The organism is Frankia sp. CeCAU1, assembly GCF_977971845.1.
Genome location: NZ_CDWWXA010000017.1, coordinates 1 through 44,668, shown reverse-complemented (window position 1 = coordinate 44,668; position 44,668 = coordinate 1). Strand labels below are relative to the sequence as shown.

The following is a 44,668-nucleotide window of genomic DNA, read 5'->3' as shown; positions in this document are numbered from 1 at the left end:
TGCGGAGGCGAGCATGACCGTACTCGAGCGCGTGGGGACCGTCCCGGCAACCATCGCAGTCACCTGGCCGAGGACCGGAACCATGATCGGTTCAGGAATCGGCCTGGTCCTCGGTGTCGTCCTGCTCACGCTGGCCGCCGGACCGGTGGCTGCGGGCGTCATGGCCGTGCTGCTCTGCTGTCTCGCCCGGGCGCGACGGCGGTCACGGGAGCGGCGCAGGCAGGTGGCGGTCCGCCAGGCCGCGGAAGACCTCCTCGCCGCGTTCGCGGCCGAGCTCGACGCCGGCGCACCCCAGCTCGAGGCCCTACGCCGGGCGGCGGGCGGCATCGACGAACTCGTTGCGGCACCGGCGGGACGATCGGCGTGGCTGCCCATCGACCAACTCGGTGCCGCGCTCGACCGGACGGAGGAGCCCGGTGCGTTGTTGTGCCGCAGTGAGGCGTCATCACTGCGGCAGCTCGGAGTCGCCTACCAGGTCTGCGCGGCCGTCGGCGCAAGGCTGGCGCCCGTCGCGACGATGCTCGCGGCGGTCGCCCGCGCCGACGCGGTGCGGGCGGGCGAGCTGACCTCGGCACTGGCCGGGCCCCGGTCATCCGGACGGCTGGTGGCCTCGCTTCCGCTGGCCGGAATCGTCCTGGGATCGCTCGCGGGAGCAGCGCCGATTGCGGTGCTGCTGGGCACGCCGGCGGGGATCGGATGCCTGCTCGTGGGCGGGCTCGCCGACCTGGTCGGAGTCCGCTGGCTTCGCCGCCTGGCGGACGGCGTGGAGCGACGGGGAGAGCCGGTGGCCGTGGATGCAACGGGCGTCGCGCCCCCGACCTCCGCCGCGGCGGGGCACAACCGGCTCCTCGCCGACTTTCCCCTGGCCCTGGACCTGATCGCGGCGTGTCTACGCAGCGGGGAAACCATTATGTCGGCGGCGCGGGCCGTCGGCGCCGCCACCGGTGGCGTGTTGGGCGCGGAACTGTGCTCCGTGGGCGATGCACTCGCGGCGGGCGCCACGGTGGGCGCCGCATGCGAGCGACTGGTGGCCGCGAGTCATGCTCCCCGGCTCACCGACCGGTTGCCCGGATGGGCTCGCCGCGGCCGCGTGACGCCGCCGTCCCGGCGGGCCAGGATGGTGCGGGCAGCGATCACGGCGCTCGATCGCGCGGAGACGTCCGGGGCGAAGCTCGCCGCCACTCTCACCCGACTGGCCGATCGTGCCAGGGACGAAGCCCACGCGGAGAGCATCGCCGCGGCTCGTCGGGCAGGTGTCCTGGCGGTCGCGCCCCTGGGCCTGTGCTTCCTTCCCGCCTTTCTCCTGCTCGGAGTGGTCCCCATGGTCCTCGGATCCGTCCCCGCGCTGTTGCCGGCCTGAAGTCCCGATCATCCAGCTGCCACCGCGGCGCCAAGCGCCCAGGTCCGACCCATCGCTCGATCCCGATCCTCCCCCGTCCCGGAGGTAGTTCTCATGTTCCTGGCAGCCCGCTCCTCGTGCCGACGCCTGTCGCGATGGCCGGTGTCCCGGCGGCTTCTCAGCGTGTGGCGCCCGGCCGTCCAGGCCCGCGACCACGGCATGTCCACCGCCGAGTACGCGGTCGGCACGCTTGCGGCCGTGGCGTTCGCCGGCGTCCTCTACGCGGTGGTATCGAGCTCCGCGACCCGGTCGCTGGTCTCCTCGGTGGTGCAGCGCGCGCTGACCGTGGCGTTCTGAGCGCGGCCGTGATGCCTGTGCGCTCCTCCCAGCGGCCGCCGCAGCCGGTGACCCGCCGACGTGGGAGATCCGTCCGCGGGTCGGACCGCGGCCAGGCCACCGCCGAGCTCGCGATCGGCCTGCCCTCACTGTTCGTCGTCTTCTTCCTGGCTGCCTGGATGCTCGGTGCCGTCGCAGCCCAGACCCGATGCGCCGACGCGGCACGCATCGGCGCCCGCCTGGCCGCCAGGGGGGAGCCGGATTCGGCCGTGCACACCATGGTGATCCAGGCGGCACCCGTCGGCTCCACCGTGACGCTGCACCGCGGCGCGGGTCGGCTCGAGGTACAGGTGTCGGTGCACGTCGGTGGCATCGGCGTCAGCCGGCTGGTTCCCGGCATCGAGGTGGCGGCGCGGGCCGTCACCCCCGTCGAGGCGACCGTCGATCTTCCGTCCGATGCCCCCACCGGATGCCCGGCCCGGATGGTGTCGTGAGCGGGGCGCGCCGGCTGAGGACGCTGCCGACCGTCACGCCGGGGGTAGCGCCGTCCGTCGCGGCCCCCGATGCGGGGTCCGCGACGGTATGGCTGCTGGCCGTCCTGTTCGCGCTGCTCTCGCTGGTGAGCGTCGCGTTCACCGTGACGGTGATCAGCGCGGTCCGGCAGCGGGCCGCTGGAGCGGCGGATCTCGCCGCCCTCGCGGCCGCAGCGATGCCGCCCGCCGACCAGCGGACGGTGTGCGCGCGGGCCGACGAGGTCAGCGCAGCCAACGGGGCGCGGCTGGCAGCCTGCCGGGTCGACGGCAACGCCGTCGAGGTGACGGTCCTCGCGCGCCTACCGACGGTACTCGGCCCGCTCCCGGAGCTGTCCGCCCACGCCCGTGCCGGGCCGTGGGGAGGAGCGGAGGGTGTCTACTTCCCGGTCGGCGTGGACGACCCGGTTCCGGAACGGACGCCCTCGCGAGGTTGGGCGGCGCCGCTCGCCGCATCACCGCCACTGTCACGGCGCCGCAGATCAGCGACGCGGGCGACGATCCGGTCGCCTCGGTGGGGATGGGTGATGATCTGGCCCGAGGACGCCGCGGTGGGAGCGGCTGCGGGCATCGGAGCAGCCGCGGGCATCGGAGCGGTTACGGAGGCCGGAGCGGCCGCCGGGCGCGCCTCGGGCGGGGCCGTCCGGGTTCGCGCCCCGCCGGTGGCGGCTTCGACGGACCGGGGGCCGCCGGTGGCGGGCGCGGGCGGCGCGGGCGGCGCGGAACGCACCAGCGCCTCCATCTCCCGGGCGCGCTGGCGTTCCATCCGGTGGCGGCGGCGATCCCGCGCGAAGCCCTGCAGGAAGAGCTGCACACCGGCCGCTACCAGCACTCCCGTGGCCAGGCCGAGGACGAACAGGCCCCAGGTGTCGAACGAGAGCATCTGTCCCATGATCAGGACTGCGGTGTGACCGCTGTTCTCCAACACGAGATCCGCGGTGAGAACTCCAGCCACCAGCAACAGCACGACACCGACGGTTACCACCGAGACCTCCAGAACCATGGACGTTGGTATAAACGACGGAGAAAAGTCGATCTGGTCGACATACCCGGGTCCGGTCGCGGGGGAACCACGCCGCGGCGAAGTGGTCACGGGGCTAGCCGATCATGGCGGTCACCGCGGCGAGGAGCCGCCAGGCAGCCGCCTTGTCGAGCGGCTCATTGCCATTTCCGCATTTGGGCGACTGGACGCACGACGGGCACCCCGCCGGGCACTCACACGCTTCGATCGCGTCCCGGGTCGCAGCCAGCCAGGCACCGATTCGGAGGAATCCCCGTTCAGCGAAACCCGCCCCGCCGGCGTGTCCGTCGTAGACGAAGACGCTGGTGCGTTCGGTGTCCGGATGGAGCGCCGTCGAGACACCGCCGATATCCCAACGGTCACAGGTCGCGAACAGCGGGAGCAGACCGATCGCCGCGTGTTCGGCGGCGTGGACGGCGCCGGGGACATCCGCAGGCTCGATCGCGGCTCGGGCAAGCAGGTCGTCGGACAGCGTGTACCAGACGGCCCGGGTCCGCAGCTGACGCGGCGGCAGATCGAGAGGCTCCTGCCCGAGTACCTCGCCCGTCGCGATCAGCCGCCGCTGGTATCCGACGACCTGGCTGGTGACCTCGACCACGCCGAGGTGCACCTCCACGTCGGGCAGCACCCGGGATCGCGACGACTCCACCACCCTGATGTCGGTGTGGTCACGCGCGGTGGTCGTCCATTCCGGCGTCGACTCGCATACGAACGCGACGGATTCCTCGAGGTCGAGGTCCTCGACCACGAAGCTCGATCCCTGGTGGAGATAGACCGCGCCAGCGTGCACCGTCGTGTGCGAGGTCGCGGCGTCCACGGTGCCCAGGAGCCGACCGGTCCGCGCTTCGACGATGCGAACCGGTGGTCCTCCCGCCCCTCGGATGTCCACATCCGGCCGGGCCCGTTGCGTCCAGAACCAGCCTGTGGGCCGGCGGCGCAGCCGTCCTCGGCGGACCAGGTCGTCGACGGCGAACGCAGCGGTCGGTCCGAACAACGCCAGATCCGCCTCGGTCAGCGCCAGCTCGGCCGCGGCGCACTCCAGGTGCGGAGCGAGCACGTAGGGATTGTCGGGGTCGAAGACGCTGGCCTCCACCGGCCGTCCGAAGATGGCTTCGGGATGATGCACCAGGTAGGTGTCAAGCGGATCGTCCCGGGCGACCAGCACGGCCAGCGATCGCCGGCCATCCCGCCCGGCGCGTCCGGCCTGCTGCCAGAGCGAGGCGAGCGTGCCGGGAAAACCGGCGGTGACGGTGGCGTCCAGCCCGCTGATGTCCACCCCGAGCTCGAGTGCCGACGTCGCGGCCACCCCGAGCAGGGCGCCCGAGCGGAGATCCTCCTCCAGGGCCCGTCGCTCCTCCGGCAGGTAGCCTGCCCGATACGCCGCCACCCGGTCGGCGAGGTCCGCGGTGATCCGACCGAGTTCGCGGCGGGCGGTCACCGCCACCACCTCGGCGGCCCGTCGCGAGCGGACAAAGACCAGGGTGCGCACACCGTCCGCGACGAGGTCCGTCAGCAGGTCCGCGGACTCGGCTGTCACCGACCGGCGGACGGGGGCGCCGTTCTCGCCCGGGCCGGGCGCGGAGGTCGGGCCCCCCCGGTCCGGCGAGCTCTGCCCGGTCGTGAGCAGCGGAGGTTCGTAGAGCATGAAGTCCAGTGGCCCCCGCGGAGATCCGTCGACGTCGACCACCTCGACCTCCACACCGGTGAGCCGTGCGGCCGAGACCCCGGGATCGGCGACGGTCGCGGACGCGAGCAGGAACACCGGATCGGTCCCGTAGCGCGCGCAGATCCGCCGCAGCCGGCGGATCACCGCGGCCACGTGTGCGCCGAACACCCCTCGGTAGCCGTGGCACTCGTCGACGACGACGTAACGCAGGCCGCGCAGGAACTGGGTCCACCGCCGGTGGAAGGGCAGGATGCCACGGTGGAGCATGTCGGGGTTGGTCAGGACCAGGCCGGCGTGCGCCCGGACCCAGTCCCGTTCGGCCGGCGGCGTGTCCCCGTCGAACACGGCGGCCCGGATACCGGTGAGCCGCAGCGACCGCACTGCTCTAAGCTGGTCGTAGGCCAGCGCCTTCGTGGGCGCCAGGTAGAGTGCCCGGGCACCGGGCTCGGCGAGCAGCCGGGACAGCACCGGCATCAGATAGCCAAGCGACTTGCCCGAGGCCGTGCCGGTCGCCAGCACCACGCTGCGCCCGGCGTATGCGGCCTCGGCGGCAGCTGCCTGGTGACTCCAGGGGCTCGCGATCCCGGCGGCCGTCCACCGTCCCCGCAGGACCGGATCGATCCAGTCCGGCCATGGCGCCGGGCAGCCGTCCCGAGCCGGGACGCGCTCGATGTGCGTCATGCACCGCGCTCGTCGCACGTCGCGGCGCAGCCCGGCAAGGGCCGTGTCCGCGCCGTCGACATCCACCGGCGAGCCCACGACGATCGAGGATATGCGTCTCGACGCGGTCACGGCGCCCCTCAGCCGGACGAACCCCCGGAACATCGCCCTCTCGGGCCCCCGGGCCGAAGATCATCTCGGCGTGGCTACGGGCAGCGAGGCCGATGACAAGACGGCAGACGGACCACGGAGTGTCCCCGCCGGACCAGCTGCGCCGAAACCGCCGATGCAGTCGGTCGACCCCCACACGAGCGCCAAGATCGGGGATACATTTCATTAGACGTCATCAGCCGGCGATGCCGCAACACCGGGCCCGCGATCTGTGTCGCGGCACACCGGATTGATCCTCCTCGTGGGAGGGTAATGGCGCCGTGATGTCGGTCGCCCGAAGCACGGGACGGCCGGAGGCACACAAGGAGGATCCGTGGACCTGTCCCTCACGACACGCCAGGAAGGCAACCACACGGTCGTGGTGGTGGGCGGCGAGATCGACGTCTACACCGCGCCGAAGCTTCGCGAGCAGCTCATCGATCTCGTGTCCGGGGGGTCATACCACCTCGTCGTCGACATGGAAGGCGTCGAGTTCCTCGATTCGACGGGCCTCGGGGTCCTCGTCGGCGGGCTCAAGCGGGTGCGTGCGCACGAGGGTTCGCTGCGCCTGGTCTGCACTCAGGAGCGCATCCTGAAGATTTTCCGGATCACCGGCCTGACCAAGGTCTTCCCCATCCACTCCTCCATCGAGGAAGCCCTTGCCGCGAGCGACTGAGCCGAACATCACTCTTTCGCGAAAGGCAGGCCCGCCGTATGCCCACCGTTGAGCTGCGGTTCGCTGCACTGAACGGGCACGTTCGTACCGCCAGGATGATTGCGACGGCGGTCAGCCGGCGCGCAGGAGTTCCGGTCAGCGCGGCCGACGAGATCAAACTTGCGGTGACGGAGGCATGCACCCGAGCGGTGCGCGTCAACCGCAGGCATGCGCCGCAGGCCCCGGTGCATGTCGCGCTCACCGATGGCGCCGATTCCTTCACCATCACGGTGGCCGACTGCGGCCGGACCGGAGACGAGGTCGCCCCCGGTCCGGACGGTGGCCTCGTCACCGCGACCACCCTGCTCGAACTCGGATCCGAGTCGACTCAGCCGCCGGGTTGGGCGGAACCGGCGGACGACGATCTCTCGGCGGACAACTCTGGTTTCCCACCGGGGCTCGGACTCGCCCTCATCGAGGGACTCGTCGACGAGATCGAGATCAGGCGCGGCCCCGACGGCGTGGGTACGGTTGTCGCGATGACCTGGCACACCGGCGCCACATCGGACCCCTGCGAATCCGCGGTGTAGGACCTCTCCGGTCTCCCTGCCTGGGCCCGGCGACTGTTCCAGCCTCCGACCGTGCCGCCATGCGCCCCGCGCCAGGTTCCGAAGGCGGGGCACATGGAACCTGACATGGAGGTGGAGCCACGGCGCCAGTCTGCCATGTCAGTAACAGCACGAGTGATCTTTTTATGCCGAATATTCCTGAATCGATCCGTTTCCGGATTATCGCCGGGGCGGTGAGAGGTACCCGAGAGCACGCGACCCGGGCCGCCGCTGCTGAAAAACGAGCGCACGTCACAGACGTGTGGATAGACTCCGCCGCATCTCATGGACGGCTGATCCAACCATCCGTGATTCCCTTGGTGCTCCCCGTGAGACCGGTCAGATGCTTAGAAATGGGAAGAACCGACCGATCTCGCCCAAAGCGCCGCCGGATGCGGCGCGTGGCCGTGACCGTCTCGATGCCGTGGCGACCGCCGTGAGGGCGCCCGAGAGCACCGGCACCCTCACGGAGGGCGCACAGAGCAGACCGGGAGGAGCCATGTCCTCGATCCAAGCCCTACAGGCCGAGGGCTCTGGAATTGACCTTAGCGGCAGAGCCCTCGGCCTGGTCGCCGGTGTGGCGATAGTCGCAGCCCTCGCATTGCTTGTTGCCGGTTATCTGGTTCGTGAGGTATTGGCGGCGAGTCCAGGTACCCCGAGGATGGTGGAGGTCGGCCGGGCGGTCCAGGAGGGCGCCGCCGCCTATCTCAGACGGCAGTTCACCACGCTCGCGGGATTCGTCGTCGTCATCCCCTTCGTACTGCTGCTCCTGCCAGCCGAGAACACTGGAGCGAAGATCGGTCGGTCGATCTTCTTCGTGGTCGGTGCGATCTTCTCCGCGTTGGTCGGATTCGTCGGGATGTCGCTGGCGACCCGGGCCAACACCCGCACTGCCGCCGCCGCCATGACCCGAGGGGAACGAGCCGCCGTCCGTATCGCCTTCCGTACCGGGGGGGTGGTGGGGATGTTCACCGTCGGTCTCGGACTCCTGGGGGCGGCGGCCGTGGTCCTCGTCTTCCGGGACACCGCCCCCCAGGTCCTGGAGGGATTCGGATTCGGCGCCGCTCTGCTCGCGATGTTCATGCGAGTAGGCGGAGGGATCTTCACCAAGGCCGCCGATGTCGGGGCGGACCTGGTCGGCAAGGTGGAACAGGGGATTCCTGAGGATGATCCCCGCAACGCCGCGACGATCGCCGACAACGTCGGCGACAACGTCGGCGACTGCGCCGGCATGGCCGCCGACCTGTTCGAATCCTATGCGGTGACGCTCGTCGCGGCGCTGATTCTCGGGGTCGAGGCGTTCGGCGAACGCGGCCTGGTGTTCCCCCTGCTCATCCCGGCGGTCGGGGTTGTGACCGCGGTCATCGGAATCTTCGCGGTGTCGCCGCGGGCCGGTGACCGCACCGGAATGTCCGCCATCAACCGGGGTTTCTTCATCTCCGCGGTGGTGTCCGCGATCGGCGTCGTCGCCGTCTCACTGCTCTACCTCCCGACGAGCTTCGCCGATTTCCCCGGGATGCAGGGAAGCACCCAGTCCGGTAATCCACGAGTGATCGCGATCGGCGCGGTCCTGATCGGGATCGTGCTCGCCGCCGCCATTCAGCTGCTAACCGGGTATTTCACCGAGACCGGCCGCCGGCCGGTGCGGGACATCGCAAAGGCGTCGCTCACCGGACCAGCCACCAACATCCTCGCCGGAATCGGGGTGGGTCTGGAGTCGGCGGTCTATTCTTCGCTGCTTATCGGTGCCGCGATCTTTGGCGCCTACCTGCTCGGCTCCGGCAGCGTCACGATCGCGCTGTTCGCGGTGGCGCTGGCGGGGACCGGTCTGCTGACGACGGTGGGTGTCATCGTCTCGATGGACACCTTCGGGCCGGTGAGCGATAACGCACAGGGCATCGCCGAGATGTCCGGCGACATGGACAAGGCGGGTGCGGCCATCCTCACCTCGCTCGACGCCGTCGGCAACACCACCAAGGCGATCACGAAGGGCATCGCGATCGCCACCGCGGTGCTCGCCGCCTCGGCGCTGTTCGGCTCGTTCACCGACACCGTCACGACGGCTCTCCGCGACGCCGGAGCGCTGCCCGAGGCGGGTCGGGGCATCGTTGGCGGCCTGAACATCGCCTACCCCGACGCGCTGGTCGGGCTCACCATGGGTGCGTCCGTGGTCTTCCTGTTCTCCGGGCTCGCGATCAATGCGGTGGGCCGCGCGGCCGGGCGGGTCGTCCTGGAGGTACGCAACCAGTTCCGGTCCAGGCCTGGAATCATGAGCGGCGACGAGAAGCCGGATTACAGTGCGGTCGTCGACATCTGCACCCGCGATTCGCTCCGTGAACTGATTACACCGGGAACGCTGGCGGTTCTCGCCCCAATCGCGGTCGGTTTCGGCCTAGGATACCCGCCACTCGGCGCGTTCCTCGGCGGCGCCATCGCCGGCGGCGTGCTGATGGCCGTGTTCCTCGCGAACTCCGGCGGGGCCTGGGATAACGCGAAGAAGATGGTCGAGGACGGCCACCACGGCGGAAAAGGCTCGGAGATCCACGCGGCCACGGTGATCGGCGATACCGTGGGAGATCCATTCAAGGACACCGCCGGCCCTTCGATCAACCCGCTGCTCAAGGTGATGAATCTGGTCAGCCTGCTGATCGCTCCGACGGTCGTAAAGTACTCGGTGGGCGCGGACGAGAACACGGGGCTGCGCATCGGTGTCGCCCTCGCCGCCCTCGCCGCCATCGCAGCCGTGATCATCATCTCCAAGCGACGGAGCTCAATGATCAACGATGTGCCCGATATGACACAACCGACACCGGCTCCCAGCGAGAAGATCAACGCCTGACCCACATCGCTCCGCCACCGCCGACCCCCGCGGCTCGCACGAGGCCACGCGGGTCGGCGGCGCTGTTTCACACCGATGGAACCTCGGAATCGGGATCGGGTACCGCCCGTGGGCCGGGTGATGCGCCAGCGGACCATCCGTGCCACCCACATCGGATCGGGAAGCAGTGGGTGAGCGTCGGGCTACGGTCGCCATACCCGGACGGGAGGATCCGCGAGACGGAATGGCGGCGTACGGTGCTGCGAAGCACCGCTCTCACTCCGACGGCCGCCGCCCGCACGACCACCGTCCGCCGGACACCCGCACCGCCCCCGCCAGATCCAGTAACGCGCTCCGCCTCCGCAACATCCGCCATGTTCGAGACCTACGCTCCGTAGAAGCAACCTACGCTTTCGCCCCACAGAGCACTAAAACGAGCACGTCGCACCGAGGAGAGAAGTGCCAGCGCGCACGAAGACGACGACACGGGCGACCGCGCGGTCATCCGCACCGGTCGCCGAGCCCACCGAGGCCGGGCTCCCGCCGGAGACCGGCTCGAGCGAGGCATCGGCCGACGTACCCGCCGGCGCCACCAGCCGGACGGCGAACGGGCGAACGGAGGCTGGCCATTCGGCGAACGGCTCAGGCGGAGCCACCGGCGCCCACGGCAGCCGCGCCACCGGCTCCGGCCCGGGCAACCGCCTGGTGATCGTGGAATCGCCAGCGAAGGCGAAGACGATCGCCGGCTATCTCGGTCCGGGGTGGCAGGTCGAATCCAGTATCGGGCACATCCGTGACCTCCCGCGCAGTGCCGCCGATGTCCCGGCCGCGCACAAGGGCAAGCCGTGGGCTCGGCTCGGCGTCGACGTCAACAACGACTTCGAACCGCTCTACATCGTGACGCCGGACAAGAAACCGCAGGTCAGCAAGCTCAAGGCGCTCGTGAAAGACGCCAGCGAGCTCTACCTCGCGACGGACGAGGACCGCGAGGGCGAGGCCATCGCCTGGCATCTGCTCCAGACGCTGAAGCCGACGGTGCCGGTCAAGCGGATGGTGTTCCACGAGATCACCCCCCAGGCGATCCAGCGGGCCGTCGACAATCCGCGCGATATCGACAAGAACCTGGTCAACGCTCAGGAAACGCGTCGCATCCTGGACCGCCTCTACGGCTACGAGGTCTCTCCCGTGCTGTGGAAGAAGGTCATGCCGAGGCTGTCGGCGGGCCGGGTCCAGAGCGTGGCGACCCGCATCCTGGTGGAGCGGGAACGTGCCCGGATGCGGTTCCGCTCGGCGGAGTACTGGAACATCGAGGGCCTGTTCGGGGCGACCGTCGCCCGCCAGGCGTGGTCGGACGCGGACGGCACACCGGGATCCGGGCCGGGCGGACCCGGCGCCGGCTCCGCCTGCGGCGACGGGGTCGAGAAGACCCCGCTCCCGGCAACCCTGATCGCCCTGAACGGCAACCGGATCGCGACGGGTCGTGACTTCTCCCCGACTGGGCAGCTCGTCTCCTCCGGGGTGACGCGGCTGGACGAGGCCACCGCCCGGTCGCTGGCCGAGCGGCTCGCCGACGCCGCATTCACGGTGCGCTCGGTGGAGACCAAGCCCTACCGCCGTTCGCCGTACCCACCGTTCATGACCTCGACGTTGCAGCAGGAGGCCAGCCGCAAACTGCGTTTCTCCAGCCAGCGCACGATGCAGGTGGCGCAGCGGCTGTACGAGAACGGCTACATCACCTACATGCGGACGGACTCGACGAACCTGTCCAAGACCGCCCTGACCGCGGCCCGCGCGCAGGCTGCGAGCCTGTACGGGCCGGAGTACGTGCCGGCACGCCCCCGCACGTACGCCAAGAAGGTCAAGAACGCGCAGGAGGCCCACGAGGCCATCCGACCCGCCGGGGACCACTTCCGGACCCCGGGTGAGGTTCGTGGCGAGCTTGACGTCGACTCCTACCGGCTCTACGAGCTGATCTGGCAGCGGACAGTGGCCAGCCAGATGGCGGACGCCCGCGGCACGAGCGCCACGATCCGGCTCGGCGCGACCTCGTCCGTTGGGGAGGACGCCGAGTTCTCGGCATCGGGGAAGGTCATCACCTTTCCCGGCTTCCTGCGCGCCTACGTCGAGGGCGCCGACGATCCAGACGCGGAACTGGAGGACCGGGAGCGGCGGCTGCCGGACGTACGGCAGGGCGACCCACTGACCACCCGCTCGCTGACCCCCCGCGGGCACACCACCAGCCCGCCGGCGCGCTTCACCGAGGCCAGCCTGGTCAAGACGCTCGAGGAGCTCGGGATCGGTCGGCCGTCCACCTACGCCTCGATCATCGGCACCATCCAGGACCGCGGCTACGTGTGGAAGAAGGGCTCGGCCCTGGTGCCGAGCTTCGTCGCGTTCGCCGTCGTCGGCCTGTTGGAGGACCACTTCACCCGGCTGGTCGACTACCGGTTCACCGCGACGATGGAGGACGACCTCGACGACATCGCCGCCGGCACGGCCGCCTCGACCGCCTGGCTGACCCGCTTCTACTTCGGAACCGGCGACGGCACCGACCCGGCCGCCGACGGACTGAAGCACCTGGTCAATGAGCGGCTCGGAGAGATCGACGCCCGCGAGGTGAACTCGATCCCCCTCGGCGAGACCGACGACGGCACCCTGCTGGTCGTCCGGGTGGGCCGCTACGGCCCCTACGTCCAGCACGGGGAGCGCCGTGCCAGCGTGCCGGACGATCTCGCACCGGACGAACTCACCGTCGACAAAGCGCTGGGGCTGCTGGCCGCGCCCAGTGGCGACCGGACGCTGGGAATCGACCCGGCGTCGGGGGCGACCATCACGGCGAAGGCGGGTCGCTTCGGCCCCTACGTCACCACCGACACTGACCCGCCGCGCACGTCCAGTCTGCTGCGTGGCATGTCGTTGGAGACGCTGACCCTCGACGACGCCGTGCGGTTGCTCACCCTTCCGCGCATTCTGGGTGCGGGGGATGACGGGGAGGAGGTCACCGCCCAGAATGGCCGCTATGGCCCATACGTGAAGAAGGGTGCCGAAAGTCGGTCGTTGGAATCTGAGGATCAGTTGTTCACCGTGACCCTGGACGAGGCCTTGGCGCTGCTCTCCCAGCCCAAGGCCCGCGGTCGGCGCCAGGCCGCGCAGAGCCCGCCGCTGCGTGAGCTCGGGACCGACCCGGCCAGCGGCAAGCCGATGGTGGTGCGGGAGGGCCGGTTCGGCCCCTACGTCACCGACGGTGAGACCAACGCCAGTCTGCGCAAGGGCGACACGGTCGAAACGATCACCGATGAGCGTGCCGCGGAGCTGCTGGCAGACCGCCGGGCCCGCGGACCGGCCACCGCGAAGCGTCCTGCCCGGGGCACCGCGAAAGCCGGCACCGCCAAGACCGGCCCGAAAACCACCAAGGCCAAGCCGGGCACGGCGAAGACCGGCACCGCGAAGACCGGCACCGCGAAGACCGGCACCGCGAAGACCGGCACAGCGAAGACCGGCACAGCGAGGTCCAAGACCGCCCGGACGGTGACGGACGACGGCGGCGGCTCCGATGGCTCCGATGACTCCGGTAGCCCGTCGTCCAGTGGCACCCGCCGGACGGACTGATGGCGCTGCCGATCGGTAGGAGCCCTGGAGAACCTGGAGAAGCGGACGCGCCCCGGGTGGTTTCCGAGGTTACGGCGTTCACCATCGGCGACACGGAGACCACCTCTGGTGACGCAGAGTCGTCCAATGTGACCGGCAGGTCCACCACCCCGGTCGAGACGTCCGGAGGAGACCCTGTGGCCACCGACCATGCAGCCGGACATCGGGACGCCGGGCGGCGCCCACCCTGGCCCGTCCGGCGACCGCGGGTCCGCCGCTCGCCGAGCAGGCATCCGGTAACGACGGTTCCCTCGCCGCCAATGCCGTCCACCATCGCCGCCGGAGGCGACAGCGACATCCGGGCCGTCCTGCGGATCCCCGCGTTCCGCCGGATGTGGATTCAGCTCAGCCTGTCCAGCCTGGGTGACTGGATGGGTCTGCTGGCAACCACCGCACTGGTGACCCAGCTCCAGGAGAGCTTCTCCGGGCAGGCGTACGCCATCGGCTCGCTGCTGATCGTCCGGTTGATGCCGGCCCTGATCCTGGGCCCACTCGCCGGTGCCCTCGCCGACAGGCTGGACCGCCGGCTGACCATGGTCGTGACGGACGTCATGCGGTTCGGGCTGTTCATGTCGATCCCGATCATCGGGACGCTCAAGTGGCTGCTCATCGCATCGTTCCTGGTGGAGGCGGTCACCCTGGTGTGGGCGCCGGCGAAGGACGCGAGCGTCCCGCACCTGGTGCCCAAGGAGCGGCTCGCGGCCGCCAACACCCTCAGCCTGATCATGACCTACGGCACGGCCCCGATCGCCGCGACGATCTTCACGATGCTTGCGACGATCTCACGGACGCTCGGCTCCAGCGTGTCGTTCTTCCATGACTCCTCGGTCGACCTCGCGTTGTACTTCAACGCGGCGACGTTCCTCGGCTCGGCAATCGTGATCTGGGGCCTGAAGGGCATCGGACGGGCCGCGCGGCCGGAGACCGGCCCCGAGCCCGGGTTCTTGGCTTCCATCGCCGAGGGATGGCGCTACGTCGGCCAGGACAAACTGGTCCGCGGACTCGTCGTGGGCATCCTGGGCGGGTTCGCCGGCGCCGGCTGCGTCATCGCCCTCGGCCGGCTCTACGTCGAGATCCTGGGCGGCGGCGACTCCGCGTACGGGGTGCTCTTCGGCGCGGTGTTCGTCGGCCTCGCCGCCGGCATGGCCGCCGGTCCCAAGCTGCTCGGCGACTACAGTCGGACCCGCCTGTTCGGCGTCTGCGTGACCGGGGCGGGTATCACCCTGGTGATCGTCGCGATCATCCCGAACCTGGTCATCGCCTGCATCCTCGTGGTCGCGGTGGGGGCGTTCGCCGGCGTGGCCTGGGTGACCGGATACACCCTGCTCCAGGCCGAGGTCTCCGACGAGCTGCGGGGGCGTACCTTCGCCCTGGTGCAGTCGCTGGTCCGCATCGACCTGCTGCTCGTGCTCGCCGCCGCGCCCGGGCTGGTTGGCCTCATCGGCTCGCACAGGATCCATCTGTGGGGCGACATCAACGTCCGCGCGGACGGCGTCACCGCGGTCCTGCTCGCCGGCGGGCTGCTCGCCGTCGCGGTCGGCCTGTTCTCCTATCGGCAGATGGACGACCCGACCGGAGCCGCGGTCTGGCCCGAGCTGTGGAACGCGCTGCGCGGCCGGCGGCCGGCGGCCACACGTCCCCGCCGCACCGGCCTGTTCATCGCGATCGAGGGCATCGATGGCGCAGGCAAGAGCACCCAGGTGGAGCTGCTGCGAACGTGGCTCGCCTCCTCCGGCCGGGAGGTGGTGGTGACCTCCGAGTCCGGCGGCACCGCGCTGGGAACGGGCCTGCGAGAACTTCTCCTCGACCCGACGGTACGGCTGCACCCCCGGACCGAGGCGCTGCTGACCGCGGCGGACCGCGCCGAACACGTCGCGCAGGTGATCGAACCCGCGCTGGCCCGGGGAGCGATCGTCATCACCGATCGTTACGTCGACTCGTTCATCGCCTTCCAGAGCGTGAGCCGGGCCCTCAGCACCGACGAGCTGTCCGTCCTCACCCAGTGGGCGACGCACGCGCTGCTTCCCGACGTCACGGTCCTGTTGGATCTGCCAGCCGAGATCGTCCTGCGCCGCGCGCGGATGACCGCGTATCCTGATCCGCCGCCGGGGCCGCCGGGGCCGCCGGGGCCGCCGGACGGCCCGGCCGAGGCGGACGACGCCGGGAAGTTGACCTTCCAGGGCCGGGTACGCGACACGTTCCGTCGGCTGGCGCAGAAGGAGCCCGATCGTTACCTTCCGCTAGACGCGACGCGGTCACCGGAGGAGATCCACGCCGAGATCCGCTCGTTCATGGCCAGCCGCATCGATCGGCCAGCCGTCCTGCTCGGTGTGCTCTGACCGACGCGCTCCGACCGGCGTGGCTCGGGGATGATGGCCCGGTGACGGTCTGGGAGACGCTCGTCGGGCAGGACGCGGTGGTCGCGGCGCTGAGCGCCGCGGCGTCCGCCGCGAGTGCCGGGCTCGCGAGTGGAGGCGGCGCACCGGCTGCCGCCCGTGCCGGGATGACGCACTCGTGGCTGTTCACCGGACCCACCGGGGCAGGTCACCAGGATGCGGCGCGCGCCTTCGCCGCAAGCCTCACCTGCGAGAACGAGCCGCCGGGCTGCGGCGAGTGCACCGGCTGCCACACCGTGCTCACCGACACGGCCACCGATCTGCGAACCGTGCAGCCGGAGGGGCTCTCGCTCGGTGTGAAGGACGTGCGCGCGCTGGTACGCGACGCCGCCAGCGCCCCGACAGCCGGCCGCTGGCGCATCCTGCTGATCACCGATGCGGACCGGCTCACCGAGGCCGCGGCGAACGCCCTGCTGAAGGCCCTCGAGGAGCCGGCGGATCGGGCGGTGTTCCTGCTCTGCGCCCCCTCCGTGGAGGACGTGCTGCCCACCATCCGTTCCCGCTGCCGGACGGTCGCGCTACGGCTGCCCTCGGCCACGGACGTCCGCGACGCGCTGGTTCGCGAGGGAGTCGACGAGCAGGTCGCCGAGACGGCGGCGCGGGCTTCCCAGGGTCATCTGGCCCTGGCGCGCCGGCTCGCCTCGGATGAGCGGGTCCGGGCCAACCGGGCGGCAGTGTTGCGCATCCCGGCCCGGCTCGGCCGGGTCGGTGACTGCCTGGCCGCGGCGGCCGATCTGGTGAACGCGGCGAACACCGACGCGGAGGCCGCGAATGCGGAACGCGACGAGGTGGAGACCGAGGCGCTGAAAACCGCGCTCGGCGTCGGTGCCACGGCGGTCGGCGGGAAGTCCAGGTCCGCGCGGGCCCCCAAGGCGGGGGCCAAGGGCCGGACGATGGTGGTGCGGGGTGCCGCGGGGGCCCTCAAGGAGCTGGAGCGGACCCAGAAGAGCCGAGGTCGCCGCACCGTCCTCGATGCGCTGGATCGGGCCCTGGTGGACCTCGCGGGGCTGTACCGGGATGTCCTGGTCCAACAGCTCGGCGCCGGTGTCGACGCGATCCATCCTGATCACTGCGTCGAGGCCGCCGGATACGCCGCGGCCTGCACTCCGGAACAGACACTGCGCCGGCTGGAGGCTGTCCTCGCGACCCGGGCGTCACTGGCCAGAAATCCCGGCCTCGTCCCACTGCTCGCGGTGGAGTCGCTCACCCTCGCGCTGCGCGACACCTGACGACCGGCGACCGGCGGTGGGGACGAACCGGCGTAATGGCCTGTCTGGGCGGAAGGCCGGGCATATCCTGATCGCGACGCGGACATGCCCTTCGACCAGGTCCGCCCGGGCGGGACCCGGCGGGCGCAGGGAGGTGACCGGTCGGATGCCGATGATGTGCGCGGTGGCGTTCTCCCCACGGGGCAAGCTCTACTATGCCGATCCTGGTTCCTGCAGCCCCCGGGTCGGCGACCGGGTGCTCGTCCCCACCGAGGAGGGCCCCGAGGTCGCCACCTGCATGTGGGCGCCCCAGTGGGTCAGCGACGACATCGGCGACCTGCCGGTGCTCGTCGGGATGGCCGACGCGTCCGACATCCAGCGCGAGCAGGTCTCCCGGCGCCGACGCGCCCGGGCGCGTGTCGCGGCCCGTCGCCTGGCCCGTGAGCATGACCTGCCGATGAAGATCGTCGGCGTTGACCACGTGATGGCCACCGGCGGCTACACGGTCTACTTCAGCGCGGAAGGCCGCGTCGACTTCCGTGAACTGGTGCGGGATCTCAACCGGACGCTGGTGGCGCGGGTCCAGCTGCGGCAACTGTCCGCCCGCGACAGTGCCCGGGTCCAGGGCGGGATCGGTTCCTGCGGCCGCGACCTGTGCTGCGCCACTTTTCTCAACGACTTCGAGCCGGTGAGCCTGCGGATGGCCAAGGAGCAGAACCTCGCCCTCAATCCGATGCGCATCAGCGGGGCATGCGGCCGGCTGATGTGCTGCCTGCGTTACGAACATCCCCTCTACGAGGAGTTCGCCGAAGCCGTGCCCGCGGTCGGAGACCGGGCGACGACCCCACACGGTGCGGGCCGGGTCGTGCGGCACGATGTTCCGCGTCAGCAGGTGGTCGTGGTTCTCGACGGCGGGGGCCGGACCTCGTGCGACCGCGCGGATGTCTGCGCCTCCCGGCGGGTCCACGACGCCGCCCACCCCGGTGGCTTGGCGAGCTGCTCCCCCCCGGGCAGCACCTCCACAGCCGGCGGGGAAACGACGGCCGGCGGGGAAACGACGGCCCTGCGGGAAGGACGTCACGGGTCGAAGCGGTAGCCCATCCCGCGCAGGGTCGTGACCAGCCGGCGCTGCGGTGGACGACCCTCGACCTTGGTTCGTACCCGCCGGACGTGCTCGGTGACGGTGGCGGGGTCCTGGAACCGCGTGCCCCACACCTGCTCGAGGAGTTCCTCCCGGCTGAAGACCCGCCGAGGATGCCGGGCGAGGAAGGCCAGCAGCTCGTACTCGCGCGCGGTCAGATCGATGCGCTCCCCGGCGACGGCGACCTCGCGGGCCCGCAGGTCGATGGAGACGTCTCCGTAGACGAGCGGGTCGCTGCCGTCCCCGGTGCGCTGCGGCGGCGGTTCCGCCGGCCGTCGGCGAAGCCGGGCGCGCACCCTGGCCACCAGTTCTCGCAGCGAGTAGGGCTTCACGACGTAGTCGTCCGCGCCCAACTCGAGGCCGACCACCCGGTCGACCTCCTCGGCCCGCCCGGTGAGCATGATCACCGGAACCTCGCTGGTCTGGCGGAGGCGGCTCAGGACGGCGAAGCCGTCCATCCTGGGCATCGCGACATCCAGCACCACTAGATCGATCTCGGTGGTCTGGAAGAGCCGAAGAGCGGCCTCGCCGTCCGCGGCCTCCAGCACCCGATAACCGAATCTCTCCAGACTGCGCGCAAGTGCTGTGCGAGATGCCTCATCGTCCTCAGCGACGAGGAGCGAGGCTCCTCGCGTCGTCGCTGCTGGTGCAGCGTCTCCGGCCCCGGTCATGGTGCGAAACCCTACGCATCCTCATCGGAACCACTGCGACCGGGGGTGGCGATTTACGGTGTTGCAGCACCCAAAACTAACTAAATGTAACATAAAGAAGATAATTTGCCGACTCAGGGCCATTTTGACGACATAGCACATCCCTCGCCATGACAGCCTGAGACGGAGGCATTCCAGACCGTGCCCGCCACTGGTGGCATCACCGTGGACGGCTGGGATCCGGGGCGACGGCGGGCATCTCGGTCCGCGAACAGCCACCGGACCACCAGCCGGGTCGAGCCCGCCGACGCATCTGGCATACTCGACCCGGGCCAGTGCAGTCCTGGCCGTTCGCCGGAGTAGCTCAGTGGCAGAGCAATCGCCTCGTAAGCGATAGGTCGCGGGTTCAATCCCCGCCTCCGGCTCACTCCCCGATTCCGCTCGCACGATCATTATGCGCCAGGTAACCGTCATGGCCGGCACGTCCGGCCCGGCGGCGGGCTGGCGCCGGGCCTGCTCCCGCCCCGCGTGGGTTCCTGAACCTGTCCCACCCCGCTTGGGACGTGGGACAGGTCGTCACGGATACCACAAGCCGGACGGAGGGATCAGGCCGACCTGGGTTCGGCCTCCTGGTCGTGCCCGTCCGCCTCCGCGGCCTCCGCCTCGCGCAGCCGCTTGATGGACGCCAGGATCTCCCGCTCAGCCTCCTTGCGGTCCACCCAGGATGCGCCCTCCACCGACTTACCGGGCTCGAGGTCCTTGTAGACCTCGAAGAAGTGCTGGATCTCCAACCGGTCGAACTCCGGCAGGTGCCGCAGATCCCGCAGGTGCTCCTGCCGGACGTCGGCCACCGGCACGCAGAGAACCTTGTCGTCCGGCCCCTTCTCGTCGGTCATCTCGAACATGCCGATCGTCCGGCACCGCACCAGGCAGCCCGGGAACGTCGGCTCCTCCAGCAGGACGAGGGCGTCCAGCGGATCACCATCGCGCCCGAGGGTTCCCTCGATGAACCCGTAGTCCGACGGGTAGTGGGTGGAGGTGAACAGCATCCGGTCAAGCCGGATACGGCCGGTGTGGTGATCCATCTCGTACTTGTTGCGCTGCCCCTTGGGGATCTCGATGGTCACATCGAACTCAAGGTCCACTCCGCTCCCTGTCTCCTTCGTCTTCGCCCGGTCCGCACCGGAGCGATCGCCGTTTGTCACATGGTGCTCGTTCGAGCCGTACCGTGCTCGTAGCGCAGTAAGTACGTCGTGCTGGTGCCGTACGTCGTGCTCTGCCAGGCGGTGGATGTGCTCCGCCCGGGGCGCGGGCCACCCACCCCAGTGACCACAACGAGGCGTCACACCCACGACGGCGCACCTAGTGTCGCGGACGCCGCCTCCCACCCGAACCGCACCGGCACCACCACGTTTCCACCGCCGGATCTCCCGGGCACCGAAACCATGATGGGCACCGGCGACACGCCCGGTGGGGCCTTCTTCGTACCAGTGCCGCCCGCCGACACGACACCTCCGGTGTCCCGTCGCACCCCCGGTGTCCCGTCGCGGCGGGACACCGCCGGGCAGGCCGGCGGCGACGGATCCGGGTTCACCCGCCGCGCCGTCGCCGACCGCCCGCTGGTTGCGTAGTGTCGGTGAGTGACGTCAGCCGCACCGGTCGCCCGGGTAGGGGGGCTCACCGCCCTGGCCGGCGCGCTGCTCGCCGGCTCCCTGTCCGTCGGTCCCACCACCGGATCAGCCGCGGAACTCGCCGGCAGCGGGTCCGACCGCGCGGGCGCTGCGGTGCTCGGCGGTCTCGATCCGGCCGCGCCGATCCCGCAGCCCGCGGCGGTGGCGGCCCGCCTCGCCGGCCCGCTGGGTGATCCCGTTCTGGCGCGGCCCGCGGCCTTCGTCATAGACGCGCAGTCGGGTCGGGTGCTCCTCGACGTCCGGTCCCGCATCCCCGTGGCACCGGCCTCCACGTTGAAAACCGCGGTCGCCACGGCCGCGTTGACCACCTTCCCCGACGACCGGCTGCGGACCACCGTGGTCTACAGCCCGCCCGCGGGCGGGAACGCCCGCACATCAGGCGGAACACTGTGGCTCGTCGGCGGCGGAGATCCGACCCTGACCGCCTCCACCGCGCCCGACGGCTATCCGGCTCTGGCCCGGCTGAGCGATCTCGCCGCTCAGGTCCGGGCCGCGGGTATCACCTCGGCGGCTCGGGTGATCGGCGATGGAGGGCTGTTCGTCGGTCCGGACCGGGCACCAGGATGGCGCGACAACTACGTGACCGACGGGGACGTCGCCCCGGTCTCGGCGCTGGAGGTCGACGCCGGACGGTCGGCACCGGAAGCCATCGGACCGCGCAGCCCCACCCCGGCCGCCGCCGCGACCACGGCCTTCGCCGCGGCGCTCATGACCGCCGGAGTATCCGTTGGATCGGTGGCCACCGGCCCGGCGGACCCGGCCGCACAACGGGTCGCGGCGGTCTACAGCCCCCCGGTGCGGGTCTTGGTCGAACGCATGCTCACCCAGTCAGACAACGATCTCGCCGAGAGCCTGGGACGGCTCGTCGCCCATCGGCGGGGCCTGCCCGCCTCGTTCACCGGCGCCACCCGCGCGGTGAGGGACGTCCTCGCCGAGGCGGGCCTCCCCGTCGCAGGGATGGCACTGGCCGACGTGAGCGGCCTGTCCACCGCAAACCTGATCATGCCCATGACCCTTGTGGCCATCCTGCGCGCCGCCGTCCTCCCCGGTCGGCCGGCGCTGCGCACCATTCTCACGGGGCTGCCGGTAGCCGGGTTCTCCGGTACGCTAGGTGATCGCTACACCACTGGCGACACCGCCATCGGAGCGGGTGACGTCCGGGCGAAGACCGGCACTCTGCACAACGTCAGCAGCCTCGCGGGCCAGCTCGTCGACGCGGACGGCAGGCTGCTCCTCTTCGCGTTCCTCTCGCCCGCCGAGGAGGCGGGCAGCACCAAGGCCGCCCTCGACCGGGCCGCCGCGGCGCTCACCGGCTGCGGATGCACCCCGGCCCGGTCGACGACCGCGGCGATCCCGCCGGCAGCATCGCGCCCACCGACCTGAGCGGGACCGTCGACCTGAGCGGGACCGTCGACCTGGGCGGGACCGTCGGCGCCCCGGCGCGTCCCATCCCGTTCTCGGCACGGTTCATGATCGGACCCAGACGACGGGCGAGCCCGGTACGCTCGGATTCGTGGACGCCGAGCTGGTCGACTGGGAACTCGCCGTGACGACGGCGAGGAAACTGGTTCGCCCCGGCCCGCAGATCTCGCGGGAGCAGGCCGGCGAGGTCGTCTCCGAGCTGCGGCGACTGGCCGTCGAGGCCGAGCGGCACGTCGAGGACTACACCCGGCTCACTCCCGCCGGGCCGGCCACCCCCATCACCGTGGTGGACCGGCTGGAGTGGGTCCGCTCCAACGTCGCCGGTCTGCGGGTGCTGACCTCCCCGTTGCTGGGCAAACTGTCCGAACAGCAGCGCGGCAACCTCGCCGCGGCGGTCGGTCGGCGGGTCACCGGGGTCCAGATCGGCACAGCCTTGGCCTATCTGGCCGGCAAGGTGCTGGGCCAGTACGAGGTCTTCCTCCCGCCGGAGGAGTACCAGGCCGGGAGGGACGATCCGGGTCCGCCCGACGTGCCGGGGTCGGTCGGGGTGCCGGGGTCGGTCGGGCGCCTCAGCCTGGTCGCGCCGAACATCGCGCACGCCGAGGCGGCCATGGGGGTCGTGCCGCGAGACTTCCGGATGTGGGTATGCCTGCACGAGCAGACCCATCGCAGTCAGTTCACCGCCGTGCCGTGGCTGCGGACCCACCTGGAGTCCGAGATCACCGCGTTCATTGAGGCCACGGACCTCGATCCGGACGTCCTCGCGGGCCGCGTCCGCTCGGCGATGAGCGCGCTGCGCGGGGCGGTGTTCGACCGGGAGGCCGACAGCCCGAGCGTCGTGGAGGCGCTACAGACCCCAGCCCAGCGAGCGGTTCTCGACCGCCTCCAGGCCATCATGACGTTGTTGGAGGGCCACGCCGACCAGGTGATGGACGCGGTGGGGCCGAAGATCGTACCCACCGTCGCCGACATCCGGACGAAGTTCGAGGGTCGCCGCGGCGGGGGATCGCCGATCGACCGGTTCGTCCGTCGGCTCCTCGGTCTCGATCTCAAGCTGCAGCAGTACCGTCAGGGCGGGGCGTTCGTGCGTGCGGTGGTCGCGCAGGCTGGGGTGACGGGTTTCAACACCGTCTGGGAGTCACCGGCGGCGCTGCCGACCCGCGCCGAGCTGGTCGATCCCACCGCCTGGATGCAACGGGTCCTGGGCAGCCGCCCGCCGATCTCGGCGTGAGCACCATGGTCGTCGGGGCCGCGGGGGTCGTCGGGGCCGCCGACTCCCCGGCCTGTTCCACATCCGCCTTCCGGCCGACGTTGTGACCCCACCGATCGCCGGTGAGGACCACACCGGCCATGCCGGCGACGTCCGACCGGGCGATCCGGCTCCGCGCACGGTTCACTCGTCGAGATCTCCCACTCCCGCGGTCGCGGCAGTCAGGCTGGCGGTTCGCCGCGCAGTCACCGACCTGCCACCCGGCGGACTAGTGCTGGTCGCCTGCTCCGGCGGCCCGGACTCCCTGGCGCTCGCCGCGGCCCTCGCGTTCGTCGCCCCCCGCCGCGCCCTGCGGGCCGGCATGGTCACGGTCGATCATGGCTGGGACACCGGCTCGACCGAACGGGTGGAACGCGTCGCCCGCCAGGGTCGGGCCCTCGGCCTGGATCCGGTGGAGGTCCTGACCGAGCACACCGCTCGCTCCGAGGGGATCGCCCGACAGGCACGGCGGGCCGCGATCGCGGCGGCCGCCGACCGGCTCGGCGCCCGGGCGGTGCTTCTCGGCCACACGCTGGACGACCAGGCCGAGACGGTGCTGCTGAGGCTCGCGCGGGGCGCGGGCGCCCGCTCCCTCGGGGGGATGTCGGCTGACGACGGCCTGCTTCGCCGGCCACTGCTCGGGATCCGCCGCGCGGACACCAGGGCCGCTTGCCTCGCCGAGGGGCTCGAGGTGTGGGATGACCCGACGAACCGGGACCCAGCGTTCACCCGGTCCCGGGTGCGTTACACGGTCCTGCCAGTGCTGGAGACGGAGCTCGGCCCGGGCATCGCCGAGTCGCTGGCGCGCAGTGCCGATCTGCTGCGGGCCGACGCGGACGCTTTGGACGCCATGGCCGCCGAGGTCTACGGCAAGGTCGTCAGGGCTCGTGGCCGGCCGTGCACCGGCGAGGTCGCCTTCGACGTCGCCGCGCTGGCCGGGCTCACCGCGGCGGTCCGCGGTCGGCTGCTGCGCCGGGCGGCCATCGACGTCGGAGCGTCGGCCTCCGCGCTGCGCGCGGAGCACATCTGGGCGGTGGAGGAGCTGGTGACGCGGTGGCGCGGGCAGAAGCCGGTACCGCTTCCCACCGGAGTGCTCGCCCGGCGATGGGAGAACAGGGTCACGCTGACCGGGCCGGTGGTTCCTCCATCGCCGCCAGCCGGCCCCGCCGCCCGACGGTCGGATGCCGTCACCGCGCCACACATCGAGGAGGACGACCAGGTGAGTCAGACCGTGACGACGACCCCCGACGCCGGAGGCGCCCATGACGGCCCCCGGCACAGCCCGCATCCCGACATCGCCGAGGTCCTGGTCAGCTCGGACGAGATCGCCGCGAAGATCGTTGAGCTCGCGGCCAGGGTGGACGCCGACTACGCCGGCCGGGAGATCCTGCTCGTGGGCGTGCTAAAGGGCGCCGTCATGGTCATGGCGGACCTGTCCCGCGCGCTGACGGTCCCGCTGACCATGGAGTTCATGGCGGTCTCCTCGTACGGGTCGTCAACCTCCTCGTCCGGGGTGGTGCGCATCCTCAAGGATCTGGACCGGTCGATCGAGGGCCGGGACGTCCTGGTGGTCGAGGACATCATCGACTCCGGGCTGACCCTGTCCTGGCTGCTGAAGAACCTGCGCTCACGCGGCCCCGCCTCGCTCGAGGTCCTGGCGCTCTTCCGTAAGCCCGAGGCTGTCACCGTGGACGTGGATGTCCGATATGTCGGCTTCGATCTTCCCGGCGCCTTCGTCGTCGGGTACGGCCTTGACTACTCGGAGTACTATCGAACCCTGCCGTTTGTCGGGACCCTCACGCCCGCGGCGATCGAGAGGGGCGCCCCGGCCTGAGCCCGCCGGCCTTCCGCCCGTTCGGATACGCCCTCGGTCACCGCATCCGCCACGAGCGAAACACCGAACACCATCAGACCGCCACGATCGGAACAGCGCGGGCCGCCGATCCGTTGGTCGGATGTACGCGCGGTGAGATGCGCGCACCGGCGGTACCCTCGGCACAAGGGAATCCCGATCGAGGGCAGCACACACGTCAGGAGGGTGGAGCGCTCGTGTCCGGTGCTCCAGACAGATGACTCCAAGAAGAATCTTCCGCGGCTGGGTGCCACTGCTGCTCCTGGTCCTGTTCGTGATCATTCTCACGACGGGCGTCCTCTCGGGTCCCAGTGAGTACGGCAAGCGAGACCTGAACTTCGTCCAGCAGCAGATCGACGAAGGCCAGGTGGCGAAGGCCAAGATCCAGGATTCGAAGCAGCTCATCCAGATCCAGACGAAGGACGGCCAGAAGTTCGAGTCGTCCTATGTCACCGAACAGGGTGTCGTCCTGGCGAACGAGCTCCGCAACAAGCGGGTCGCCTACGACGTCTCGGTCGACCGTGGAAACATCCTGGTCTCGCTCCTGCTGAACCTGCTGCCCGTACTACTGGTCGTCCTTCTGCTGTTCTTCTTCATGAACCAGATGCAGGGCGGCGGTAACCGGGTCATGAACTTCGGCAAGTCCAAGGCGAAGCTGGTGAGCAAGGACACGCCGAAGACGACGTTCGCCGACGTGGCCGGTGCGGACGAGGCCATCGAGGAGCTCGAAGAGATCAAGGAGTTCCTCGAAAACCCGGGCAAGTTCCAGGCGATCGGAGCCAAGATTCCCAAGGGGGTCCTGCTCTACGGCCCGCCGGGAACCGGCAAGACGCTGCTGGCCCGGGCCGTCGCGGGTGAGGCCGGGGTGCCCTTCTACTCCATCTCGGGTTCCGACTTCGTCGAGATGTTCGTCGGTGTCGGCGCCAGTCGGGTTCGCGACCTGTTCGAACAGGCCAAGGCCAACGCGCCCGCCATCATCTTCGTCGACGAGATCGACGCCGTGGGCCGCCACCGCGGAGCGGGACTCGGCGGTGGCCACGACGAGCGGGAGCAGACGCTCAACCAGCTCCTGGTCGAGATGGACGGGTTCGACGTCAAGGGCGGGGTCATCCTCATCGCTGCGACGAACCGGCCCGACATCCTCGACCCGGCCCTGCTGCGGCCCGGCCGCTTCGACCGGCAGATCGTCGTGGATCGGCCGGACCTGCTCGGCCGCGAGGCCATCCTGCGGGTGCACGCCAAGGGCAAGCCGATCGGCCCGGACGCCGACATGATGGTCATCGCCCGGCGGACCCCCGGGTTCACCGGTGCCGATCTCGCCAACGTACTGAACGAGGCGGCCTTGCTGGCCGCCCGCTCCAACCTGAAATTCATCTCGTCGGCGCTGCTCGAGGAGTCCATCGACCGCGTGATGGCGGGACCGGAGCGCAAGACCCGCGCGATGAGCGACAAGGAGAAGAAGCGCATCGCTTACCACGAGGGCGGCCACGCCCTGGTCGCGCACGCGCTGCCCAACTCCGACCCGGTGCACAAGGTGACCATCCTGCCCCGGGGGCGCGCGCTCGGGTACACGATGCAGCTTCCCCTGGAGGACAAGTACCTCTCGACCCGCTCGGAGATGCTCGACCGCCTCGCCGTCCTGCTCGGCGGGCGCACCGCCGAGGAGCTGGTGTTCCACGACCCGACCACGGGGGCGAGCGACGACATCGAGAAGGCCACCCAGATCTCGCGAGCAATGATCACCCAGTACGGGATGAGCGACAAGCTCGGCGCGATCAAGTTCGGCACCGAGAACAGCGAGGTCTTCCTCGGCAAGGAGGTCGGCCACCAACGCGACTACTCCGAAGAGGTCGCCAGTGAGATCGACATCGAGGTGCGCCGGCTGATCGAGGCCGCACACGACGAGGCCTGGGAGATCCTGGTGACCTACCGGGACGTACTGGACAACCTCGTGTTGCGGCTGATGGACACCGAGACGCTGAGCAAGGACGAGGTCGCCGAGGTCTTCGCGACGGTCCAGAAACGCCCCGTGCGTGGCATCTACACCGGGGTGGGGCGTCGCGTCCCCTCCGACCGGCCACCGGTGCAGACCCCGGCCGAGCTCGGCCTGCTGACGGCGGATGTCGCCGACCTGGTGAACGACCCGGGCCACGGTAATGGTGCCGCCGGACGCGGACCGGGCGGCAACGGAACCGGGGGCAACAGGGCCGGCGGTCACGGTCAGCCCGCCGGCGTGCCGGGGGCACCCGCGGGCTCGGGCCCCGGGGTCGACCCGTCCGGCCCGGGCGGGGGCGTGCCGCACGGCACGGATGTCGGTGGTCCGGGTGGGAATGGCAGCCCCGGGGGGCACGGTTATCCCCAGGGCCAGGGCGCGCCGGCGCCCCCCGGAGGCGAGGGTCCGGCCCATGACGGGCCGAGGATCGCCAACCCGTGGGCCCCGCCAAGCTGGCCGAGCGACGACGAGAGGAGACGCCGTTGACGTCTTATTCCGACGAGGCGTCCACTGCCGCGGGCGAACGACGAAGTGAATCATCTCCCGCGGCGGAGGCCCCAGGAATGGACGGTTTCGGCATCCCGGACCCCGACGGCGACGGCGACGGCGACGGCGACGGACCGGCTGCGTCAACCCTGGCGCCGGGCAATGGCAGGCCGCGGCAGGTCCGTCCCTTCGACCACGACCGAGTCGCACGCGCAGTTCGTGAGCTACTGATCGGGATCGGCGAGGACCCGGACCGCGAGGGTCTTCGCAAGACCCCGGACCGGGTCGCGCGGGCTTACCGGGAAGCCGTCGAGGGTCTCGGCCGGGATCCCTCCGAGGTCCTGACCACCGTCTTCGATGAGGGCCACGACGAGATGGTGTTGGTCCGCGACATCGATTTCTCGTCGCTATGCGAACATCATCTGGTCGTGTTCTCCGGCAAGGCGCACGTCGCCTACATCCCCAACAGCAAGGGCCAGATCACGGGCCTGTCGAAGCTTGCCCGGCTGGTCGACCTCTACTCCCGTCGCCCGCAGGTCCAGGAACGGCTGACCTCGCAGATCGCGGACGCCCTCGTCGAGGTGCTCGACCCGCGCGGGGTGATGGTCGTCATCGAGGCGGAGCACCTGTGTATGTCGATGCGCGGTGTGCGCAAGCCCGGGGCCACCACGGTGACATCCGCGGTGCGTGGCCAGTTCCTCAGCACCGCTACCCGCAACGAGGGCATGTCGCTCATCCTGCACAGGTAGCTCCGGGTGGCAGGGATTACAGGCGGCAGGCCTGAATCCCGGAGACGAGGATGCCCCGGGCACCCAGCTCCCAGAGGTCGTCCATCATGCGGTTGACCTCGGCGCGCAGCACCATTGCCCGCACCGCGACCCAGTCCTCACGCTGCAACGGAGAGACCGTCGGGGACTCGTAGCCTGGCGTGATCTCGCATGCCTTGTCGAGCACGGCCGTCGGAACGTCGTAGTCCATCATCACATACCGCCGGGCGACCAGAACCCCCTGGATCCGGCGCAGCAGACGCTCATGCGAAGGGGACAGGTCCGCGCCCCTCTTGGTGATCACGATGGCCTCCGAGCGCAGGACCGGCTCGCCGAGCAGCTCCAGACCCGCGGCCTTGAGCGTACGGCCGGTCTCGACCACGTCGGCGACCGCGTCCGCGACACCGAGCCGCACCGCCGTCTCGACCGCACCATCCAGAGTCACGATGCCACCCGGGGTGACCCCCCGACCGGCAAGGTCGGCTCGGACCAGCGCGGGGAACGACGTCGCGATCCGCTTGCCGGCGAGCTCCGTGATGTCCGCGAGCGTCCCCTCCGGAGAGGCGTAACGAAACGTGGCGAACCCGTATCCAAGCGGAACGAGCTCCTCGGCGGCGGCATTGCTGTCGAGGAGGAGATCACGCCCGGTGATACCAAGATCGAGAAGACCCGACCCGACGTAGACAGCGATATCCCGAGGGCGCAGGAAGAAGAACTCGATGTCGTTCTCGACATCGGCGATCACCAGCTCGCTCCCCTCGCGCCGCGCGAGGTAGCCGGCATCGGAGAGCAACTGACCGGAGGCGGCCGACAACGCCCCCTTGTTCGGAACCGCGATACGAAGCATCGTCACTACTCAGCGTCTACGAGAAAGGGCAGGGAATCGATCACAGATGGGAGTATACGTCGTCCAACGAAAGGCCTAGAGAAATCATCAGCAGCTGACTCCAGTAGAGCAACTGGGAGATCTCCTCGGCGGCCCTTCCCCGGCCTTCGTGCTCGGCCGCCATCCACGCTTCAGCGGCCTCCTCGACCAGTTTCTTGCCCAGATGGTGGACGCCCTGATCGAGCGCGGCGACAGTTCCCGAGCCGGGTGTCCGACGCCGCCATTTCTCGGCAAGCTCGACGAAGAGTTCGTCGAATGTTTTCAGGTTGGATACGTTCGACGAATCGGATGCGCCGACGGATGGCACGGCGGGCCGATCGGCAGGGAGCATGCTCGGCATGCTACCCGTCACCGGGCGGACAACCTCCGCGCCGCGGGCCCGCGGTGCGGAGCGGCACACGACGACCACAGACACGCGCTCCGCGGCCAGCCGGCAAGCCGGTGCGACGGAGTCCTGCACCGGGGTCCCTGCACCGGCCGCCATGTTGCTGGTTGACTTGATGACTGTGTTGCCGCCCGCGATCGTCGCCACCGACCTGGACGGGACGCTGATCCGCAGCGACGGCACGGTGTCCGAACGCACCCGCGGGGCGTTGCGCCGGGTGGAACGCGCCGGGGCGACCGTGGTGTTCGTGACGGGACGACCCAGCCGGGTGATGGCTGGTGTCGTCGCCCAGACCGAGGTCTCCGGGCTCGCGATCTGCGCGAACGGCGCGCTGGTCTTCGATCTCGACTCCGGCGAGCCGGTCAGCCAGCGCTGTCTGGAATCGGCCACGGCCCTGCGGCTGGCGGCGGCGATCCGCGCCGCGGTTCCCGACGCGGTGTTCGCGGTCGAAAGCGGCGTGCGCTTCGGCCGGGAACCCGCCTTCGAGGCGATGTGGCCGGATCCCAAGGAGATCGTCGCGGAGTTCTCGGAGCTGCTGGGCGTCCTGCCGGCGACGAAACTGCTTGTCCGGCGGGGGGGCGCTCCGTTCACGGAAGTGTACGACGCCATCGTCGAACTCGCCGGGGTGGACGCCGTCGTCACAACCTCCAGCGCGGACCTTCTCGAGATCGCGGGGCCGGGGGTGTCGAAGGCGGTGGCGCTGGCTGAACTCGCCGCCGGGCGGAGGGTGGTCGCCGCCGACGTCATCGCGTTCGGAGATATGCCGAACGATCTACCGATGTTCGCCTGGGCCGGATACGCGGTCGCCGTCGCGAATGCCCATCCCGAAGTACTGGCCGCTGCCGACGAGATCACCGTGTCGAATGATGAGGACGGGGTCGCGATCGTCCTGGAGCGGCTTTTCCCATAACCACGATGATCTTCCTGGGCATTCCGGTCCGTCCCGATCACGATCGGGCCGCATACCGGGCCGGGTACTCTCCATGAATACCCTCCGGACGGTTCCCGGTCGACGACGGGGATTCCCGGTGGACCGCCGCGTTGACACCTGCCCGGCCGGATCCGGACACGCATCGCCTCCCGGTCCCGCGCTCCCGCGCTCCCGCAGCGTCCGCATGCGCAGCGTCATCCGGGCATGCCGCCCCGACACCCGGGCATGCCGCCCCGACACCCGGGCATGCCGCCCCGACACCCGTCGCACAGACGGGCCAGGATAGGGACATGGCACCCCTCGTCCAGGACTCGGCCTCATCCGGGCTGCCGGCTCACGAGATCGACGGCGAGTTCCTCGCCCTGCCGCGCACCGCACTCGCCGACGCGGCTCTGCAGACCGCACGTGATCTCGGTGCGACGCACGCCGACATCCGCGTCGAACGGCTCAAGGACTCCTCGCTGTCGTTCCGCGACGCCTCGCTGGAAAGTCGCCATGAAGGCGCGACGCTGGGCTTGGCTGTCCGGGTGGTGCACGGCGGCACCTGGGGTTTCGCCGCCGGCGTCGACCTGACGACGGCCGAGGCGGCACGGCTGGCCCGCGAAGCCGTCGAGATGGCCCGAGTCGCCGCCCCGCTCAACTCCGAACCAGTCGAACTCGCCGCGGAACCGACCCACACCGACGCGGTCTGGGTCTCGGCCTACGCGACCGATCCGTTCGCGGTCGACGCCCGGGACCGGGTCGAACGGGTCGGCGGCCTGTGTCGGACGCTGTTCGCGGCGCACGAGGTCGACCATGTCGACGGCCGGTTCAGCGCGGTGATGGAGAACAAGTACTACGCCGACCTGACCGGGACCACGACGACACAGCAACGGATGCGGGTGATCTGCCAGATCGAGGCGACCCGGGTCGATCCCGCGGGCGGCTTCGAGTCGATGCGCACGATCGCCCCGCCCGTCGGTCGAGGCTGGGAGTGGCTGGTGGCGGGCCCCGCGGCCGGCTGCTGGGACTGGGAGAGCGAGATCGATCTGATCCCGGGTCTGCTCGCCGAGAAGTCCAGGGCCTCCTCAGTCGAACCAGGGCCGTACGACCTGGTCATCGACCCGTCGAACCTGTGGCTGACGATCCACGAGTCGATCGGGCACGCCACCGAGCTCGACCGGGCGCTCGGCTACGAGGCCGCCTACGCCGGTACCTCCTTCGTCACCCTCGACCAGCTGGGCACGCTGCGGTACGGCTCCCCGGCGATGACCGTCACCGGGGACCGCACTGCCCTGCACGGGCTCGCGACCATCGGCTACGACGACGAGGGCGTGCAGACCCGCCGGTTCGACATCGTCCGCGACGGCCAGTTCGTCGGCTATCAGCTCGACCGGGCGATGGCGGCCCGCAATGCCGCCGTGCTCGGGGTCGACCGCTCCAATGGCTGCGCGTTCGCCGACTCCCCCGCCCATGTGCCGATCCAGCGGATGGCGAACGTCTCCCTGCTCCCGGCGCCCGGCGGCCCGTCGACCGAGGAGCTGATCAGCCGGGTCGACCGCGGTATCTACGTCGTCGGGGACAAGAGCTGGTCGATCGATATGCAGCGGTACAACTTCCAGTTCACCGGCCAGCGGTTCTACGAGATCCGCGCTGGTCGCATCGTCGGCCAGCTCCGCGACGTCGCCTACCAGGCGACGACGACCGACTTCTGGGGATCCCTGGAGGCCGTGGGAGGCCCCGAGACCTACGTGCTGGGCGGTGCGTTCAACTGCGGCAAGGGCCAACCCGGCCAGGTCGCGGCCGTCAGCCACGGCTGCCCGTCGGCTCTGTTCCGCGCCACCAACATTCTCAATGCTCGCCGAGAGGCCGGTCGATGAGCCGGCCGGCCGGACCGCAACCAGCCCCAGCCGACGGAGGAAGCACGGTGCGCGAGACCGCCCATGAGATCGTCGAACGCGCCCTGGGCCTGTCGAAGGCGGACGGCTGCGTAGTGATCGCCACCGAGTCCAGCGCGGTGAACCTGCGCTGGGCCAACAACACGTTGACGACCAACGGCGCCAGCCGGGATCGGTCGATCACCGTCATCAGCGTCATCGGCCGCTCGTTCGGGGTGCGGACGGCCTCCACCATCGACTCCCCCGGTTCCGGCGGCCACCCCACCGCGCGTCCCACCGACCTGCCGCATCCCACCGATGCCGACGGCCTCGCGGAACTCGTCCGCGCCGCCGAGGACGCGGCCCGGGAGGCAGAGGATGCCGAGGACTACACGGACCTGCTCGGGCTGGACACGACGGACGTCGGCGCGGGTGCGGGGTCGGCGGGTGCGGGGTCGGCGGGTGACGCGGCCGAGGCCTTCACCGATCCGGCCGCCCGGACCAGCACCACGGTGTTCGCCTCCTTCGCCCGAGACCTCGCGGAGGCGTTCGCCGCGGCGCGGGCGGGCGGGCGGCGGTTGTTCGGCTTCGCCGAGCACAATCTGACCACCACGTGGCTCGGGACGTCGACGGGGCTGCGGCTGCGGTACAGCCAGCCGACCGGCAGCGTGGAGTGGAACGCCAAGAGCGGCGTTCCCGGCGGCTCGGTCTGGCACGGCCAGTCGACCCGTGACTTCACCGACGTCGACGTCGCGGGTACCGACGCGGCGCTGCGCGACCGGCTGGCCTGGTGCAAACGGTCGCTGGAACTGGCGGCCGGCCGGTACGAGACGCTGCTGCCGCCCTCCGCGGTGGCGGATCTGATGATCTACATGTACTGGACGGCTGCCGGTCGGGACGCGGCCGAGGGCCGGACGGTCTTCAGCCGGGCCGGCGGCGGCACGCGTCTCGGCGAGGCGATCGGACCGGCGGGGCTGCGGCTGGCCAGCGATCCGCACGACCCGGAACTCGCGACGACCCCCTTCGTGACCGCGCAGTCCTCCTCGTCGATGTCCAGCGTCTTCGACAACGGACTGGCGCTGAGGCCCACCGACTGGATCTCGGATGGCACCCTCGCCGCCCTCGTGGAGACCCGCGCGTCCGCCCGTGCCACCGGGGTCCCGACCACCCCGATGATCGACAATCTGATCCTGGACGGCGGAGGCTCCGCGTCGTTGCAGGAGATGATCGCCTCGACGAAACGCGGGCTCCTGCTCACCAGCCTGTGGTATATCCGCGAAGTCGATCCCGAGGTGCTCCTGCTCACCGGCCTCACCCGGGACGGGGTCTACCTGGTGGAGAACGGTGAGGTCACCGGGGCCGTCAACAACTTCCGCTTCAACGAGTCACCGGTCGACCTGCTCGGCCGCCTGGCCGAGATCGGCGCCACCACCCGCACCATGGCGCGGGAATGGGCGGACTGGTTCACGCTCACCCGCATGCCCGCGGTACGGATCCCCGACTTCAACATGTCCTCGGTCAGCCCGGCGAACTGACCGCCGGCCGGGCCGGGGGCATCGACCCGCGATGGTAAACCGCGAGCAGCCATGGCTCCCGGTTCACCATCGCGGGTCGATTCAGGGGCGGGTCAATGAAAAACGGGTCAGTCAGAGGTAGGCCCCGCGGCCGAACGTCTCGCTGCCGGGCTGCTGCCCGCTCGGCAGGGCCCGTCGGCGCATCTCCTCGAGCTGAGCCTTGGCGGCCATCTGTTGGGCGAACAGCGCGGTCTGCAGGCCGTGGAACAGACCCTCGAGCCAGCCGACCAGTTGTGCCTGGGCGATGCGCAGCTCGGCGTCCGACGGCGTGCGCTCCTCGTCGAACGGCAGCGACAGCCGATCGAGTTCCGAGCGCAGGTCCGGGGCAAGCCCGTCGGAGAGCTCCTGGATGGAACTGCGGTGGATCTCGCGCAGCCGGACTCGGCTCGCGTCGTCCAGCGGGGCGGCGCGGACCTCCTCGAGCAGTTGTTTGATCATGGTACCGATGCGCATCACCTTGTCGGGCTGGGAGACCAGCGCTGCGATGGGGTTGCCGCCGTCCGACTCCTCCGCGGCCTGCGGCGCCTGGCCACCGTCCGGGGCCAGCGGCCGCACCGGCCGGTCGGGTACCCCCGAGTCCGCGGTCTCGTGCAGCGCGCCGTCAGGCCCGACGACCACGACGCGGGCTTCCGGTTGATCCGTCATGCCCCCTATCCTGCCCCGTGATCCGCCTCCCACAGCACTGGCTTCGCCTCCACGGTCACGCCGGGTGTCACCCATCGAGGATCATTCCGGGATCGTGAGTACCACCTTTCCGACATGTCCGAAATCAGCCACATGCTGGTGCGCCCGCGCGACCTCGGTGATCGACAGCACCCGATCGATGACCGGCCGGATCGCCCCCGCCTCGATCGCCGGCCAGAAGTCGCCGCGGACACCGGTCACGATGTCGGCCTTCTCCTCGACCGGCCGCCCGCGCAGTGACGCGGCGTGGACCGCCGCCCGCTTGGTGAGCAGGGCGCCGAGGTTGAGCTCCCCTTTCACCCCGCCCTGCAGGCCGATGACGACCAGACGGCCTCCCACGGCCAGCACGGCGACGTTGCGGGCGAGATACGCCGCACCCATGTTGTCGAGGATGACGTCCGCCCCATGGCCGTCGGTGGCCTCGCGGATCCTGGCGACGAAGTCGTCGTCACGGTAGGAGACCGCGATGTGGGCGCCGAGCTCCCGCACCCTGGCCAGTTTGGCCGCGGTCCCGGCGGTGGTCGCGACCAGCGCGTTCGGACGCAGCGCGCGGACCGCCTGGATCGCGAAGGTCCCGATGCCGGACGCCCCGCCGTGCACGAGGAAGACCTCGCGGTCACGCAGACCGGCGATGCCGAACACCGTGGAGTACACCGTGCAGGCGACCTCGGGCAGAGCGGCCGCCGTGATGAGGTCGACCCCGGCCGGAACCGGCAGCACCTGGCCGACCGGCACGTTCACCCGACTCGCGTAGCCGCCCCCGCTGAGCAGCGCGCACACCTCGGCCCCGACCTCAACCCGGTCCACGCCGGCGCCGAGAACCGCCACCCGCCCGGAGCACTCCATCCCGATGATCTCAGAGGCACCGGGCGGCGGCGGGTAGAAACCCTGCCGCTGGAGCAGGTCCGCGCGGTTCACCGCCGTCGCGACCACCTCCAGGGTAACCTCGCCCGGCCCCGGGGCAGGAGGGTCCGCCACCGTCGACCACGTCATGACCTCGGGCCCACCGGGCGCTTTCACCGTCACAGCATGCATCCGTCACACGCTACGGCTCCTCGGCACGCGATGCCGCGGCATCATCCGGCGTGCGGGCATGTTCATGCTGCGGCCGTACGGATGTTCCGGTGGGGTGGACGGACGCCGGCTCGGGCCTCAGACCGGCTCGGGCTCCGGTTGGGGTGCGCCGGGAGCCGGCTCGGTGTACGGGGAGGGCTCGTGCGGAGCCGGCGGCAGGTCAGGAGCGTCGGGCAGGAGCGGGCCGGGATCATCCGGGATCGGGGTGTCCGGATCGAGCGGGGGCGGGGGACTCGGGCGATGGGGACGGACAGCCTCGGGCATCACGACAGACGGGGCAACCAGACCAGACAGGGCAACCAGGCCAGACCGGGTAAACAAACCAGACCGGGCGGACGGGGCAGCCGGACCAGACAGGACGGACATAGATTTCGCCGTACCCGGCGGGCGTCGCGGCGGAAACATCGTCCTAGCATCCCATGTCGGCGGCTCGTCCCTCGCCGCGGCCTGGTCGCCGGTCACCCCGCTGGACCGGCGTCGCGCATCCGTGCGCCGCCCCGTCATCGCGGCTGTCTCGTCCGGATCTCGGTTCATCGGCTCGCATCCCCGACCCTATGCCGTCAAGTCCTATGCCCCTATGTCCTATAATATGACTGCCTCGGCCAGTCCGAGACGGATTTGCCCCCGTGGCCGATGTCAACGCGCGCCAGGACCATCACCATGTGTGGCCAGCCCGACATCATCGGACCGAGGGTAAAGCCACTGCTTCGAGCGTATTAACAGTGACCGCCCCACTCGGCATCCAGGTACCACGACGCATACCCGATCGAGTCGCTACCGTCATATGCATATCGCCCTGAACTCATGGTTCTCTGCAACCAGTGACAGACGACCACAGCATCGGCTGTCCGGCCGGCGCCGCGGACGCGCCGGCCTCGACGGGCCCGGGGAGCGTGCCAGTGGAAGCGGTCGCGGCCGACGACGAGCCCGAACATCCCCATACCCAGGCGGAGTTTCATGCCTTCTTCGAGAGACATCACCGCGAGCTGAGCCGGTTTGCGTATCTCCTGACCGGCGATCACGACGTCGCGGACGACATCACCGCGGACGCTCTGACGGCCGCCTGGTCCGCCTGGGACCGGGTCCGCTCCGCGGACTTTCCGCTGGCGTATGTCCGGCGGATCGTCGCCAACCTGGCGGCCGACCGGGTCCGGAAGGTCGTCCGCGAGCGACGCGGGCTGCTCTTCCTTGGTCAGCGAGCCGACCAGTCGGCGCGGATACCCGATCTCCCCGCGGTCATGGATCTGCGCTCCGCGCTGATGACACTGCCGCCGGGCAAACGTGCCTGTGTCGTGCTCCGCTACGCCTTCGACCTGTCGGAGATCGAGACGGCTCGCACGCTGGGTATCTCTGTCGGCACGGTGAAGAGCCAGACCGCCAAGGGAGTCGCCGAACTGGAGCGGATTCTCCAGAACACCGAGCTGCCGCCGGCCGGTGCCGCGGAGGTGGCGAGGCCACAGGTAGCGTCCGGTCGGCCGGGCACATCACGCGGCGCCACATCCCGATCGGGCAGTTCCCGGATGAATGGCTCCCGGTCGGGCTCGGGTCGCCTGGGACGGCAGCGGGGCAGTGGTCAGTCCGGCAAACCGGCGGGTCCGAGCCCGTCGGCGTTCGCCCGCCTCGGCCGCGTCAAGCTATGGCCCTGGTGGCAGCAGCGAGTCGGCGAGGCATAGATGACGCAGAAGGCGCCCGGGGTTCCAGGAGCCCGATCATGATGCGCAGGGTGGCGCGGCAGCGCGGCGCGGCGAGCCTCCGGCCGATTGCCGTCCCTCCGCTCCGGAGACGGGTGACCGCGTGATCAGCGACCACGGAACAGGCGACCGCGAAACAGGCGACCGCGAAACCAGCAGCCCGAGCGCGGATGGTCGAGGGTCAGCCGATCGCGTCGGCGAGTTCCGCGGCGGCGACGGTCATGGCGGCGACCTGGGGGAGCTTCCGTTCCCCGACCGACTCCGCGGCATGCTGAGCGCCGAGATGGGTCGGCACCACCCCGACTCCGATCGCATCCGCGGACGTGTCGCGGCGGCGGTCGATGCTCCCCCGAGCAGCACGATCATCCGCCCCCTCGGCCCGATCGGACCTGTCGGCCCGAGCGGTCCACTCAGCGCGAACAGCCCACTCAGCGCGAACAGCCCACTCAGACCGCTTGGTTCGATCGGCTCCGGCACCCGGACCGGGGATGGGCGGATCATCACCAGGCAGCACCGCCTGGGCCGTACCATCGCGAAGACCCCATCGAGCCGACGGCGCCGATCCAGCCGGTCTACCAGCCCCGACCGGCTCCCCCGGTCCCACCACTGGCCCCGTTCCCGGCGGCGCTCGGTCGCCCGACGCGGCACGATCGCGGGGGCGCTACTCGCCATCATGAGCATCACGGCCCTGACGGCCCTGGCCCTGCTGGGGCCGTCGGGACCGAACTCCCCGGCTCCGCCCACGACGACCGTCACGGCAAAGCCGCGGCCGTCCGCCACGCTGGTCACGACGTCTCCGGTCGTGCGGACGCCGGTCACGTCGCCCCAGGCCACTGCGGCGGTTCCACCGGAACCGGCCAGGTCGAGCCCCGCCGGAACATCCGGGGTCAGCGCCGCCGTCCCGGACGCGACGAGCGATGCGAGCGCCGCACGGAGGTCCACCGGCCCGGACCCGGCGGACCCGGGATCCGCGAGCGGTGGCGGCGGCACACCGTCACCGTCCGCGGGACCGTCCACAGGACCGTCCGCGAACCATGGTGACAGCAGATCCTCCCTGCCCGGCGGAACGTTCGCGGGCATCGGCGGCGAGATCTACACCAGCACCGTCGCCCCCTTCCCCAGTGGATCACGGGTACGGCTTCCGGGGCCCGGCACTCTCGACTGGGTGCTGTTCGGGGGCTCGTGGGACGGTGTGCAGAACCGGGCCGCCATCGTGATGCCGCTGATCGACACCGGCACCCTGCTGGGCACGTCCGTGCCGTCATCCTCCGGATTCGACTGGACGGAGGGCACACCGGTCGCGACCGGTGTGGATGACACCGACCGGCTGTCCCTGCAGGGCTCGGCCCGGCTGACGGTCTTCGTCTCGCAGTCTCCGCTCACCCTGGACGTCCTCCTCGGATCCGGTTCCGGGCGGGTGCAGATCATCGTCACCTCCATCGGCGGCACGCAGACCTTCACCCAGACCCTGCCTTCACCGATCGCCGACGGCTCGGCCGATGGAGTGGTGAGCATCGGGCTGCCGGCCGGAATCGGCACGACGTCGGTCACCATCTCCAGCGGGGGCACATCGGGTTGGACGCTGGCGGCCGCAGTCCTGCGCTGACGGCGCGGGTCTGCGCCGGTTCCGGGGTCTGCACTCGACCATGCGGAACCACAGGCAACCATGCGGAAGAAAAATCTTCCCAACGACGGCAACCAATCAACCTCCGTCGGACGACTGACAGATGAACGCCATACCGGCCCCCCGCGCCAGGAGGTCCGGCGGTGTTTCGGCCCGTTCGCTCCCCGGCTAACCCCCCCAGCCCGGCGGACGGGTCGCCAAGCGGCCGTCGACGGCGGCACGCGGGCTGGCCGGCCCGGCCAAGGTCGGCCAGCCCCTCGCGACCTCTCCCACGCCACCCGGCGCCCCGGTCCCGAGTGTGAGCCCGGTCCGAGTGTGAGCCCGGTCGCGGGAAGGTGCCACGCGCCCTACGCCGACCGGCCGGGGAGGGGTAGCGTCAACCTCGTGCGTCGGCTGCTGTTGTCACCCTCGTGGATCGCGCGTCATCTCCTCGCGCTCCTCTTGATCGCATTCTTCATCCGCATGGGCATCTGGCAGCTGACGAAGGGCGAATCCCCGCAGGGATCGCTGCAAAACCTCTTCTACGGGGTCGAGTGGCCTGTCTTCGCCGCCTTCGTCGTGTACTGGTGGGTGAAGATGATGAAGGAGGATCTGGCACCCAAGGACACCACCGGGCCGCGGTGGGGTGCCCACGGCCGGATCGCCCCCGAGGCGCCCTGGCGACCGGATCTCGACAGGGGCCCCAAAATGCTGACGACCGGCGCCGCCGAGCAGTCCGCCGAGGACGACGAACTCGACGCCTACAACCGCTATCTCGCCTCACTGTACGAGCGTGACGCCCTTCGGGACGCCCTCAAGCACATCAACGGAGCCCGCTGATGACGGCATTGCCCGACCCCACCCGTACGGCCACCACAGGACGTGCCTCCACGACAGCGATTCGCGCATCCCTGCTGCGGTACCGGGCCATCGCCTACATCGTCGGCGTAGGGCTGATCGTGCTGGTGTGCATCGGCATGCCGGTGAAGTACATCGGCGGCAGCGACACGATCGTCGCGGCCGTCGGCCCGATCCACGGTGTGCTGTACATGGTGTACCTTGCCGCTTCCTTCGATCTGGCGAACCGTTGCCGGCTGTCCTCGACCCGGACAATCATGATCATGCTTGCCGGCACCATCCCGTTCCTGTCGTTCTTCGCCGAGCGGCGGGTCACGTTCCTTGTGCGGAAGAGCCAGCTGTCCGCAGCCGCGGCTCCGGCCGGCCCGGCCACCGGACCCGCCAAGTCCGTGAAGCCCGCGTAGTCCACGCAGTCCACGCAGTCCACGCAGAGCGCCGGCGCCGGGAGACGTCGCCTCAGGACACGTCCGAGTCGACTCCGGCCAGGCGGAGCGCAGCCGGTGCGGGTCGGCGGAGACGGGCGGGCACGGCAATCGTCAGGACCTCACCGGCGGTGAGCCGCCGGAGCCGGGCCAACCGGGAGGGCGGAGCGAGTAGCTCCGCGGACAGCACCTGGTCAGCCTCGGTACCGAAGGCAAACAGGCGCCCGTCCGACCAGGTGATCAGTTCGTCGGCCGTACTGGCGGGTCGCACGAGGACCAGCTGGGCGCGCCGCGGGTCCCAGACGATCGTCACCGTCCGCGTGGTGGACCGGAGCAACGCCCACTTGCCGCCGCTGCGGTAGGCAGCCGCCAGTATCCGGGCCGTCTCGTTTCCCTCGGGACGGCGAGGTGGACGATCCGCGATCACCACGAGCCCCGCGTCGTCGACCGCGATCGGCGGAGTCGGGTCCGCCCGCAGGTCCGCGGCGGTCACCGCCCCGAATGCTCCGTCGAGGTGGACACCGCGTGCGGCGGGCAGCCCAAACGACGATGAGGCCAGCATGGCGGTCAGGGACGCCCGCCGGACCTCCGCCCCGTCCAGCCGGACCAATCCGCAGACCGTCATCCGTTCCTCCATCCTCAGCCCGCGATCCTCGATCCGCGATCCGATGACGCACGGCGCGGACGGACTCCCGGCCGGATGATCGACACGGTGCGGCGGCGTTCACGGGTACTCCAGCGCCGGAACGTAGCAGTTTCTCGCCCGCCTCACCGGTCCGTTGCACGGAATCGCCGAATGGTTCCGACCTTCGGTGCCGGGTCTCACCGTCATGATCCGGGCTCGGCCGGGACGGCGGCTCGAAAACACCTCGGCCGCCTACCGGCCGCCGATCGCCCGTGACCGAGACGTCCGGCGGAAACCGGCCGCATGCGGAGGAAGACCGCGGTCACGGGGGGAGGACGGACTTAGGCCACGTTGGCGCCCGACGGCTCACGCTCCCGCTTGACCCGACGAGTCGCGATCACCGGATGAGCCGGGCAATCGACCAGATGCTCATCGAAGCCCTGCACCGTCGGCCAGGACTGGTGGCAGGACCCGCAATGGGTCGTGGCCGGATCGGTCCACCGCTCTTCGCAGCCGGCACAACTGGCCGTGACCGGGATATGCACTGTCTTGTCGGGCTGCCGGCGACGAGAGACCTGGATCGGCAACGCCTGCTGGATGGCTTGTTCATCTGGGGAACGGAGTGTGACGGAAACCGCGCGTGGACGCCGAGGTGGGGTGATGGCGGCCGGGATCGCGCGAGGGGATGTCGACCGACGGGGAGGCACCCGGCCATCCTGTCGCAGACCTGCACAAGCGTCACGCAACCGGCTGTCGAGTGTTCAGGGTGATTGTCCTGCGGCAACGCTTCCGGAGCTCGCGAACCAGAGCGCTCCGCCCGGACGGGTCGTCATCGGCGAAGGCCGACCGCCGGCGGGAACCCGCGCCGGAAACAACCGTGCCGGGCCGAGCGGCACCTGGAACATCGCCGGGCAGGCAAAAAATAACTACTGACACACAGTAGTATCACTAGACTGGCTATGGTCGAACGCAGGACGGACGCCATCGCCAGGGCTGGCGGCGAGGGGATCCAGGGCGTGAGTGCCGGCGCACTGCTGCGAGGGTGGCGGGAGCGACGCCGGATCAGCCAGCTCGGACTGGCGTTGCGAGCCGACAGTTCCGCCTGACGCATCAGTTTCATCGAGACCGGCCGCTCCATTCCGAGTCGCCCGATGGTGCTGCGCGAGCCACGTGCCCGTCGGTGCGGAACCGGATGAGCAGTTCCTGCCTGTCGCCGAGGCCGATGGTGCAGGATCCGTACATCGGATCGGAGTCGACCAGGCCCAGTCCCGCGAAGCAGGCCCAGTCCCGCTCAGAAGGGTTCGGCCTGCGGGCGACTGCGGCCCCCGCGCGACGAGCTTCTCCTGGAGAGATTCCCGCTCCTACACGCCTACCCACAAAGTGCGCTTCGTGAGGCGGCTGAAGCGTGGAGGGTCAGTCACGGTTCACGGTCTCCACACCGTCGCTCACCCTCCACATTTCCCGCCGAGCCCGCATCCGCCGGGCCCGCTCGACAGCCATCACAGGGACGCTATATGTCCACCTGCTGCACTCAGCGAGGCAGAAGGCAGCGGGGACGGTGGCTGCGATCCCCGGTCACGTCCCAGCGTGCCCATTTCGTGCCCACAAGGATCTTCAGGTGTTCCAGGCTGATCGTGGCCAGCTGTCTCCGGCGACAAAAAGCCTGGTAAAGCGGAGGGCGTGGGATTCGAACCCACGACGAGGATCACTCCCCGTAGCGGTTTTCAAGACCGCCGCCATCGGCCACTAGGCGAGCCCTCCTGACCTGCTGCGGAGCCCTCAGGGGCGAGGGCCCCACCCCCGTCACCGGGAAGATCGGGACACCGCTCGGACAAGCTGTCCGAGAAGCCCCCGCAGGGCCCTGCAGCACCTCCCATTCTACGGCTACGACGCATCGTCGATCTCCTCGTCCTCCATCTCGATCGAGGCGGCCAGACGGCGGATCGCCGCGGCCTCCCCGCCGTCCATCAACTTTGCGTAGGTCTTCAGCAGCACCCCCGGGCTGTTACCCGCCCAGGTCGCCGCCTGCTGCGGCTCGACCGAGCGCAGCCACTCGGACAGGCACGCATGCCGCAGGTCGTACGGCGTCCTCGCCAGCGGAGACCGCACCTGCGCCGGCGTGAGCGCCGCCTTCCGGGCATCACGCCACACCTGCCCGTAGCGGGAGGTCTTCACCGGGCCGCCCATCGCCGCACGGAACAACCGCCCATCCGGGGCGACGCCGTACCGGTCGATGTGCCGGCGGAGGAACCGGACGAGCGACGGCCGCAGCGGCACCGTCCGCGAATCCCCCCTGCCGCGGTGCTTGAGCTGCCCGCGCGCCTCCCGCCTCCCGCCGTCGTACCACTGGCTGGCCCGGTCAGGGTTCGCGGTCGACACGGTGAGCATCCCCCACCCTGTCGGATCGTCCTCGGCGGGCAGTTCCAGGTCGTCGCCCCGGACCTCCTGGCACTCCTCCGGCCGGAGCCCGGCGTCGCGCATCAGCGCGAACCAGGCCGTCAGCCGCGGCTCGATCTCCTCCACCGCGGCGAGAAGGGCCCGGGTCTGCGCCCGGTTCGGCACCGACCGGCGGTCCACTTGGTGCGCTGATTTCGGCGCGGTCCAGGAGATCCGGTCCAGCGGGTGAGAGTCGAGCAGGCCGAGCTCGACCGCAAGCCGGAGGCAGCCGTAGTACACCGCGCGTTTCCGCGCCTGGGTGTTCGCCGCGGCAGGCTTGCCGTCCAGCTTGACGGCAAGCGCGGCCAAGCCGGCGCGGGCTACCTCGGCGTCCGCGAAGTCCTCGATGCGCCGGGTGTTGCCGGCCAACCAGGCGAGGGTCTCGGCGAGGCCGGTGGGGGCTGGCCGCTCAGGCGGGAACGCACCGGTTGGACGGTCGGCGGCTAGGTCGTAGCGCAGTCCGGCGACGAACGCCCAGCCGTAGAGCGCGCGGCGCAGGTTCTCCGGAGCCGCGGAGCCGGGGAGTAAGAACGCGGGGGTGACTGTGGCCAGCGCGTCGGCGATGCTGCGGCGCTGCGCTTCCGACGCGGCGGGCCACTGCTGGAGCGTGTAGCGGGATGCGTGGCTGTACCAGGTCGGGGCTGATGCTGCCGCCTCCTCAGCCGCTGCCGCCTCCTCAGCCGCTTTCATCGCGGCGAGCTCCGTGACCGGCAACCCGGTGGTGACGCAGAACAGGATTCCCTTGCTCTGCGCGGTGACCAGCTGGGACCGGCGGGTCTCCGCAGCCCCCTTGGTCTCGTAGGTCTTCGAGTGCGGAGGCAGGACCCCGGCTGTCATCCAGCGAAGGCGCCACTTCGCGGGCTTCCCCTTGACCGTGGAGGCCCGCTTCGACACCTTGTAGATCTTGACGTCGGACGTGACCTCGTTCGGATCGAAGTCGATCACGATGGGAGGGCGTCGAGCCAGGCATCAAGGTCAGCCCGGTCCACGATCAGCTTGTTGTTCGGCAGCTTTCGGACGCGGGGCGCTTTGCCCTTCGCTCTCCACTCGCTCCAGGTGCCGGCGGGGATCCTGAGCTCCTCCAGCACCTCCGAGACGGTCAAGAAGACCCTGCGAGGTGCGGTGGTAGTGAGTGCGGTGGCAGTGGTCGGCACGCCTCCCCCGATCCTCCGGCCACACCCGGCCGGATCCGGTCCGATCCGGTGGACACCGGCTCACCCCTTACATATCACATAAACAGCGATTCATGAAAGGTACTTTCTGGCATCCGTGGATATGGCGACGCCCCGCGGTGCGCCATCCCACGGGGCGTCGGGGTGCCTGTCAGATGGCAGACACCGCCCCAGCGGTGGGCGGT

At 70.3% G+C, this 44,668-nt stretch carries 36 protein-coding genes, 2 tRNA genes and 1 pseudogene; 26 read left to right on the top strand and 13 right to left on the bottom strand.

Translation table 11 applies throughout. The features are described 5' to 3' along the window. The 4 genes and pseudogenes from AC08OO_RS05545 to AC08OO_RS05530 form a co-directional block, all read left to right on the top strand. Positions 1–1,360 (top strand): type II secretion system F family protein (locus AC08OO_RS05545; protein WP_476618291.1); only part of this gene is annotated, 1,360 nt, incomplete at its 5' end. A gap of 93 nt (positions 1,361–1,453) precedes the next feature. Beyond that, positions 1,454–1,696: a DUF4244 domain-containing protein gene (locus tag AC08OO_RS05540; RefSeq protein ID WP_023840725.1), complete on the top strand. Its 243-nt coding sequence runs from the start codon at positions 1,454–1,456 to the stop codon at positions 1,694–1,696. Positions 1,697–1,707: 11 nt separating this feature from the next. After that, positions 1,708–2,169 (top strand): TadE family type IV pilus minor pilin, encoded by a 462-nt coding sequence (locus AC08OO_RS05535; protein ID WP_476609093.1) that lies wholly within the window; start codon positions 1,708–1,710, stop codon positions 2,167–2,169. Continuing rightward, a pseudogene (locus AC08OO_RS05530) lies at positions 2,145–2,552 on the top strand (Rv3654c family TadE-like protein); the annotation flags it as partial. The gene AC08OO_RS05535 and the pseudogene AC08OO_RS05530, both read left to right, overlap by 25 nt. 32 nt (positions 2,553–2,584) lie before the next feature. Here the strand turns inward: AC08OO_RS05530 and AC08OO_RS05525 are convergent. Both AC08OO_RS05525 and AC08OO_RS05520 read right to left on the bottom strand, forming a co-directional pair. Beyond that, positions 2,585–3,208, bottom strand: a complete 624-nt coding sequence (locus tag AC08OO_RS05525) for a hypothetical protein (RefSeq protein ID WP_476618295.1) — start codon at positions 3,206–3,208, stop codon at positions 2,585–2,587. A 94-nt stretch (positions 3,209–3,302) separates the two neighbouring features. Then, positions 3,303–5,717, bottom strand: a complete 2,415-nt coding sequence (locus AC08OO_RS05520; protein WP_476609095.1) for a DEAD/DEAH box helicase — start codon at positions 5,715–5,717, stop codon at positions 3,303–3,305. A gap of 319 nt (positions 5,718–6,036) precedes the next feature. On the opposite strand from AC08OO_RS05520, the gene AC08OO_RS05515 reads away from it, so the two are divergent. From AC08OO_RS05515 to AC08OO_RS05485, 7 genes are all read left to right on the top strand, one after another. Next, a complete protein-coding gene (locus tag AC08OO_RS05515) occupies positions 6,037–6,378 on the top strand; it encodes an STAS domain-containing protein (protein ID WP_011438656.1) in 342 nt (113 codons plus the stop codon). 38 nt (positions 6,379–6,416) lie between these two features. Further along, positions 6,417–6,947, top strand: coding sequence for an ATP-binding protein (locus AC08OO_RS05510; protein ID WP_476606459.1), 531 nt, complete (start codon positions 6,417–6,419; stop codon positions 6,945–6,947). A 517-nt stretch (positions 6,948–7,464) separates the two neighbouring features. Then, positions 7,465–9,804 (top strand): sodium-translocating pyrophosphatase, encoded by a 2,340-nt coding sequence (locus tag AC08OO_RS05505; RefSeq protein WP_476618290.1) that lies wholly within the window; start codon positions 7,465–7,467, stop codon positions 9,802–9,804. Positions 9,805–10,242: 438 nt separating this feature from the next. After that, positions 10,243–13,392, top strand: coding sequence for a type I DNA topoisomerase (gene topA, locus AC08OO_RS05500; RefSeq protein ID WP_476618289.1), 3,150 nt, complete (start codon positions 10,243–10,245; stop codon positions 13,390–13,392). Between the two features lie 299 nt (positions 13,393–13,691). After that, complete coding sequence (gene tmk / locus AC08OO_RS05495; protein ID WP_476609099.1) at positions 13,692–15,770, top strand: dTMP kinase; 2,079 nt, start codon at positions 13,692–13,694, stop codon at positions 15,768–15,770. A 41-nt stretch (positions 15,771–15,811) separates the two neighbouring features. Next, positions 15,812–17,056 carry a DNA polymerase III subunit delta' gene (locus AC08OO_RS05490; protein WP_476609100.1) on the top strand — a complete coding sequence of 415 codons (1,245 nt, stop codon included), beginning with the start codon at positions 15,812–15,814 and terminating at the stop codon, positions 17,054–17,056. Positions 17,057–17,201: 145 nt separating this feature from the next. After that, a complete protein-coding gene (locus AC08OO_RS05485; RefSeq protein WP_476609101.1) occupies positions 17,202–18,131 on the top strand; it encodes a PSP1 domain-containing protein in 930 nt (309 codons plus the stop codon). Here the strand turns inward: AC08OO_RS05485 and AC08OO_RS05480 are convergent. Next, complete coding sequence (locus tag AC08OO_RS05480) at positions 18,113–18,847, bottom strand: response regulator transcription factor (protein WP_476606465.1); 735 nt, start codon at positions 18,845–18,847, stop codon at positions 18,113–18,115. The two genes, AC08OO_RS05485 and AC08OO_RS05480, sit on opposite strands and share 19 nt — an antisense overlap. A 332-nt stretch (positions 18,848–19,179) precedes the next feature. Here AC08OO_RS05480 and AC08OO_RS05475 point away from each other — a divergent pair. Further along, positions 19,180–19,251: transfer RNA gene (locus AC08OO_RS05475), tRNA-Thr, on the top strand. 180 nt (positions 19,252–19,431) lie between these two features. Here AC08OO_RS05475 and AC08OO_RS05470 read toward each other — a convergent pair. After that, the gene (locus AC08OO_RS05470; protein ID WP_011438664.1) at positions 19,432–19,971 is read right to left on the bottom strand and encodes an inorganic diphosphatase; all 540 of its coding nucleotides are present in this window, start codon (positions 19,969–19,971) and stop codon (positions 19,432–19,434) included. A gap of 108 nt (positions 19,972–20,079) precedes the next feature. Between AC08OO_RS05470 and AC08OO_RS05465 the strand changes: the two genes are divergently transcribed. From AC08OO_RS05465 to folE, 6 genes are all read left to right on the top strand, one after another. Next, positions 20,080–20,457, top strand: a complete 378-nt coding sequence (locus AC08OO_RS05465) for a hypothetical protein (protein ID WP_476609102.1) — start codon at positions 20,080–20,082, stop codon at positions 20,455–20,457. Between the two features lie 9 nt (positions 20,458–20,466). Next, complete coding sequence (dacB, locus tag AC08OO_RS05460; protein ID WP_476609103.1) at positions 20,467–21,900, top strand: D-alanyl-D-alanine carboxypeptidase/D-alanyl-D-alanine endopeptidase; 1,434 nt, start codon at positions 20,467–20,469, stop codon at positions 21,898–21,900. 130 nt (positions 21,901–22,030) lie between these two features. Then, positions 22,031–23,170, top strand: a complete 1,140-nt coding sequence (locus tag AC08OO_RS05455; RefSeq protein WP_476609104.1) for a zinc-dependent metalloprotease — start codon at positions 22,031–22,033, stop codon at positions 23,168–23,170. An 82-nt stretch (positions 23,171–23,252) separates the two neighbouring features. Beyond that, positions 23,253–25,022 carry a hypoxanthine phosphoribosyltransferase gene (gene hpt / locus AC08OO_RS05450; protein ID WP_476609105.1) on the top strand — a complete coding sequence of 590 codons (1,770 nt, stop codon included), beginning with the start codon at positions 23,253–23,255 and terminating at the stop codon, positions 25,020–25,022. 235 nt (positions 25,023–25,257) lie between these two features. Beyond that, complete coding sequence (gene ftsH / locus AC08OO_RS05445; RefSeq protein WP_476609106.1) at positions 25,258–27,519, top strand: ATP-dependent zinc metalloprotease FtsH; 2,262 nt, start codon at positions 25,258–25,260, stop codon at positions 27,517–27,519. Between the two features lie 77 nt (positions 27,520–27,596). Next, positions 27,597–28,268, top strand: a complete 672-nt coding sequence (gene folE, locus AC08OO_RS05440; protein WP_476609120.1) for a GTP cyclohydrolase I FolE — start codon at positions 27,597–27,599, stop codon at positions 28,266–28,268. A 16-nt stretch (positions 28,269–28,284) separates the two neighbouring features. Here the strand turns inward: folE and hisG are convergent, their stop codons facing one another. Beyond that, positions 28,285–29,133 carry an ATP phosphoribosyltransferase gene (hisG, locus tag AC08OO_RS05435; RefSeq protein WP_476609107.1) on the bottom strand — a complete coding sequence of 283 codons (849 nt, stop codon included), beginning with the start codon at positions 29,131–29,133 and terminating at the stop codon, positions 28,285–28,287. A 40-nt stretch (positions 29,134–29,173) separates the two neighbouring features. Beyond that, entirely contained in the window at positions 29,174–29,704 is a 531-nt protein-coding gene (locus AC08OO_RS05430; RefSeq protein WP_476609108.1) for a phosphoribosyl-ATP diphosphatase, read from the bottom strand. Between AC08OO_RS05430 and AC08OO_RS05425 the strand changes: the two genes are divergently transcribed. The 3 genes from AC08OO_RS05425 (at position 29,673) to AC08OO_RS05415 (ending at position 33,879) form a co-directional block, all read left to right on the top strand. Beyond that, entirely contained in the window at positions 29,673–30,467 is a 795-nt protein-coding gene (locus AC08OO_RS05425) for a Cof-type HAD-IIB family hydrolase (protein ID WP_476609109.1), read from the top strand. The genes AC08OO_RS05430 and AC08OO_RS05425 overlap by 32 nt on opposite strands. Positions 30,468–30,778: 311 nt before the next feature. After that, on the top strand, positions 30,779–32,347 hold the full coding sequence (locus AC08OO_RS05420) for a TldD/PmbA family protein (protein WP_476606474.1): 1,569 nt from the start codon (positions 30,779–30,781) through the stop codon (positions 32,345–32,347). Beyond that, positions 32,344–33,879, top strand: a complete 1,536-nt coding sequence (locus AC08OO_RS05415) for a metallopeptidase TldD-related protein (RefSeq protein WP_476609110.1) — start codon at positions 32,344–32,346, stop codon at positions 33,877–33,879. The genes AC08OO_RS05420 and AC08OO_RS05415 overlap by 4 nt, the downstream gene beginning before the upstream one ends. Before the next feature lie 111 nt (positions 33,880–33,990). Here AC08OO_RS05415 and AC08OO_RS05410 read toward each other — a convergent pair whose 3' ends face one another. Together AC08OO_RS05410 and AC08OO_RS05405 are read right to left on the bottom strand one after the other, a co-directional pair. Then, positions 33,991–34,563, bottom strand: a complete 573-nt coding sequence (locus AC08OO_RS05410; protein WP_476609111.1) for a bacterial proteasome activator family protein — start codon at positions 34,561–34,563, stop codon at positions 33,991–33,993. 81 nt (positions 34,564–34,644) lie between these two features. Next, positions 34,645–35,637 carry an NAD(P)H-quinone oxidoreductase gene (locus AC08OO_RS05405; protein WP_476609112.1) on the bottom strand — a complete coding sequence of 331 codons (993 nt, stop codon included), beginning with the start codon at positions 35,635–35,637 and terminating at the stop codon, positions 34,645–34,647. 932 nt (positions 35,638–36,569) lie between these two features. Here AC08OO_RS05405 and AC08OO_RS05400 point away from each other — a divergent pair. The 4 genes from AC08OO_RS05400 to AC08OO_RS05385 all read left to right on the top strand — a co-directional run bounded on the left by AC08OO_RS05400 (position 36,570) and on the right by AC08OO_RS05385 (position 40,232). After that, a complete protein-coding gene (locus AC08OO_RS05400) occupies positions 36,570–37,349 on the top strand; it encodes a SigE family RNA polymerase sigma factor (RefSeq protein ID WP_476618288.1) in 780 nt (259 codons plus the stop codon). 691 nt (positions 37,350–38,040) lie between these two features. Continuing rightward, the gene (locus AC08OO_RS05395; protein WP_476607610.1) at positions 38,041–38,973 is read left to right on the top strand and encodes a hypothetical protein; all 933 of its coding nucleotides are present in this window, start codon (positions 38,041–38,043) and stop codon (positions 38,971–38,973) included. 333 nt (positions 38,974–39,306) lie between these two features. After that, positions 39,307–39,810, top strand: a complete 504-nt coding sequence (locus tag AC08OO_RS05390) for a hypothetical protein (protein WP_476607609.1) — start codon at positions 39,307–39,309, stop codon at positions 39,808–39,810. After that, on the top strand, positions 39,810–40,232 hold the full coding sequence (locus AC08OO_RS05385) for a DUF3817 domain-containing protein (protein ID WP_476609114.1): 423 nt from the start codon (positions 39,810–39,812) through the stop codon (positions 40,230–40,232). The genes AC08OO_RS05390 and AC08OO_RS05385 overlap by 1 nt, the downstream gene beginning before the upstream one ends. A gap of 52 nt (positions 40,233–40,284) precedes the next feature. Here the strand turns inward: AC08OO_RS05385 and AC08OO_RS05380 are convergent, their stop codons facing one another. Together AC08OO_RS05380 and AC08OO_RS05375 are read right to left on the bottom strand one after the other, a co-directional pair. Next, positions 40,285–40,887, bottom strand: coding sequence for a hypothetical protein (locus tag AC08OO_RS05380; protein ID WP_476618287.1), 603 nt, complete (start codon positions 40,885–40,887; stop codon positions 40,285–40,287). 329 nt (positions 40,888–41,216) lie between these two features. After that, positions 41,217–41,420: an FDXHR family putative zinc-binding protein gene (locus AC08OO_RS05375; protein WP_476607615.1), complete on the bottom strand. Its 204-nt coding sequence runs from the start codon at positions 41,418–41,420 to the stop codon at positions 41,217–41,219. A gap of 414 nt (positions 41,421–41,834) precedes the next feature. On the opposite strand from AC08OO_RS05375, the gene AC08OO_RS05370 reads away from it, so the two are divergent. After that, positions 41,835–41,981 carry a hypothetical protein gene (locus tag AC08OO_RS05370; protein WP_476607606.1) on the top strand — a complete coding sequence of 49 codons (147 nt, stop codon included), beginning with the start codon at positions 41,835–41,837 and terminating at the stop codon, positions 41,979–41,981. A gap of 566 nt (positions 41,982–42,547) precedes the next feature. On the opposite strand, the gene AC08OO_RS05365 is transcribed toward AC08OO_RS05370, so the two are convergent. The 3 genes from AC08OO_RS05365 to AC08OO_RS05355 all read right to left on the bottom strand — a co-directional run bounded on the left by AC08OO_RS05365 (position 42,548) and on the right by AC08OO_RS05355 (position 44,465). Continuing rightward, positions 42,548–42,636: transfer RNA gene (locus AC08OO_RS05365), tRNA-Ser, on the bottom strand. Positions 42,637–42,759: 123 nt separating this feature from the next. Beyond that, entirely contained in the window at positions 42,760–44,256 is a 1,497-nt protein-coding gene (locus tag AC08OO_RS05360) for a tyrosine-type recombinase/integrase (RefSeq protein ID WP_476609117.1), read from the bottom strand. Continuing rightward, positions 44,253–44,465 (bottom strand): helix-turn-helix transcriptional regulator, encoded by a 213-nt coding sequence (locus AC08OO_RS05355; protein WP_476609118.1) that lies wholly within the window; start codon positions 44,463–44,465, stop codon positions 44,253–44,255. Before AC08OO_RS05355 ends, AC08OO_RS05360 begins: the two co-directional genes overlap by 4 nt. Between the last annotated feature and the right edge of the window lie 203 nt (positions 44,466–44,668).

What these genes read in the sequence shown, in the direction of transcription:
- AC08OO_RS05380 (WP_476618287.1), bottom strand. Translation starts at nt 40,887, where the DNA reads ATGGAGGAACGGATGACGGTCTGCGGATTGGTCCGGCTGGACGGGGCG.
- AC08OO_RS05410 (WP_476609111.1), bottom strand. Translation starts at nt 34,563, where the DNA reads ATGACGGATCAACCGGAAGCCCGCGTCGTGGTCGTCGGGCCTGACGGC.
- AC08OO_RS05425 (WP_476609109.1), top strand. Translation starts at nt 29,673, where the DNA reads ATGACTGTGTTGCCGCCCGCGATCGTCGCCACCGACCTGGACGGGACG.
- AC08OO_RS05480 (WP_476606465.1), bottom strand. Translation starts at nt 18,847, where the DNA reads ATGACCGGGGCCGGAGACGCTGCACCAGCAGCGACGACGCGAGGAGCC.
- AC08OO_RS05370 (WP_476607606.1), top strand. Translation starts at nt 41,835, where the DNA reads ATGGTCGAACGCAGGACGGACGCCATCGCCAGGGCTGGCGGCGAGGGG.
- AC08OO_RS05520 (WP_476609095.1), bottom strand. Translation starts at nt 5,717, where the DNA reads ATGTTCCGGGGGTTCGTCCGGCTGAGGGGCGCCGTGACCGCGTCGAGA.
- AC08OO_RS05505 (WP_476618290.1), top strand. Translation starts at nt 7,465, where the DNA reads ATGTCCTCGATCCAAGCCCTACAGGCCGAGGGCTCTGGAATTGACCTT.
- AC08OO_RS05535 (WP_476609093.1), top strand. Translation starts at nt 1,708, where the DNA reads ATGCCTGTGCGCTCCTCCCAGCGGCCGCCGCAGCCGGTGACCCGCCGA.
- AC08OO_RS05510 (WP_476606459.1), top strand. Translation starts at nt 6,417, where the DNA reads ATGCCCACCGTTGAGCTGCGGTTCGCTGCACTGAACGGGCACGTTCGT.
- AC08OO_RS05395 (WP_476607610.1), top strand. Translation starts at nt 38,041, where the DNA reads ATGAGCATCACGGCCCTGACGGCCCTGGCCCTGCTGGGGCCGTCGGGA.
- AC08OO_RS05405 (WP_476609112.1), bottom strand. Translation starts at nt 35,637, where the DNA reads ATGCATGCTGTGACGGTGAAAGCGCCCGGTGGGCCCGAGGTCATGACG.
- AC08OO_RS05525 (WP_476618295.1), bottom strand. Translation starts at nt 3,208, where the DNA reads ATGGTTCTGGAGGTCTCGGTGGTAACCGTCGGTGTCGTGCTGTTGCTG.
- ftsH (WP_476609106.1), top strand. Translation starts at nt 25,258, where the DNA reads ATGACTCCAAGAAGAATCTTCCGCGGCTGGGTGCCACTGCTGCTCCTG.
- hisG (WP_476609107.1), bottom strand. Translation starts at nt 29,133, where the DNA reads ATGCTTCGTATCGCGGTTCCGAACAAGGGGGCGTTGTCGGCCGCCTCC.
- folE (WP_476609120.1), top strand. Translation starts at nt 27,597, where the DNA reads ATGGACGGTTTCGGCATCCCGGACCCCGACGGCGACGGCGACGGCGAC.
- AC08OO_RS05415 (WP_476609110.1), top strand. Translation starts at nt 32,344, where the DNA reads ATGAGCCGGCCGGCCGGACCGCAACCAGCCCCAGCCGACGGAGGAAGC.
- AC08OO_RS05420 (WP_476606474.1), top strand. Translation starts at nt 30,779, where the DNA reads ATGGCACCCCTCGTCCAGGACTCGGCCTCATCCGGGCTGCCGGCTCAC.
- AC08OO_RS05485 (WP_476609101.1), top strand. Translation starts at nt 17,202, where the DNA reads ATGCCGATGATGTGCGCGGTGGCGTTCTCCCCACGGGGCAAGCTCTAC.
- tmk (WP_476609099.1), top strand. Translation starts at nt 13,692, where the DNA reads ATGCCGTCCACCATCGCCGCCGGAGGCGACAGCGACATCCGGGCCGTC.
- AC08OO_RS05540 (WP_023840725.1), top strand. Translation starts at nt 1,454, where the DNA reads ATGTTCCTGGCAGCCCGCTCCTCGTGCCGACGCCTGTCGCGATGGCCG.
- AC08OO_RS05385 (WP_476609114.1), top strand. Translation starts at nt 39,810, where the DNA reads ATGACGGCATTGCCCGACCCCACCCGTACGGCCACCACAGGACGTGCC.